49 protein-coding genes (1 of these 49 only partly in view) are annotated in these 57,671 nt (G+C 36.8%); 17 read left to right on the top strand and 32 right to left on the bottom strand.

Annotated features, from left to right (window positions below; genetic code table 11):
- Positions 1-150, top strand: partial view of an A/G-specific adenine glycosylase gene (gene mutY / locus ACFIKR_RS05330; protein WP_375659125.1) — the 3' end only. It extends 909 nt beyond the left edge of the window; the window shows 150 of its 1,059 coding nt (coding positions 910-1,059); its start codon lies beyond the left edge, outside the window; its stop codon occupies positions 148-150.
- A 761-nt stretch (positions 151-911) separates the two neighbouring features.
- Here mutY and ACFIKR_RS05325 read toward each other — a convergent pair.
- Positions 912-2,000, bottom strand: a complete 1,089-nt coding sequence (locus tag ACFIKR_RS05325) for a site-specific DNA-methyltransferase (protein WP_372440009.1) — start codon at positions 1,998-2,000, stop codon at positions 912-914.
- 356 nt (positions 2,001-2,356) lie between these two features.
- Between ACFIKR_RS05325 and ACFIKR_RS05320 the strand changes: the two genes are divergently transcribed.
- The 7 genes from ACFIKR_RS05320 to ACFIKR_RS05290 all read left to right on the top strand — a co-directional run bounded on the left by ACFIKR_RS05320 (position 2,357) and on the right by ACFIKR_RS05290 (position 12,921).
- Positions 2,357-3,052 (top strand): HAD family hydrolase, encoded by a 696-nt coding sequence (locus ACFIKR_RS05320; protein ID WP_375659124.1) that lies wholly within the window; start codon positions 2,357-2,359, stop codon positions 3,050-3,052.
- A 1,721-nt stretch (positions 3,053-4,773) separates the two neighbouring features.
- Positions 4,774-5,130 carry a hypothetical protein gene (locus ACFIKR_RS05315; RefSeq protein ID WP_375659123.1) on the top strand — a complete coding sequence of 119 codons (357 nt, stop codon included), beginning with the start codon at positions 4,774-4,776 and terminating at the stop codon, positions 5,128-5,130.
- A 186-nt stretch (positions 5,131-5,316) separates the two neighbouring features.
- The gene (locus tag ACFIKR_RS05310; RefSeq protein WP_375659122.1) at positions 5,317-5,679 is read left to right on the top strand and encodes a hypothetical protein; all 363 of its coding nucleotides are present in this window, start codon (positions 5,317-5,319) and stop codon (positions 5,677-5,679) included.
- A 215-nt stretch (positions 5,680-5,894) separates the two neighbouring features.
- Positions 5,895-6,257 carry a hypothetical protein gene (locus tag ACFIKR_RS05305; protein ID WP_375659121.1) on the top strand — a complete coding sequence of 121 codons (363 nt, stop codon included), beginning with the start codon at positions 5,895-5,897 and terminating at the stop codon, positions 6,255-6,257.
- A 623-nt stretch (positions 6,258-6,880) separates the two neighbouring features.
- Positions 6,881-8,278 (top strand): threonine synthase, encoded by a 1,398-nt coding sequence (gene thrC / locus ACFIKR_RS05300; protein WP_375659120.1) that lies wholly within the window; start codon positions 6,881-6,883, stop codon positions 8,276-8,278.
- An 83-nt stretch (positions 8,279-8,361) separates the two neighbouring features.
- Positions 8,362-9,636, top strand: a complete 1,275-nt coding sequence (locus tag ACFIKR_RS05295) for a M16 family metallopeptidase (protein WP_375659119.1) — start codon at positions 8,362-8,364, stop codon at positions 9,634-9,636.
- A 399-nt stretch (positions 9,637-10,035) separates the two neighbouring features.
- Positions 10,036-12,921 (top strand): EAL domain-containing protein, encoded by a 2,886-nt coding sequence (locus ACFIKR_RS05290; RefSeq protein WP_375659118.1) that lies wholly within the window; start codon positions 10,036-10,038, stop codon positions 12,919-12,921.
- 42 nt (positions 12,922-12,963) lie between these two features.
- Here the strand turns inward: ACFIKR_RS05290 and ACFIKR_RS05285 are convergent, their stop codons facing one another.
- The gene (locus ACFIKR_RS05285; protein ID WP_012754832.1) at positions 12,964-13,548 is read right to left on the bottom strand and encodes a YqgE/AlgH family protein; all 585 of its coding nucleotides are present in this window, start codon (positions 13,546-13,548) and stop codon (positions 12,964-12,966) included.
- Between the two features lie 71 nt (positions 13,549-13,619).
- On the opposite strand from ACFIKR_RS05285, the gene ACFIKR_RS05280 reads away from it, so the two are divergent.
- On the top strand, positions 13,620-14,498 hold the full coding sequence (locus tag ACFIKR_RS05280; RefSeq protein ID WP_375635764.1) for a protein-disulfide reductase DsbD domain-containing protein: 879 nt from the start codon (positions 13,620-13,622) through the stop codon (positions 14,496-14,498).
- A gap of 26 nt (positions 14,499-14,524) precedes the next feature.
- On the opposite strand, the gene rnhA is transcribed toward ACFIKR_RS05280, so the two are convergent.
- From rnhA to cyoE, 4 genes are all read right to left on the bottom strand, one after another.
- Complete coding sequence (gene rnhA / locus ACFIKR_RS05275; protein WP_375635765.1) at positions 14,525-14,992, bottom strand: ribonuclease HI; 468 nt, start codon at positions 14,990-14,992, stop codon at positions 14,525-14,527.
- Positions 14,993-14,997: 5 nt separating this feature from the next.
- A complete protein-coding gene (locus ACFIKR_RS05270) occupies positions 14,998-15,957 on the bottom strand; it encodes a homoserine kinase (RefSeq protein WP_375635766.1) in 960 nt (319 codons plus the stop codon).
- On the bottom strand, positions 15,957-17,012 hold the full coding sequence (ispH, locus tag ACFIKR_RS05265; protein WP_375635767.1) for a 4-hydroxy-3-methylbut-2-enyl diphosphate reductase: 1,056 nt from the start codon (positions 17,010-17,012) through the stop codon (positions 15,957-15,959). Before ispH ends, ACFIKR_RS05270 begins: the two co-directional genes overlap by 1 nt.
- A 182-nt stretch (positions 17,013-17,194) precedes the next feature.
- On the bottom strand, positions 17,195-18,130 hold the full coding sequence (cyoE, locus tag ACFIKR_RS05260) for a heme o synthase (protein WP_375635768.1): 936 nt from the start codon (positions 18,128-18,130) through the stop codon (positions 17,195-17,197).
- Positions 18,131-18,441: 311 nt separating this feature from the next.
- On the opposite strand from cyoE, the gene ACFIKR_RS05255 reads away from it, so the two are divergent.
- A complete protein-coding gene (locus ACFIKR_RS05255; protein WP_375659117.1) occupies positions 18,442-19,017 on the top strand; it encodes an invasion associated locus B family protein in 576 nt (191 codons plus the stop codon).
- Between the two features lie 109 nt (positions 19,018-19,126).
- Positions 19,127-20,551, top strand: coding sequence for a metalloprotease TldD (gene tldD, locus ACFIKR_RS05250; RefSeq protein ID WP_375659116.1), 1,425 nt, complete (start codon positions 19,127-19,129; stop codon positions 20,549-20,551).
- A 544-nt stretch (positions 20,552-21,095) separates the two neighbouring features.
- Here the strand turns inward: tldD and ACFIKR_RS05245 are convergent.
- The 8 genes from ACFIKR_RS05245 to ACFIKR_RS05210 all read right to left on the bottom strand — a co-directional run bounded on the left by ACFIKR_RS05245 (position 21,096) and on the right by ACFIKR_RS05210 (position 29,717).
- Complete coding sequence (locus ACFIKR_RS05245) at positions 21,096-22,349, bottom strand: class I SAM-dependent RNA methyltransferase (protein ID WP_375659115.1); 1,254 nt, start codon at positions 22,347-22,349, stop codon at positions 21,096-21,098.
- Complete coding sequence (locus ACFIKR_RS05240; protein ID WP_012754823.1) at positions 22,346-23,089, bottom strand: TlyA family RNA methyltransferase; 744 nt, start codon at positions 23,087-23,089, stop codon at positions 22,346-22,348. The genes ACFIKR_RS05245 and ACFIKR_RS05240 overlap by 4 nt, the downstream gene beginning before the upstream one ends.
- Positions 23,090-23,105: 16 nt before the next feature.
- On the bottom strand, positions 23,106-25,013 hold the full coding sequence (gene dxs, locus ACFIKR_RS05235) for a 1-deoxy-D-xylulose-5-phosphate synthase (protein ID WP_375659114.1): 1,908 nt from the start codon (positions 25,011-25,013) through the stop codon (positions 23,106-23,108).
- 236 nt (positions 25,014-25,249) lie between these two features.
- Positions 25,250-25,504: an exodeoxyribonuclease VII small subunit gene (locus tag ACFIKR_RS05230; RefSeq protein WP_375618413.1), complete on the bottom strand. Its 255-nt coding sequence runs from the start codon at positions 25,502-25,504 to the stop codon at positions 25,250-25,252.
- Positions 25,505-25,511: 7 nt separating this feature from the next.
- Positions 25,512-26,615, bottom strand: coding sequence for a 3,4-dihydroxy-2-butanone-4-phosphate synthase (gene ribB, locus ACFIKR_RS05225; protein WP_375659113.1), 1,104 nt, complete (start codon positions 26,613-26,615; stop codon positions 25,512-25,514).
- Between the two features lie 15 nt (positions 26,616-26,630).
- Positions 26,631-27,719 carry a chorismate synthase gene (gene aroC, locus ACFIKR_RS05220; protein ID WP_375659112.1) on the bottom strand — a complete coding sequence of 363 codons (1,089 nt, stop codon included), beginning with the start codon at positions 27,717-27,719 and terminating at the stop codon, positions 26,631-26,633.
- Between the two features lie 148 nt (positions 27,720-27,867).
- On the bottom strand, positions 27,868-28,686 hold the full coding sequence (gene fabI / locus ACFIKR_RS05215; protein WP_273787904.1) for an enoyl-ACP reductase FabI: 819 nt from the start codon (positions 28,684-28,686) through the stop codon (positions 27,868-27,870).
- 128 nt (positions 28,687-28,814) lie between these two features.
- Positions 28,815-29,717 (bottom strand): DnaJ C-terminal domain-containing protein, encoded by a 903-nt coding sequence (locus ACFIKR_RS05210; RefSeq protein ID WP_375659111.1) that lies wholly within the window; start codon positions 29,715-29,717, stop codon positions 28,815-28,817.
- 325 nt (positions 29,718-30,042) lie between these two features.
- Here ACFIKR_RS05210 and pdxH point away from each other — a divergent pair, with 325 nt between their 5' ends.
- Positions 30,043-30,666 (top strand): pyridoxamine 5'-phosphate oxidase, encoded by a 624-nt coding sequence (gene pdxH, locus ACFIKR_RS05205; RefSeq protein WP_375659110.1) that lies wholly within the window; start codon positions 30,043-30,045, stop codon positions 30,664-30,666.
- Between the two features lie 236 nt (positions 30,667-30,902).
- Here the strand turns inward: pdxH and ubiA are convergent, their stop codons facing one another.
- Positions 30,903-31,907, bottom strand: a complete 1,005-nt coding sequence (gene ubiA / locus ACFIKR_RS05200) for a 4-hydroxybenzoate octaprenyltransferase (protein WP_375659109.1) — start codon at positions 31,905-31,907, stop codon at positions 30,903-30,905.
- 90 nt (positions 31,908-31,997) lie between these two features.
- Between ubiA and purD the strand changes: the two genes are divergently transcribed.
- Positions 31,998-33,272, top strand: a complete 1,275-nt coding sequence (purD, locus tag ACFIKR_RS05195) for a phosphoribosylamine--glycine ligase (protein ID WP_375659108.1) — start codon at positions 31,998-32,000, stop codon at positions 33,270-33,272.
- 1,167 nt (positions 33,273-34,439) lie between these two features.
- Here purD and ACFIKR_RS05190 read toward each other — a convergent pair.
- From ACFIKR_RS05190 to ACFIKR_RS05160, 7 genes are all read right to left on the bottom strand, one after another.
- Complete coding sequence (locus ACFIKR_RS05190) at positions 34,440-34,967, bottom strand: DUF6101 family protein (RefSeq protein ID WP_375659107.1); 528 nt, start codon at positions 34,965-34,967, stop codon at positions 34,440-34,442.
- 144 nt (positions 34,968-35,111) lie between these two features.
- Positions 35,112-36,521: an FAD-binding oxidoreductase gene (locus ACFIKR_RS05185; RefSeq protein ID WP_375659106.1), complete on the bottom strand. Its 1,410-nt coding sequence runs from the start codon at positions 36,519-36,521 to the stop codon at positions 35,112-35,114.
- Between the two features lie 2 nt (positions 36,522-36,523).
- Positions 36,524-37,486 (bottom strand): L-threonylcarbamoyladenylate synthase, encoded by a 963-nt coding sequence (locus ACFIKR_RS05180; protein WP_375659105.1) that lies wholly within the window; start codon positions 37,484-37,486, stop codon positions 36,524-36,526.
- On the bottom strand, positions 37,483-38,124 hold the full coding sequence (locus ACFIKR_RS05175) for a ribonuclease HII (RefSeq protein WP_375659104.1): 642 nt from the start codon (positions 38,122-38,124) through the stop codon (positions 37,483-37,485). The genes ACFIKR_RS05180 and ACFIKR_RS05175 overlap by 4 nt, the downstream gene beginning before the upstream one ends.
- A gap of 286 nt (positions 38,125-38,410) precedes the next feature.
- A complete protein-coding gene (locus tag ACFIKR_RS05170) occupies positions 38,411-39,319 on the bottom strand; it encodes a 4-(cytidine 5'-diphospho)-2-C-methyl-D-erythritol kinase (RefSeq protein WP_375659103.1) in 909 nt (302 codons plus the stop codon).
- A gap of 238 nt (positions 39,320-39,557) precedes the next feature.
- Complete coding sequence (locus tag ACFIKR_RS05165) at positions 39,558-40,406, bottom strand: S49 family peptidase (protein ID WP_375659102.1); 849 nt, start codon at positions 40,404-40,406, stop codon at positions 39,558-39,560.
- Between the two features lie 191 nt (positions 40,407-40,597).
- On the bottom strand, positions 40,598-41,386 hold the full coding sequence (locus ACFIKR_RS05160) for a tRNA1(Val) (adenine(37)-N6)-methyltransferase (protein WP_375659101.1): 789 nt from the start codon (positions 41,384-41,386) through the stop codon (positions 40,598-40,600).
- A gap of 180 nt (positions 41,387-41,566) precedes the next feature.
- Here ACFIKR_RS05160 and ACFIKR_RS05155 point away from each other — a divergent pair, with 180 nt between their 5' ends.
- The 4 genes from ACFIKR_RS05155 (at position 41,567) to glyS (ending at position 47,689) form a co-directional block, all read left to right on the top strand.
- Positions 41,567-42,643 carry a polyprenyl synthetase family protein gene (locus ACFIKR_RS05155; protein WP_375659100.1) on the top strand — a complete coding sequence of 359 codons (1,077 nt, stop codon included), beginning with the start codon at positions 41,567-41,569 and terminating at the stop codon, positions 42,641-42,643.
- A gap of 95 nt (positions 42,644-42,738) precedes the next feature.
- Entirely contained in the window at positions 42,739-44,433 is a 1,695-nt protein-coding gene (locus ACFIKR_RS05150) for a tetratricopeptide repeat protein (RefSeq protein WP_375659099.1), read from the top strand.
- A 92-nt stretch (positions 44,434-44,525) separates the two neighbouring features.
- Positions 44,526-45,467: a glycine--tRNA ligase subunit alpha gene (locus ACFIKR_RS05145; RefSeq protein ID WP_375655975.1), complete on the top strand. Its 942-nt coding sequence runs from the start codon at positions 44,526-44,528 to the stop codon at positions 45,465-45,467.
- On the top strand, positions 45,467-47,689 hold the full coding sequence (gene glyS / locus ACFIKR_RS05140) for a glycine--tRNA ligase subunit beta (protein WP_375659098.1): 2,223 nt from the start codon (positions 45,467-45,469) through the stop codon (positions 47,687-47,689). The genes ACFIKR_RS05145 and glyS overlap by 1 nt, the downstream gene beginning before the upstream one ends.
- A 130-nt stretch (positions 47,690-47,819) precedes the next feature.
- Here glyS and ACFIKR_RS05135 read toward each other — a convergent pair whose 3' ends face one another.
- The 10 genes from ACFIKR_RS05135 to ACFIKR_RS05090 all read right to left on the bottom strand — a co-directional run bounded on the left by ACFIKR_RS05135 (position 47,820) and on the right by ACFIKR_RS05090 (position 57,403).
- On the bottom strand, positions 47,820-48,314 hold the full coding sequence (locus ACFIKR_RS05135) for a F0F1 ATP synthase subunit B (RefSeq protein ID WP_375659097.1): 495 nt from the start codon (positions 48,312-48,314) through the stop codon (positions 47,820-47,822).
- A gap of 11 nt (positions 48,315-48,325) precedes the next feature.
- The gene (locus ACFIKR_RS05130) at positions 48,326-48,892 is read right to left on the bottom strand and encodes a F0F1 ATP synthase subunit B (RefSeq protein WP_375659096.1); all 567 of its coding nucleotides are present in this window, start codon (positions 48,890-48,892) and stop codon (positions 48,326-48,328) included.
- A gap of 131 nt (positions 48,893-49,023) precedes the next feature.
- Positions 49,024-49,254: a F0F1 ATP synthase subunit C gene (locus ACFIKR_RS05125; protein ID WP_005773968.1), complete on the bottom strand. Its 231-nt coding sequence runs from the start codon at positions 49,252-49,254 to the stop codon at positions 49,024-49,026.
- Between the two features lie 54 nt (positions 49,255-49,308).
- Positions 49,309-50,067, bottom strand: a complete 759-nt coding sequence (locus ACFIKR_RS05120) for a F0F1 ATP synthase subunit A (RefSeq protein WP_375635839.1) — start codon at positions 50,065-50,067, stop codon at positions 49,309-49,311.
- A 7-nt stretch (positions 50,068-50,074) separates the two neighbouring features.
- On the bottom strand, positions 50,075-50,509 hold the full coding sequence (locus tag ACFIKR_RS05115) for an AtpZ/AtpI family protein (RefSeq protein ID WP_375659095.1): 435 nt from the start codon (positions 50,507-50,509) through the stop codon (positions 50,075-50,077).
- Positions 50,510-51,644: 1,135 nt separating this feature from the next.
- A complete protein-coding gene (locus ACFIKR_RS05110) occupies positions 51,645-52,163 on the bottom strand; it encodes a restriction endonuclease subunit S (RefSeq protein WP_375659094.1) in 519 nt (172 codons plus the stop codon).
- Complete coding sequence (locus tag ACFIKR_RS05105) at positions 52,153-53,949, bottom strand: class I SAM-dependent DNA methyltransferase (RefSeq protein ID WP_375659093.1); 1,797 nt, start codon at positions 53,947-53,949, stop codon at positions 52,153-52,155. The genes ACFIKR_RS05110 and ACFIKR_RS05105 overlap by 11 nt, the downstream gene beginning before the upstream one ends.
- A gap of 120 nt (positions 53,950-54,069) precedes the next feature.
- On the bottom strand, positions 54,070-55,083 hold the full coding sequence (locus ACFIKR_RS05100; RefSeq protein ID WP_375659092.1) for an IS1595 family transposase: 1,014 nt from the start codon (positions 55,081-55,083) through the stop codon (positions 54,070-54,072).
- A gap of 219 nt (positions 55,084-55,302) precedes the next feature.
- Positions 55,303-56,727: a ribosome biogenesis GTPase Der gene (gene der, locus ACFIKR_RS05095; protein WP_375659091.1), complete on the bottom strand. Its 1,425-nt coding sequence runs from the start codon at positions 56,725-56,727 to the stop codon at positions 55,303-55,305.
- 4 nt (positions 56,728-56,731) lie between these two features.
- Complete coding sequence (locus ACFIKR_RS05090) at positions 56,732-57,403, bottom strand: tetratricopeptide repeat protein (RefSeq protein ID WP_375659090.1); 672 nt, start codon at positions 57,401-57,403, stop codon at positions 56,732-56,734.
- Positions 57,404-57,671 lie beyond the last annotated feature (268 nt).

The following is a 57,671-nucleotide window of genomic DNA, read 5'->3' as shown; positions in this document are numbered from 1 at the left end:
CTCGATGTTTACTATACTGAGGATATTCATGAAATGAATTGTGAAAATGGTTGGTGGTGTAACATTCAACATCTTGCCGAAGAAGCACTACCTACTGTTATGAAAAAAGCCATTTCTGTAGCACTTCCCAATTCTTTCAGATTTAAATAACCTTCCCTATTCGTAAAAATGTTTTCTAACGGAGACTTTTGTATCTCTAGCGATCATTTATTAATCTGTAAAAGAAAAACTTAAAAAAATGAAATAACCAATTTTTTTACAGATAAGAATTAAGGAGAGGTAGAAAAGCTTAGAAAGCTTAGATTTAAATTTCAGGATCTATCCTTTTTTCGCTTATGAAGGAGTAGGTCAGCACCATCATTATATTTACCAGCCCCCTACAACAACCCTTGGCACTTGAAACGGTTCATAAAAGGTACTTTTTAGTTCTTTCTTTAACAATTTTATTCACACGCCAACCCCGCTTATGACATGCAAGAAAGTAAATTTCATTGATTCAATATGAAACAGCTATGAAATAAGAAAATTTGACGATATTCGGGGGGAACTCAATATGAATAACGCTAAATTATCTTGATAAACCAATACATTTTACGCACTTTATAGATACACATATTACCTCAAAAAAGCACTTAATTTTGAGCTTCTGAATGAGCCTTTTAATTTTGATATTTCATTTTTATAAGATTATATTAAAATTTTACTGTTTTGGAACTAAAATCAGAATATAGAGTGAAAGTTTCTCATTTTAATTTCTTCTACAAGAAGCAAAAAATACTCGCTTGCCGCTTACAAGCGAGATTAGTGTGTTAATAAAAAACATCTAAGAAAGGCATAAAATGCCCTCACGTCCATCTCAATCAAGATCAGGTACATTGATGATCACTCTAGAATGAAGCGATCAGCTTAGTTCATAAAACACCCGTTTTTAACATTTGTGAACGTATGATCATTCTTAAATGATCTATGGACTTCAACCGTCCATTTTCCTCATAATACCAAAATGTCCAACCATTACAACTCTGCGAATCTTGAGCCTTTCTTCCCATTGCGTGAATTGAGCCCGCTTCACCACCATGCATAATCGTACCATCAGCTCTTACAATAGCAGATACTTGCTTCTTACGATCATAAAGAACTTCTCCAGGATAGAGTAACCCTGCTTCAAGCAAACTGTTGAATGCTACGCGCGGCTCTGCTTTTTTTCTATCCAAAATCGCTAGTTCTGGTTGCGCTAAAGGTTTAACCGCTGCAATTCTCTCACATGCTGCATCAATGTAATCTTGCTCGCGTTCAATCCCAACAAAATCACGCCCTAAAAGCTTGGCAACAGCACCTGTTGTTCCCGAACCAAAAAACGGATCAAGAATAACATCACCAGGTTTACTAGAAGCCATAATAATACGCGCTAATAACGCTTGCGGTTTTTGTGTTGGATGTAATTTACGCCCTGAATCATCCTTTAAACGTTCAGCTCCAGTACAGAGAGGGAAAAGCCAATCTGAACGCATTTGTAGATCTTCATTTGCCGCTTTTAAGGCATCATAATTAAATGTGTACTTTTTATCTTTTTGATCTCGCACGGCCCAAATAAGCGTCTCATGAGCATTTTGAAAACGGCGCCCTCGAAAATTAGGCATCGGATTATTTTTGCGCCAAATAATATCATTAAGCATCCAAAAACCTAAATCTTGTAATGCCGTCCCAACTCGAAAAATATTATGGTAAGATCCGATAACCCAAAGTGTTCCGTTGGGTTTTAATACACGACGACAAGCAAGCAACCATGCACGGGTAAAAGCATCATAAGCAGCAAAACTCTCAAACTGATCCCATGCATCATCAACCGCATCAACAAGCGAATGATCTGGACGATATAAAGCTCCGTCCAATTGCAAATTATAGGGTGGATCCGCAAAAATCATATCAACGGAGTGTTTTGGAAGTTTTTCTAGAACGGAAACACAATCTCCTTTAAAAATTTTATTGCGCCATGGCATCTGTGAGGGAGTACGAAGAAAATCTTTTTGAAGCTGAATAACTGTCATGAAAAACCCAACAAAATTAACTGAATTTGCCCTATAATCAACCAAAATAGTTTATAGGCCCGCATTACCAATCCATATTTACAAAATAGCGTAAACGTATCGTTAAAGTTCTACAAAATTGATAATTGTTTTTGTTTTTTTTAATAAAAAAACTTTCATATGAATGAAACTTTCTTTTTTTCTTCCCATATCTTTTATTTCGTAAAAGAATTAAGAATCATTTTCAAAGCGTATTTTTATGAAATAAGATCCTCTCAATATCGTTTTCATAAAAGTTGTCCATCTCGTAACATGTAAAGGAATATCTTATGCCTCAGATAGATCTTATTATTTTTGATTGTGACGGGGTTCTCGTCGACTCTGAATATCTTGCAGCAAAAATTGGATCTCAATTGCTCAAACAAACAGGATATGAAATATCACCCGAAGAATTGAGTGAGCGTTTTGCAGGACTTATCTTTCGCGATATTCTTAAACACGTTGAACAGGAAACAGAAAAACCAATTTCTGCTCATCTCATAGATCAGATGACTAATATTTTTCGTACACAAATAAAAACTGAATTACGGGCTATTGATGATGTAAGAGAAGCCGTAGAAATTATTCAAACACGCTATCCCTACTGTATCTGCTCTAATGCAAAAAGCGTAGATATAAAAGAGATGCTCACCACGGTTGATCTCTATGACCTTTTTGAAGGTAAAATATTTTCAGCACCTGAAGTGGGAACAAAAAGAACGAAACCGGCCCCTGACGTTTTCCTTTTTGCCGCACAACAATTACAGGCAGAGCCCCAAAACACTATCGTTATAGAAGATTCCCTTCATGGTGTACACGCAGCCACAGCAGCAGGCATGCGTGTCATCGGCTTTACGGGAGGATCACATAGCTATCTTGGCCACTCCAATGCACTTGCAGAAGCTGGTGCAGAAACAGTTATCGCAAAACATGCTCATTTAGGAGAAGTCTTAGAAGCAATGGCAGTATGGAGAGATCTATTATAAACAATCTCTTAAATATATCAGTTTGTAAACTTTTGTAAGAAGCATTTTTACTCAAATACCCTTCTCTTCTCGTTGCTTCCTTTATAATAACTTCAATAAATGCGTAATTCACGATACGAGTGAATTGCATTTCAATGTGAAGGAAAAATATAGAACCTCGTTGAGCAATCAATAAGCCAGTTAACCATTGCACGCGCTTAAAAAAAAGCAAACAACAGGGAGGAAAAATCATAAAAATCAAACCCTGCTTATCTATCTCAAATCCGATATCCCACTCCCAACCTCAGCAGCCCATCCTGATAAGTTATTATATTTTTCAAAAAAATCACACACTATGGTAAATTTTTAGAGTATGTGCGTATTGATCATGGAAAAACATATTAAAATCCCTGGAATCTATGGAATACAAGAGTTTATTGAAAACAACAAAAGCGTCCTTGTTGAGTTAGAAGGACTTATATTTACTCAATCCAAATCTCGTAAATTTATTGAAGGCTTATTTACTTTGCTGCTTAAACAGTATTTTAACAGCATCAATTGGTACAACCTCCCTAAAATTACAAGAAATAAAAAGAATAGATTCTTATGAAGATGTGCATTTTATAAAAAACATTTCACACCAAGTCATTTACGGGCAAAATATTGATTTATAATAATCAATTTATCATTATTAAACTAAACAAAAAAACGAATATTGTAAGATTCTCTTATTTCAAACCTAGATATGCTGAATTAAAGAAATAAAAATGTCTCTTAATAAATCATCTCAAGAGGTAAAGATTGTAGCAACATTAGAAGCGAGCAAAGTGTATGGCGATGCCATCTTTCTTCTTTATAAACATCAAAGATTCTGATGCCCTAAAAATTTTATATTATGGGGCTTTATCATCATATCTATAATTGCAAAATAGGCTTGAGTACCTTGAGAAGGATTTCTTAAAAAAGCACGTAAATATGAAACATAGAACAACGTAAAGAGATACCTGTAGTTGCTCAAAATTTTCTGAAAGCATTTGCATAGATTTTTTAAATAAGTAATGAAATCAGATCTTTTCAAAAGTAATCCAACTTTAGGAAAGACATCCTTTCTAAAAATAAAAGTGGCTTTTCGGTTTGAAAAGAAGAAAATGTTGAAAAATATTATCTAATGCCGATCTTTCAGCACTCATAAATGTCTCTGAATTGATATTCTTCTATACACTGCTTTACATCACATTAATATGCTGTTCACATTGGCGAGAAAAAGATAATATCATTTATCTCTATCCAATTCGAGCTCTACTTTATACTATGAGTATAACTGTATACTTTTAGTATATATAACAACTATTGTAAATAATAAAAACTTATCGCGTCCATTTGTATTTTAGTTATTAATAGTATTTTTTATAAATACATCATAATTTTCATATTTTTATTATCTATAAATGTATTTAAAAAATAATATTAATATCATTTTATAAAAATTATGCGATCACCACATGTTATTTATATATAACACATAACGAAACATTTTATAAAATTTAAAAAAATATTTTTATGATTATTACTGTTACATTTTTACAATAATGTTTATAAAAAATATATTTATATTTTTATATGTATTTTTATTATTGACTAAAAATACATATTGAAATATCAAAATTGTATATAGTGTAAGATATATAAACATTATCTATATTTTCTTACATATATAAATTAAAAATATTTGAGGTAAAGTTATGGTCAAAATATTTAAAAATTATATCTTAAGCATTTTTATAGCGAGCACTTTTTTTATTTCACAAACTGTAAATGTTAATGCAAACTATTTGAAAACCGATACTCCAAAAGAGGAACTTTCTGTTTTCCCAATGGAACAAGTAAAGTATGCGAAATCTGATGTAGTTTCTAAGACTGCTTTCTATGTTCCATCTGTAAATTATCAAACAGAAAATGGAACAACAGGTGAAGGGAAAATTGAAAAGGTCGTTGAGCCTATGACTGTAGGAGTGGGACTATTGTTTGCTGGATATGCAATGAGCTTTATAGGATCGATAATAAGTTGGATAAAGGACATAGTATTGATGTTCAAATAATTCAACCTCGTCTAGAACTCTAAAACAATAGCTTCATTATGAGGCTATTGTTTATTGTAAAGTAATTACATAATGGAGCTTCTCTTGCTGCAAAATATAAATGTTGTAGATTATATCCAAATATCCAAAGTATAAATTTACGCATATATATATATATTGAATATTATAAAATATTTGAGGTAAATTATGATTAAATTGTTTAAAAATCATATGTTAAGTATTTTCATTATGTCTGCCTTTTTTCTTTCACAGGTTGTAAATGTGCATGCAAACTATTTGCAAAATAATACTCATCGTGAAAATATTTTTTTTTCTGCAATAGAGCAGAAAAAACAGGATGCAGTCCATACCGTTTCTCTCTATAGCCCCATTCTAAGTTGTGGAGTGGATAATAAAACTACTATTGAAGGAAAATTTGAAAAGGTCGTTGAACCTCTTACACTCGGAACCTTTGGTGTTGGGATGGCAATTGGATATGCATCAAGTACGATAGGCATGTTTTTAGGATGGATAATAGGTAAAATAATATCGTATTTTAAATCTCGTTAAAATTGAAATCTTATCAGAATAAAACCTTCTCATACGAAATATAAACTATGGATATATTCTGTGTTTATCCATTGTTGATGACAAAAAACTAATGAATTATCACATTAAGAATGAAGAAGCTTTAAATGCTTCTGTTTCTCTTAATGTGCACTAATTCTGCCGATGCATCTATTCAATTCAGAGTAAAATAAAAGTAAAAGTATTGGTAATAAATTATGATTAAAGTATTGAAAACTTACGTATTAAATATTTTTATAGCGGTTTCTTTTTTGCTTTCACAAGTTATAAATGTTCATGCCAATCATTTGAAAAATGATATTCAATGGGAAACTGTCTCTCTAATAGAACAGGGAAAGAAAGAAGCTATCAATATAGCTTCTCTTTATGTACCAAGTTTCACTCATGGAGCAAAAAGTGAAACTGCCATTGAAGGAAAATTTGAGAAAGTGTTTGAACCAATTACGCTAGGAGTTTTTTCTACAGCAGGAGCTTTGGGGTTTGGATTCTTGACTGGATTTGTTATGTCCATATTTAGCGGGATAATCGGATGGGCAATAGGAAAACTTAAAGGCAAATAATTCAAAGATACACAGTTATTTTTCTATTTAAAAGAAGAATATTTTACAGCCTGCTTCACATCATTGGGCAGGCTGTCGTGTGTTTTCTATGGATAAACTTTAAGTTACCATACTGTATAGAACAAATATAATATCTATTCGTATACAAAATAATAAATTAGGCTAAAAAAATTATTCAAAGTATAGATTTGTGCACGAAATGCCATAAATTTACCTTATAATTATTATAAATTTTCTATTGTTAGTTGTATCATTTCAACATTCATTTTAGAAGATTTAATTGTTACAAAGTATAAGAGCATAAAATAACTATGAATGATTGAGTTTTACAAAAAAAATCTTCAATAAATACCATTCTATCTATTTTATTTTATTATTTAAGAAAGTGCACAAGTGAAGATACGTTGTAAAATTTAAGTGTATGAATAATAGAGGGAAAATTTTCGACTTTAATAAATTTTCTGTGAATATTTGACGTTTATATCTCAAAAATAAAAATGCTTAAGCCTATTTCCTTTTATTATTGAGTTAAAAACTCTATCCATTTAATAATTTAAATATTATGAAAAACGTGAAATAAATAACTTCACCAATTTTCCAGAAATAAAAAAAGGGTAAGACTTATGGAATATATCAGCACGAGAGGTGAAGCTCCTGCTTTAAGCTTTACGGAAACCATCATGACAGGGTTGGCAAGTGATGGGGGACTTTATCTGCCAGATAAATTTCCTCAGCTATCATTTGATGCGTTACGAGCACTTCGTGGTCAGTCCTATACAACAATTGCTAAAACTATTCTGTGGCCCTTTGTGAATAACGAAATCGAATATACAGCTTTTGAAAATATGATCGCTGAATCTTATGCAACCTTTCACCATCCAGCAATCTGTCCGTTACGACAAACTGGAGCAGATGAATTTATCCTTGAACTCTTTCATGGTCCTACTTTAGCTTTTAAAGATGTCGCAATGCAGTTTCTTTCTCGACTGATGAATTATGTTTTGACTGAAAAAAATAGATGTGCAACGATTATTGCTGCAACATCAGGTGATACAGGAGGGGCTGCAATACAAGCTTTTGCTGGAAAAGAACACTCAGATATTTTTATTTTATTTCCTAAAGGACGTGTATCACCTGTTCAACAACGGCAAATGACAACCAATCAATGTTCAAATGTTCATGCCATTGCCATTGAAGGAAATTTTGATGATTGCCAAGCTCTTGTCAAAGCAATGTTTAATGACCACAATTTTCGTAAAAAAAGGGCGCTTTCAGGTGTTAATTCTATAAACTGGGCGCGTATCATGGCGCAAATTGTTTACTATTTTTCATCTGCACTTTCCTTAGGAGCTCCTGATAGAGCTGTTTCATTTACTGTTCCTACTGGAAATTTTGGTGATATTTTTGCAGGTTATGTCGCAGCCCGTATGGGATTACCCGTTGCTCAACTGGTCATTGCAACGAATGATAACGACATTCTTGCACGTACATTGACCAGTGGTACTTACGAAACACAACCAATAGTCCATACAACATCACCTTCTATGGATATTCAGGTCTCTTCTAATTTTGAACGTTTGCTCTTTGAAAGTGGCAATCGTGATCCAATATGGATTCGCAATGCAATGGAAAACTTGAAACAATCAGGACGTTTTACTCTTGATGAAAAGCAACTCAAAAATATTCGTTCCCTATTTTCCGCTGGGAAAAGCAACATGGCTGCAACAGCTCAAACAATTGATAGTGTCTATAAGGAAAGTGGCTATCTTGTTGATCCACATACAGCCGTCGCTCTTCAAGTAGCGCGTGAAAACAAAAAACCGCATATTCCAATGATCGTCCTTGCTACGGCTCATCCAGCTAAATTTCCTGATACTATTAAAAGTGCTTGTGGCCTTCATGCCCCATGGCCATCTCATCTCAATGATGTAATGAAACGCGAAGAACACTTTATAAGTCTTGCTAATGATGAAAAAATAGTAAAAGATTATATCTCTTTAAAATCGCGTGCATCTTATTAAAGTTAGCTGCATTAATTTAAATCAAGAATATTCTAATACCCTTATAATGAGGTATTTAGCTTATTTAATGGAGTTGTAAATACATGGATGTAGATATATGTCGCCTTAGTAATGGCTTGACTATCGCCACACATACAATGCAACAAATTGATAGTGTTGCCCTCGGAATATGGGTTAAAGTGGGCTCACGCAATGAAACCTCCACACAGCATGGTATTGCTCATCTTCTTGAGCATATGGCTTTTAAAGGAACCGAAAACCGCACTGCTTTTCAAATTGCAACCGATATTGAAGATGTTGGCGGTGAAATCAATGCCACCACCAGTATTGAAACAACAGCTTACTTTGCACGTGTACTTAAAAGCGATATCCCACTTGCTATAGACATTTTAGCCGATATTTTAATGCATTCAAAATTTGACGACGATGAACTAGAACGAGAAAAACAAGTAATCTTTCAGGAAATTGGTGCAGCCCATGACACTCCTGATGATATTGTTTTTGATCACTTTACAGAAACAGCCTTTCGTCATCAATCCCTTGGACGCTCTATTTTAGGAACAGCTAAAACTATTCAATCATTTACATCTACTGATCTCCATGATTTCATCAATAAACAATATAGTGCAGATCGTATGATTGTCGTTGCTGCAGGAGCAGTAAAACACGAAAATTTCTTGCGAGAAGTTGAAAGTCGTCTTGGTACTTTTCGCTCCCATTCAACCGCACCTCTTACTAATCTTGCAAATTATGTCGGTGGCGACTTTCGTGAATATCGCGATTTAATGGATACACAAGTTGTTTTAGGGTTTGAAGGGCGTGCTTATCACGCGCGTGATTTTTATGCGGCCCAAATTCTTTCAATCATTCTTGGTGGTGGTATGTCTTCGCGTCTTTTTCAAGAGGTAAGAGAGAAACGTGGATTATGCTATTCTATTTATGCTTTTCATTGGGGATTTTCAGATACTGGGCTTTTTGGTGTTCACGCAGCTACCGGACAAGAAGGGCTCAAAGAACTTATTCCTGTGATTCTTGATGAACTTTCTAAGGTCAGCAAAAATATTCACGCCAATGAACTGCAACGAGCACAAACGCAATATCGTGCGAATCTGACAATGTCACAGGAAAATCCCTCTAGTCAAGCACATCTCATTGCTCGCCAAATACTCCTTTATGGTCGACCAATTCCAATATCGGAAACAATTGAACGCCTCAATCTCATCACTCCTAAAAGATTAACTGATTTAGCACATCGTCTTTTTACAAATTCCACTCCAACATTAACTGCTGTCGGACCTGTAGGACCCCTCATGAATTTTGATGATTTAACGTCAACTCTTTCATACAAGCTAAAGTAAAAAACTTCTTTTCAAAGCAGCATCACATAACATACACATATTTTATCATAAAATTTACCACAAAAGTCCTTCTCATTAAATAAGTTTTGGAAATATTGGGCAGAGAAGCGTACAAAACTACCCAATTCATACTTCATGTGATAAAGATTCTAATGAGTGAAGGTATATTCGTGAAATCTGGAGTTTCATGGTTTAACTTTGCCCTTTTAAAATATAAAACTTCATTCGCTTCAAGTTCCATTGAAGCAAATGGATATGTGGTCTATTTGTATAGAAAACCACATAACTTAAGAAAAAGTGATAATAATTTATTATGTAAATAAATTATAAAAGGTGGACGTTTTTTCTCAAAAATCGAAATGAAAATTAAACATCCTAAAATATTGAGAGTGGGACATTGTGAAGAGTTTGCGTAAAATAATTGATATCATTTTCATTGTAGTCGTTAGTTTTCTTGTCCATCTTACATCAGCACAAGCAATTGAGCCAGTTAAAATTTCTTCTCAGGATGCTGCTCTTGATCTCTCAAAAGCAATTGAAATTCACCATACAAACAACTCTATTTTTCAAACAAGTACAGCGCCAGGACCAGATGGTATTGTATGGCGTATTGAAGTGCAGGCAAAAAATGAAAAATTTTCCGGAAATTGGGCAGTTTTTTCTCTTGCAAATCCAACAGATGAACAAGTCGATCGTCTCATCGTTGCCCCCCATTACCGCATGGCGCGTTCTGGGTTTTTTTGGCCAGATCTCGGATCAGCAAGGATTCAATCCATAACGCCAAGCGAAGGTTTTTCCCTCGATCGTCAACTTAGTGCAAACTCTGACATCTTTCGTATTACCCTTAACCCTGGTGCTGTTGTTACATTTGTGGCCGAACTTAACTCTGCAAATCTACCGCAAATCTATTTATGGCAACCTGAAGCTTATAAAGATGCAATTAATTCTTATACGCTTTATCATGGTATTCTTCTTGGTATATCTGGTCTCTTAGCGCTTTTGTTAACTGTTCTCTTCGTCGTCCGTGGAACAGGGCTGTTTCCTGCAACAGCAGCTGTTGCTTGGGCTGTGCTTTTTTATATTGGTATTGACTTCAACTTTTTAAATAAATTCTTTGCAGTTACACTCACAACACAACCAATCTGGCGTGCTGGTACAGAAGTAGCACTTACTGCTACACTCTTCATTTTTCTTTTTACCTATCTCAGCCTTAACCGCTGGCATTATCATTTTAGTTACGGTGCTATCGCTTGGACCATTGCCTTTTGCAGTCTAGGAGCCTTTGCTATTTATGATCCAATCAGAGCAGCTGGAATTGCGCGTTTGTCTTTTGGTCTTACCGCTGTGCTTGGTATAATATTAATTATCTATTTCTCAATCAGAAGCTATGACCGCGCCATTATGCTTATCCCAACATGGTTGCTCATTAGCTTTTGGTGTGTTGGAGCCTATGCCTGCATAGCTGGATATTTAAACAATGATATTATCCAGCCAGCATTAGCGGGGGGACTAGTGCTCATTGTTCTTCTCATCAGCTTTACTGTCCTGCAACAAACTTTTTCTAATGACGCTTTCCATGAAGGAATATTTTCCGATCTTGAACAACAAGTACTCGCAGCAAAAGGAGCTGGAAATATTATTTGGGATTGGAATATTGAGCGTGACCGTATTGTTGTACATCCAAACATGGCAACCCTTTTTGGTACTGAAATTCATAACCTCAATGGACCTATGCGCAACTGGATTTCAGCCTTGCACCATGATGATCGTGAACGCTTTCAAGCCGTATTAGATATCATTCTTAAAAATAAAAAAGGGCGCATTGATCAAATTTTTCGGCTTTCTTCCGGTGGTGGTTATTATCATTGGTTTTCTCTTCGTGCACGTCCGGCTATGCAAAAAGATGGGAAAATCACACGTGTCATTGGAACCATTGTCAATATTACTAACCACAAAAAATCCGAAGAACGCTTATTGCATGATGCAATCCACGACAGCTTAACCGGCCTTCCTAACCAACAAATTTTCTTCGATAGACTACAAAATTATACCTCTTTGGCGAAAGCAAATATCAAAATTAGACCGACTGTCTTTATGATTGATTTTGACAATTTTCGCCAAATTAATCGCAAATTAGGCATAGCAGTTGGGGATACTGTACTGCTTATAATCGCACGTCGTTTAAACCGTCTCATTAATTTTCAAGACACCTTATCGCGCCTTTCAGCAGACCGCTTTGCAATTATTTTACTCAGTGAAACTGAACCACAAAAAATTGCAGCATTTGCAGATCATTTGCACAAAACAATTTCAGCACCTATTTCACTTTCAGAAAACAAAATAATCCTTTCAACTTCTATCGGATTGGTTACATGGAGTGAAAGTCGATCGACGGCTAAAGATATTTTTAATGATAGTGAATTAGCGATGATTCGCGCAAAACAAATGGGTGGAAACCATATTGAACCTTTTCGTCCTAATTTTCGCACTTTGGGTCTCGAACATAATACTCTGGAGAAAGATGTTCATTATGCCATAAAACGTAATGAGATAAAAATCCTCTACCATCCTATTCTTAATTTATCAGATGGACATATCATTGGTTTTGAAACAATTGTAGAATGGCATCACCCTACTTATGGAAATTTAAATGTCTCTGATTTCATAAAAATCGTAGAAAACGAACAAATTGTTATGAATTTGTCACAATTTATCATCGATAATGCCATTATCGATCTTATAAATGTACAAGAAAAGTTTTCCCAACAATCTTTCTTTATTTCAATTAATTTACCAAGCGCAGAAATGATTCATCCTCGTTTTATCAGTCAATTGCGCGCCGCTTTGCTTCGTCATCCGCTCCACAAAGGACGTTTGATGATTGAAATATCTGAATTTGTCTTAAGAAATAATCCTGAACAATCAGCGCACTTTCTCGAACAAATTAAAACACTTGGAATGAATCTCGCACTCGATAATTTTGGAACAGGTTATTCGTCTCTGACCTATCTCGTACGTTATCCATTTGATATGGTTAAACTTGATCGTTCACTTATTTCAATCGACTCCCTTAAGAAGAAAATTGTTCTCAAGTCTATCATTAATATGGCAACAGATCTTAATTTGCAAATTATCGCAGAAGGTGTTGAAAATGAAAAAGAAGCGATCTTCCTCCGTCAAGAAGGCTGTAAATATGTTCAAAGCACACTTGTAACGAAACCGATTGCCATAGAAGAATTAATTACGCTCGTTCAGAGCCATTTCCCTTATAAAGTAAAAACATAAGGGATAAAATAACGTGTAAAGTTAAAAAGCTTAGAAAAAACTCTATGCATGTCCCATTTCAGAAGCAAGATAAGTTGGATCGATACCCATGCGTGTTAAACTTTTATCATACTTGCAGCTTAAATCGCTTTCAAAAAGAAAACTAGGTGATGTAGAACTGATTAGCCAACCATTTGTAGAAATTTCTGCCTCAAGTTGCCCCGCTTTCCATCCAGCATAACCTAATGCTACCAGTGCATGTTGCGGACCTTGTTCGCAACTGATCGCTTTTAATATATCAATTGTCGCAGTAAAACAGACCTTATCTGCAATAAAAACAGTTTCTTCACAAGCATAATCATCTGAATGAAGGACAAAACCACGCGAAGGATCAACAGGACCACCATAGCGAACTGGAAACTGTTTTATTGGTTCAGAAAGACTTTTTTTTTGGCCACTGTCTATGACTCCCAAGTGAAGCAAAAGCTCTGGAAAATCAATATGATGCAATTGATTGAGAATAATGCCCATCGCACCGGCATCAGAATGCGCGCAAATGTAAATAACAGAACGAATAAAGCGTTTGTCATTCATCCCAGGCATTGCTATGAGTAATTGTCCACCTAAAAAGCCATTACACCGCTTCATTAATTTGTTATTCTCCATAATTTACATGATAAAAGTTTGTTCATTTAGTACACTAGGAAAATAAAACTCCAATGAAAAAAAGTCATATATTTACAAATTTACAAAATATCGCAACTTTCTTTTATAAAAATCTTTTAGTTACTTTAAGCTTAACATTCATAGTTTTAGAATTACTTAACATTCCTGTAAATGCTCAAAAAGGACAAAAACTCCAGCTTTTCGCAACATCTTGGTATGAATCAGATGGTGGTCGTATCCGATTAGCGATCACCGAACCTTCTCTTTCTGGAATAAGAGAAGGCATTATTGAGATTGTGCTTAAACCAGGATGGAAAACTTACTGGCGTAATCCAGGTAATTCTGGCATGGCACCGTTTTTTAATTTCAACCAACAGGTTTCTTATGAAATCTTTTATCCTACCCCACAGCTTTTTGAAACAGAAAATGATTGGTCATTAGGCTATAAAGATAAAGTAATATTGCCCTTCAATCTTTCTGGTTCAAGCAAAAATTTAAGTGGTGCTTTCACTCTTGGATTATGTAATAAAATCTGTCTTCCATTTACTGTTAACTTTGATTTTTCGCCATCTGCTCTTAAAAATAAACATCTTCCTGCTTCCTTCTTAAAAAATGCCCAAGATTCTTTGCCCCGCATGATGCAGAATGCACTAAAAATAAGTGCCGAAAAAAATAACAGTACCCTTCTTATAAAAATACAAAATAACAACAAAACCACTCCTTCCTCTCTCTTTTTAGATGGAGGAGAAATGCAAATTGGAGCAGCAAAAAAAGTCAGTGATAACGCAGAATATACACTCTTCAGTGCTCCACTCTATTTCGCTCCAGAAGAAATAAACCAAAAAATTTTTTATACAGTTTCTTTTAAAGATTACGCCTTAAGTGGAACATTCATATTCCATACGCAGCCAACCCCTCTTGTGACTCCGTAATAAAAGAAAAAGCTCTCAAACAGCAATTATGCTGTAAAATGTCCATTTTCGCGATATTGAGTAATTGCTTTGCGAGCAAGGGCATCTGCGCGTTCATTTTCTGGATGTCCCGCATGCCCTTTTACCCAGTGCCATCTGACTGTATGACAAGAACAAGCATCCTCAAGAGCTTGCCATAGCTCCATATTTTTAACAGGCTTTTTTGATGCGGTGCGCCAATTATTCTTTTTCCAATCTTCAATCCACTTAGATATACCGTTACGCACATAAACTGAGTCTGTATAAAGGTCGACCAAACAGGGCTCTTTAAGCGCCTTTAATGCACAAATTGCCGCCATGATTTCCATTTGATTGTTTGTCGTATGGACCTTACCGCCATAAAGCTCACGTTCATGACCATTCCAGCGTAAAATTGCTCCCCATCCTCCAATTCCAGGGTTCCCTGAGCAAGCACCATCTGTATAAATTTCAACGACTTTTTGTTGAGTTGCCATAAAATTTAAAAACCTAATTCACTTAGCGAATTTACATTACTGAAAAAACAAAGCTTGTGCCAATACTCCCATGGATCTTTCTTAATAACAAAGCTATTAGGCGGTGTATTAAACCAATCATAAAGACGTGTGAGTAAGAAACGTAAAGACGCACCACGAGCTAACAAAACAATCTTGTCCAATTCTAAAGGGATCAATGGTCTTATTTTTTGATAATTTTCCAATAACTTACGTGCTTTGGCCAGATTATAGGAATGATCAGGCTCAAAGCACCAAGCATTTAAACAGATCGCTAAATCATAAGCAAAAAAGTCATTACAAGCAAAATAGAAATCTATCATCCCAGAAAGACGATGATTCACAAAAAAGACGTTATCATTAAATAAATCTGCATGGATAATGCCTATTGGTAAATTGAGCGGCCAATTTTCCTGTAAAAAAGCCAATTCAAACTCAATTTTTTGTCCAAATTCTTTTAATAATGCATCTTCTTTTGTTTGACAACGTTGCCACAATACCTGCCAATCCATAACAGAAAGAGTATTTTTACGACTGAGTGTAAAATCCTGTCCTGCTAAATGTAATTGTGCGAGCCCCGTCCCCACTTCACCACAATGATCTATAGTGGGCTGGCGGACCCACTCTCCTTCCAGAAAAGTAATAATAGCAGCAGGGCGTCCTGCTAATTCACAGATCATCATTCCATCATTTTGAATAACAGGTTGAGGACAAGGAATTCCACGCTGTCCTAAATGCTGCATCAAGCGACAAAAAAAAGGTAAATCATCTTTTGAAATACGTTTTTCATAAAGTGTTAAAATAAATCGCCCTTGTGTTGTCTCTAACATAAAATTAGAATTTTCAATCCCCTCCTCTATACCTTGATAAGACAAAAGTGACCCTATTGCATAACGTGTTAAAAACACTTTTAAATCATTTGAATGAATATCTGTATAAACGGCCATTATTCTGCTTTCGTTGTAGACATGTCTGTATTCTGATTTTCATTTTTTGCATTATTTGCTTGACCATTGACGAAAGCCATATCTTGAGACGTTAAAATGACGTCACGTAATTCGCGACTCACTAAAAATTTTTCCGTTTCTACCGCTGTTTCAGCTAATTCTATTGTGACATCATAACGCTCACGAAACGCTGAAATAATTTCATCAATAATAATTTCAGGAGCCGAAGCCCCTGCTGAAAGACTGACAATAGAAAGAGCTTTTAGGTTTTCAAAATTAATTTCATCAGCGCGCTGAACTAAAATAGCTTGCCGCGCACCAGACTTTTCAGCAACCTCTACTAAACGTCGTGAATTAGAAGAATTTGGCGCTCCAACAATCAAAAACAAATCACTCCCCTTTGCTGCTGCCTTAACCGCATCTTGTCGATTCGTTGTAGCATAGCAAATTGACTCAGCCGCTGGGGCCGCTAATGTAGGGAAACGTTGTTGTAATATATCGAGAATTCCTGCAGTATCTTCAACAGAAAGCGTTGTTTGTGTAACAAATCCTAATTTATCTGGATCATTGGGTTGGTAATGCAAAGCATCTTCTATCGTTTCAATAAGCGTCACAGCCCCTTCTTCAAGCTGTCCCATTGTCCCTATCACCTCAGGATGACCAGCATGACCAATCAATATAACATGACGACCATGACGTTGATGTCGTATCGCTTGTTTATGAACTTTCGAGACCAACGGACATGTTGCATCGAGATAAAACAAATTATAGCATCGTGCTTCTTCTGAAACAGATTTTGGTACACCATGAGCAGAAAAAACAACCGGTTGATTGCGATGTTCTTCTGGAATCTCATCAAGTTCTTCAACAAAAACGGCTCCCCGTTGTTGTAATCCCTCAACCACGTAGCGGTTGTGTACAATTTCATGACGAACATATACTGGAACACCATATTTTTTTAATGCAAGGAGAACAATCTGGATAGCACGATCAACCCCTGCACAAAATCCACGTGGACCACAAAGACGTATCGTTAAAGGGGGAAGTCCAGACATAAATCATCCTTAATCTCTACAGTTTTAGCTATATATTCAAACAACCTATCATTATACACGAATAAGCAATGTAAAAAAACTGGCAATACCATCTTTTGCATAAGAACACACTCTATCGTGTTTTCTTACAATATGTTCTTGCAACAAAGCTCTTTTAAAATTTGTTCTTTCATTTTACGCGACTAAAGAGCGATAAAATACCAAACAAGAGATTCAATCAAAAGAACTCCAAAGATAGCTGCCAAATAAAGTAATGAAAAGAAAAACAGTTTTTTTGCCATCAAAATAGTTTCATTATGTGTATCAGCTTTCCACAAACGATAGGCAAAATAAACAAAGATAATGCTTAAAATTGTTGAAAAAATACCATAAAAAATTCCACCAAGACCAGTAAAGCAAGGAGCAGCTGCGCATAATGCCATCAAAATAGTATAAAATAAAATCTGTTTTTTTGTTGAATGTTCACCTCGTACATTAGGCATCATAGGGATACCTGCTGCCTCATAATCAAGAGATGAAAATAAAGAAAGAGACCAAAAATGAGGGGGGGTCCACATAAAAATGATTAAAAATAATAAAAAGCTATCAATACTCACTGTCCCTGTTGTCACGGCCCATCCAATCATTGGTGGAAAAGCCCCAGAAGCACCACCAATAACAATATTTTGTGGTGTGATACGCTTTAACCAAATTGTATAGATAACAACATAAAAGAAAATCGTAAACGCAAGAAAAAATGCCGCAAACCAATTAATGAAGCTCCCCATAACCAATACCGAAAGCATAGAAAGAACCATGCCAAAAATAAATGCTTTTCGGGAACTGATTTTACCCATAGGAATAGGACGCTTTTTGGTCCGTTCCATCACGGCATCAATGTCAGCATCATACCACATATTCAGTGCTCCCGCACCGCCACCACCGATAGCAATACATAAAATCGCTAAAAAACCATACAACGGATTGATAGGAACAGGCGATACAAGCAAACCAACCAGAGCCGTAAAGACCACAAGAGACATAACACGTGGCTTTAATAACGTGATATAATCACCAATACCGGATTTTGGTGGCGTTGATTTACCATTCACAACCGATAACTCTCCTGAAACTGACATTCCGCTCAAAGCCCTTTTCCATTTCTGTCATTCACAAACCAATATTATCTGACAAATATTATCTAGCGTATGGAAATGATCAATTAAGACCAATCGTATTTTTGAGAAAATATGAAATACCTCGTTCGCACGTATCCCCTAAAAATAGATGGAAATATTGGCAACAAAAATACATTTTTTCAATCAACATTCTCTCCTACATTACAAATGTATCATAAAAATATATCCTATGGATTAATATATTTGGGTAAATACTGATTTTGTGTTATAGTTTTTATGTGGGGAATTCATTTTTTTATGTAAATCTATGCATGGTTGTGTGTGTGTTGAGTCGGATAGGATTTTCTGTGATACTTCATAAATTACTCAAAAAAAGTTTTTTTATTGGTGCTGTTCTTTACACACTTTATAGTAGTTTTATCAATCATGCATTTGCACAAACACCCTATGCGCAAAATGTCCCTGCTCCACAAACCTATGGTGCATGGACAAAAGTTTGTACTCTACCGCCAGGTACACCTAACATGCAGTGTGAAGTTGTACAAAACGTTCATACACAAGGTCGTCATGATATTACCTTGCGCGTTACATTTTATAAACTTCCTCAAAAGCAAGGTGCTTTGATGCGTGTTTTTGTTCCGATTCGCGTTGAATTACGTCCTGGTGTTGGAATTAAAATTGACGATAAAAATATGGGCAGAATGGAATATCGTCGTTGTCTTGGTGATAATTGTGTTGCTGAAGCCTTTCTTAAAGAAGACATATTGCAGCTCTTTTTAAAAGGAAAAATGGCAACTTATTTTATTTTTACAACTCCTGAACAAGGGATTGGAGGTTTCGTTGACCTTCATGGTCTTGGCGACGCCTATACAACCTTACCTACATGAATGAAATCGATACACTTTAGACGATTAAAATCTCATTGTATATTTTGAAAGCTTCTTAAATTAGATTAATAAAAATCTTCTAAGTCCCCATAAAAATAGGATAATTCTTATGAAATCGCTGATTGATCATTTTGATATTGCTTCCTCTAAAGTGCAATCACTTGTACAGGAAACGCTTCATCATGCTGATGACGGTGAGCTTTACCTTGAGTATACAGAAAGCGAAGCTCTTTTATTTGATAATGGACAGCTTAAAAACGGCTCTTTCCATCAAGATATGGGATTTGGTCTGCGTGTCGTTGCTGGAGAAGCTACCGGATATGCATATTCTAGTGAATTATCAGCTGCTGCACTCAAACGTGCCAGTGAAGCAGCTAAAGCTATTACCTATAATAATCATGCAGGGACTTATAGCATAGCACCTCAACAAACAAACAAGAGACTTTATCAACCGCATAATCCCCTTGATGCTCCATCATTTGAAGAAAAAAGTGCTCTTTTGCAAAAAATTGATGCCTATTTACGTGCTAAAAATGATAAATTGCATCAAGTGACTGCTTCTCTTTCCGGCTCGCTACAACATGTTGAAATTTTACGTGCAGATGGTTATTTGGTTCGTGATATTCGTCCCCTTGTGCGGCTTTCTATATCTGTAGTCGCAGCTGAAGGCAATCGACGTGAAAATGGTTTTTATGGATGTGGAGGGCGACAAGCATTTGACCAATTTATTCATGAAGACAATTGGAAAAAAGCTGCGGATGAAGCCTTACGTATGGCTTTAACAAATTTAGAAGCAGAAGCAGCACCTGCAGGATCTTTTGATGTTGTCTTAGCCAATGGATGGCCTGGCGTTATGCTCCATGAAGCCGTAGGTCATGGTTTAGAAGGTGACTTTAACCGTAAAAAAACATCCGCTTTTGCTGGACTTTTAGGACAACAAGTTGCGGCAAAAGGTGTTACAGTTGTTGATGATGGAACAATTCCACAATGCCGTGGTTCTCTCACTGTCGACGATGAGGGGACCCCTTCAGGATATAACGTTCTCATTGAAAATGGAAAGCTCGTTGGTTTTATGCAAGACAGGCTTAATGCACGGCTTATGGGAAGTAAATCAACTGGGAATGGACGGCGTGAATCTTATGCTCATGCACCAATGCCACGAATGACCAATACAATCATGCTAGGAGGAGATAAAACACCTGAAGAAATCCTTTCTTCACTCAAACATGGTATCTATGCTGTTTCATTTGGTGGAGGACAAGTTGATATTACTTCTGGAAAATTCGTCTTTGAATGTACTGAAGCATACCGAGTAGAAAATGGTAAAATTGTAGCACCAATCAAAGGCGCAACTCTTATTGGAAATGGACCGGATGCTATGAAACGTATTACAATGATTGGTAATGATAGTAAACTTGATAATGGTATCGGTCTCTGTGGAAAAGCTGGCCAAAATGTCCCTGTTGGTGTTGGTCAACCTCATCTTCGAATCAATAATATGACAATCGGTGGAACTGCGCTTATAAAGGAATAAGCGTTCTCATTCCTTCCCAATATTGCCTCCTTCTCGTCTATCACGACCACTTTGTGAGGGGGGGGTACAATGCGTTGATTTATAAAGATAATCTATCGTTTTTCATATTGAATTAGAACCTTGAATTCCATAAGATTCTCTCATTTCAAATCTGTTCCATGTTGAATCAATCAAAATCTTTCGTTTGTACGTTACAGGTGGGGGGAGTTATATGAATAAAAACTGTAAAAGACAGGACCAAAGATTCCTCTTATGTCCCCTCTCAAGTACCAAGAGTTGTAGAAACATTGAGAGATGGCAAATATAACACTGGCACCGGCTTGTTCAGATACATCTTCTTCGTAATACATTAGTCTTTTGTGTGGGGTAATTTACCTTTTATATTTCATAATAAAAAAGTTTAAAATAAAAAACACTTTCTACATTCAGTGCTCTTAATTCAACGAGCAAAAGGTTATTATTATAGAGAAATTTTGGAGAGATTTTTATAATAATACTCAAGTAAACTTTTAAAAAAGTCTTCATGGCATTAAAAAATTTTAGGCTAAAGCTTCCAAGCTTTCTTTTTTTTCTTTTTGCTCAAAACAGCAACAATTTCGACATGTGGTGACCATAAAAATTGATCAATCGGTATGATTTTTTCTACTGTATACCCCCCTGCAACAAGAAGAGATAAATCACGAGCAAATGTAGTAGGATTACAGGAAATTGCCACAACACGTGATACTGTTGTCTTCGCTAATTCACGTACTTGTTGCTCTGCACCAGCACGGGGAGGATCAAAAACAACACTCTCAAAACACTCAAGTTCCTTTACAGAAAGGGGATGTCGGAAAAGATCACGTTTTTCACAAGTGACCGTTTTTAAACCAGTTGCAAAACGTGCTGCTGTATTTAGATTTCTTAATGCATCTTCATTATCTTCTACTGCATGAACATTCATCTTTTTTGCCATACGCAAGGTAAATGTTCCTATCCCTGAAAACAAATCAACAGCATTCTTTGCTTTTTTTAAATGAGTCAAAATAATATTGCCCATTATATTTTCAGCTTCGCAGGTTGCTTGAAGAAAACCACCAGAAGGAAATTCAACAAGGACATCTCCAAAGTAAATTTCTGGTTTTTCTCGTTCAACCAAAACTTCACCGTCAACAGATAAACGTATAATCCCATATGAAAGAGCAGCACTGATCATTTTCTGACGAAGTGATTCATGGTGTACAATGCAACCGCTTAAAGCAACATCTAAACCATTTTCAACACGTGTTATTGTAACATGAAACCGTTTGGCAGAGCTGCTTAGAAAAGCACAGAGCTCTCTAATATTATGCAACTGAGAAATAAGCTCTGGACGGCTTACTGGACATTCCTCAAGAGCTACAATCTCATGAGAGAGATAACGGTTAAAACCAACTTTTTGCCCCTGTGGGGTCATAGATGCTGTTAGAGTAATCCGCCGTCGGCTATAAGGTTTACATTCTATTAAAGGCGCAACAACATTATTAAGTCCATACTTTTTAAGCGCATCAACAACCAATTGTTGTTTCCATACGCGATAAGCATCCATATGCCAATGCTGAAGAGTACACCCTCCACATTCTCCAAAATGCTGACAAAGAGTATCAATGCGTTCTAATGATTTTTCTTTTAATGCTATACATGTTGCATATTTTCCATGAACAGTGATTTCAGCACACTCTCCTGGTAAAGTAAAAGGAACATAAACGAAGCCGTGAGACGTCCTAGAAGTACCATACCCATTTGCTCCGATATGGTCGATTATGACATTGTCACTCACTCTTGTTTTTCTCCGAATAGTAAATATTCCACGTTGCCATCACCACCTGTAATAGGGGAAGGAATTAAACCTCTTGCGCTCCACCCTGTTTGTGTATTTAACCAAACAAAAAGCGCCTCAGCAATTTCTTTAGCTATTGATGGATTTAATATTCCTCCCTTACTAAAGTGTTTACGACCAACCTCAAACTGAGGCTTTACCAGTAAAACAGCTTGGGCGCCCTTCTTGGCTAAAGACAAAACGGGAGGCAATGCAAGTTTGAGAGAAATAAAGCTAACATCTGAAACGATAAGATCAATTTCTCGCCCACCTAAATGTTTATGTTGAAAATCTCTAACATTCAAGCCTTCTAATAACGTTATAGCACTGTTGCCCAATAAACGTTTATCAAATTGATGATGCCCAACATCAACGGCAATTACATGAGCCGATCCACGCTCTAAGAGAACTTGTGTAAAACCACCTGTTGATGCACCAACATCAATGGCCGTCACTTTATCTGTTATAATCGGAAATGCATCAAGTGCAGCAATCAATTTTAATGCTGCCCGAGAAACATAATTCTGCGCTGGATCACAAACAGCAATCTCTGCATCATCAAAAACGATTTGCCCAGCTTTAAAAACGATTTCGCCGTTAACTTTAACAGTTTGACGCATAACAGCATCACGTGCGCGTGAACGTGTCGTAAAAAAGTTTTTTTCAACTAAGAGAATATCGAGCCTTTTTCTGGCAGCCATATCACACTCAAATTTTTTATCTTGTTCGAATCTCGCGTCCTAAAGCAGCAAAAACCGTATTGACAATACCCATAGCATCAAGCCCGATACGTGAAAGAACTTTTTCTGGTGCACCATGATTCAAATACTCATCAGGAAGTTTTAGTGTGCGAGCTTTCAAACCATGCTCTAAGAGCCCTTCTTGCGCTAAAAATTGTAATATGTGCGCTCCAAAACCACCGATTGCCCCTTCTTCAATTGTCACCAATACTTCATGCTCACGTGCCAAACGACACATCAAATCCTTATCTAAAGGTTTCGCAAACCGTGCATCTGCAACCGTCGTAGATAATCTTTCAGCCTCCAATGCATCAGCAGCTTGCAACACTTCTGACATCCGCGTTCCAAAACAAACCAAAGCGATCCTATTTCCTTCACGCAGAACACGCCCTTTTCCAATTTCTAATAACTCACCACGTTGCGGTAAATCTATACCAATGCCCTCACCACGTGGATAACGAAAAGAAATTGGTCCCTGATCATAAGCTGCAGCTGTACGCACCATATGCATCAGTTCAAGCTCATCAGAAGGTGCCATAACAACAAACTCAGGAAGAGTGGACAAAAAAACAATATCAAAACTTCCAGCATGTGTTGCACCATCTGCCCCCACAAAACCTGCACGGTCAATAGCAAAACGTACTGGTAATTTTTGAATTGATACATCATGAATAATTTGATCATAAGCACGCTGTAAAAAAGTAGAATAAATTGCAACAAAAGGCTTGTACCCTTCACAAGCAAGACCTGCCGCAAAAGTTACGGCATGTTGCTCAGCGATACCAACATCAAACATTTTTTCAGGAAATTTTTTCGCAAAAGAATCAAGACCTGTCCCTGTTGGCATCGCTGCTGTTATGCCAACAATCTTATCATCATGGCGAGCTTCTTCTATTAAAGCTTTAGAAAATACCTTGGTATAGGGTAGAATATTACTTGATGCTTTAACCTGTTTTCCTGTCATGACATCAAAACGATTAACACCATGATATTTATCAGGTGAGGCTTCTGCAGGTGGATATCCCTTTCCCTTATATGTGACAACATGCACCAAAACAGGACCACTAGGATATTCACGAACATTTTTTAAAACAGGCAATAAATGCCCCAAATTGTGCCCATCTATGGGTCCAACGTAATAAAAGCCAAGCTCATCAAATAAAGTTCCCCCAACCAAAAGTCCACGCGCAAATTCCTCTGAACGACGCGCCTTATCCAAAAAAAACTTTGGCAATTTTTCGCTCAACATCTTTACGCGTTCACGCAAATGACGATAAGAAGGACGAGATACTAATCGTGCAAGATGTGCACTCATAGCACCTGTAGGTGGTGCGATAGACATATCGTTATCATTAAGAACAACAATCAAGCGTGCATCCAAAGCACCAGCATTGTTCATTGCTTCATAAGCCATGCCCGCAGACATTGCACCATCACCAATGACAGCTATGATATTGCGTCTTGTCTCTGCTTTCAAAGCACTTGCCACCGCCATGCCAAGCCCCGCTGAAATAGAAGTAGACGAATGACCCGCTCCAAATGGATCATACACACTTTCTGAACGTTTTGTAAAACCTGATAATCCGCCCTCTTTACGTAATGTGCGAATTTTTTCTCTACGCCCTGTTAAAATCTTGTGTGGATAGGTTTGATGACCAACATCCCAAATAATCCTATCTTCTGGTGTATTAAAAATATAATGTAATGCAACAGTGAGCTCAACAACACCAAGTCCCGCCCCAAGATGACCACCTGTTACAGAAACCGCATCAATTGTTGCGGTTCGCAACTCATCAGCCAACTGTACCAGATCAGACTCAGGCAATGCCCGCAAATCTTGCGGAAAACAAACACGGTCAAGCAATGGTGTTAAGACCTGAGACAAAAAAAACCTTTCTATTATCTTAACTCAAAAAAACGCAACGATAAAGATATATCTTCTCTACTCTTATTTACAGTTTTGCATCTTTTTTACTGAAAAATGTTCTTTTCTATTTGAGATGAGCTATACTTTCCTCATTTTTAACTTATTTTATAAAAAAGAAATCAATAGATTTAATTTTCTATAAAAAAGGTTATTATATCTCCTCGTTTCACAATAAATATCCAAAATATTTAATATTATTTAGCATCAAGTGGTTCTACTCCTTCTGGAGAACCTTCTTCTGAAAGCTGTATTTTTTCAACTTTAGCTTCAGCAACTCTTAAGAGTTTTTCACAATGCTTTTTAAGCGCTTCACCGCGTTCATAAATATCAATGGATTGTTCCAAAGGCACATCGCCACGTTCCAAATTTTCGACAATAACTTCAAGTTGCTTAAGCGCTTGCTCAAAGCTTAAGGTCGTAATATCCCCCTCTTGTATCTCTTTTTTCATATGAACCTCAAAAAATATCTGTTCTGGATATATGAATTCCAAAACCTTCTAAACCTACATAATGATGCTCTTTAGCAGCATAAACAATAACAGAGCCTATTCCTAGATATTTTAAAATTTGTGATCCTAAACCAATTTTGCGCCATTCTTCTTCGCGTTCAATCGCCTGCACATGGTTTTCTGAACTGTCTCTTGCCATATTTTGAATATCAATAGTTGATTGCATAACAGATCCTTTACGCAAATAAATAAATATGCCACGTTTTTCTTTTTCCATCATATGCTGCATCATCACCATAATATCTGAAGCTTGACAAAAAACGTCATTTATAATGTTTTCATGATGTAAATACACAGGAATATCCTCACCCTCACGGACATCACCAAAAACAATTGCAATATGCTGAATGGCTTCCCAAGGGAGTTGATAACTTTGAACAATAGCGGGACCTATAGATGTTTCAATAGGCATTTCTCCAACATGTTTGATCAATATTTCCTTACGTTGACGGTAAGCAATTAAATCTGCAACCGTTATCATATGTAACCGATGTTCTTGTGCAAATTTCATGATCTGATCGCCATGTTTAACGCTGCCATCATCATTGACCAACTCACCAATAACACCAACTGGTGGCAAACCAGCTAATTTACATAAATCAACAGCAGCCTCCGTGTGACCTGAACGCATGAGCACCCCCCCTTCATGCGCAATCAAAGGAAAAATATGTCCTGGACGGACAAAATCGTGAGCACCAGCATTTGGATTAGCAAGATTACGAACTGCTAATGTGCGGTCATGTGCGGAAATACCCGTCGTTATCCCACGTTTAAAATCCACAGTAACAGTAAATTGCGTCCCATGTGCAGAGTTATTATCTGGTACCATAGGAGCAAGATTAAACCGTTGTGCTTCTTTTTTTGGCATAGGTGTACACACAATACCTGTTGTGTGACGAAGAATAAACGCCATCTTTTCTTCTGTACAATGCGCTGCAGCAACAGTTAAATCACCCTCATTTTCACGGCCATCATCATCTGTCACCACAACAATTTCACCGCGTTCAAAAGCTTTAAGTGCAGAAACAATTTTTTTTTCATCATACGCCATTGTTCACCTTTTTAATCACCCAACTTGACCGCGATGTCTTAGATAATGGTCAGCAATAGCACAAGCAACCATCGCTTCACCAACAGGAACGGCACGAATCCCAACACATGGATCATGACGTCCCTTCGTTATAACATCTATATCATGACCATCAACATCAATGGAGCGACGAGGCGTTAAAATTGATGAAGTAGGCTTTACAGCAAAACGTGCAACTATTGGCTGTCCACTCGATATTCCCCCTAAAATACCACCAGCATGATTGGATAAAAAAAGCGGTTTTCCATCATTTCCCATTCGCATTTCATCGGCATTTTCTTCTCCCCTCAGGCGGGCTGCCGCAAAACCATCACCAATTTCCACACCTTTTACCGCATTAATCGACATAAGTAACGATGCAATATCTTGATCAAGCTTTGCATAAATAGGGGCTCCTAAACCTGCCGGAACATTTTCTGCAACGATCTCAACAACCGCACCAACAGATGTTCCCTCTTTACGGAGTTTACTGATATAATCACTAAAAATGGGAACCATCTCTGCATCAGCTGTAAAAAAAGGATTATTATCAACCTCTGACCAATCCCACCGATCACGATTAATATTATGAGGACCAATTGCTATCACTGCTCCTCGTACAATCAAACCAGGAACGATTTTACGAGCAAATGCACCAGCTGCAACACGTGCTGCCGTCTCCCGTGCTGAAGCACGTCCCCCACCTCGAAAATCACGAATGCCATATTTAATATCATAAGTATAATCCGCATGTCCTGGACGATACTGATGAGCAACCGAGCTATAATCCTTCGAACGCTGATCTGTGTTTCGAATCAACAGAGAAATTGGTGTACCGGTCGTCACCAATGTTGTCCCATCGTCTTGAACAACAACTCCTGAAAGAACCTCTACTTCATCTGGTTCTCGGCGCTGCGTTATATATTTTGATTGTCCTGGTTTGCGTTTATCAAGATAAGCTTGAACTTCTGCAAGAGTAAAAATAATTCCAGGTGGACAACCATCAATGACACAACCAAGAGCAGCACCATGACTTTCACCCCATGTTGTTACACGAAACAAATGACCAAATGTATTATGCGACATGAAAAAAGATCCGTTTCTCTGTCAAATATATACAACGACAACGTATGTTGTATGCTATAAAAAAGGTAGCTCTTTGCTCCCAAATACTCTTAGCCACTTTAAAGTTGGTCAAATTACTGCTGTCCAATAAAATCCTATAAACCAAACTTTATTCTTTAACGACAGAAATGTCTGGCGCATCAACTGCTTTCATACCTATGATATTATAACCCGAATCGACATGATGGACTTCACCGGTGACAGAACGAGACAAATCTGAAAGAAAATAAAGCGCAGAATCACCAACCTCTTCAATTGTTACCGTACGACGTAATGGAGCATTATACTCATTCCATTTTAAAATATAACGAAAATCACCAATACCAGAAGCCGCTAACGTTTTAATTGGTCCAGCAGATATAGCATTAACACGAATATTTTGAGGGCCTAAATCTACCGCTAAATATTTCACGCTCGCTTCAAGAGCTGCTTTGGCAACCCCCATTACATTATAATTGGGAACAACCTTTTCTGCACCATAATAGGTCAGTGTCAAGATTGACCCACCATCTGGCATCAATTTCTCTGCACGCTTCGTTAGAGCTGTTAGGGAATAAACGGAAATATTCATGGTCATCATAAAATTTGATTCGCTGATATCAATATAACGACCACTTAATTCGTCTTTATCAGAAAAACCAATAGCATGAACTAAAAAATCGAGTTTCCCCCATTTCTTCTCTATTTCTCTAAAGACCGTATCAATAGAGACACTGTCAGAAACATCACAATGTCCACAAACAAACCCCTTTAATTCTTCAGCCAAAGGCTCAACACGCTTTTTCATTGCTTCACCCTGATAGGTAAAAGCAAGCTCTGCCCCTGCGCTACTTGCCGCTTTAGCGATTCCCCAAGCGATGGAGCGATTATTGGCCAACCCCAAAATTAAACCACGCTTACCGTACAACAAACCATTACCCTTAGCCATCAGCACTGCCCCATTGTTACTTAAAATTAATATTGTTCATCTGCCTATGACACAGGTCAACTTTTTCTTCAAGCAATTGGTTTAAAATCAAACTAAAACTGCGCTTTTATATATAAAAAATTTTAAAATTAATCTGGTTGCATTTGCAAAAACTGTTCTAGCGCCGCATTTTCTCCTTCCGGCAACATAATGCGAACATGCACATAAAGATCATCTCTTGTACCATTTTTTAAACGAAGCCCTTTTCCTTTCAGCCGTAAAACGCGATCAGAACTTGACCAAGCAGGAATCGTTAAAACCACACGTCCCTCCAACGTCTCAACTTCTTCTTTTGCTCCCAAAACAGCATGTTTAAGAGAAACTGGTAAATCAAGATGAAGTGCTCTTCCTTCAACCCGAAAACGAGGATGTTTTTGAATCTGAATGGTTATCAACGCATCTCCTGCTTGCCCGAGAGGTACCTCTTCTCCCTGACCTTTTAAACGAATAGTCTGTCCGTCTTCAATATAATCTGGAAGTTTAATTTTTAACTTTTTTCCATTTGGAAAAATAGCTTCCACCTTTTCTGCGCCAACCATCTGCTCTAATGTTATGGCAAGATTAGCACGAATATGTGCCCCTTGTTGGGGACGGTTATAGTGTGTGGAATTCGAAAAGTTACTACCTCCCCCAAACAGATCCCGAAAAATATCACTCGCATCAAAACCTGCACCACCTGAAGAGGAAAAATCAAATCCCTTTTCTCTTCCTGAAAAGGGATTTTGTTTATTGCTAAAATTTTCACCAGTACCATAAGCTTGATAAAGCGGTTTTCCTTCCATATCAATTTCACCGCGGTCAAATTGTGCCTTTTTATCCTTATCACCTATAATTTCATAAGCTTGATTAATTTCAGCAAATTTTTCTTTAGCCTTTGTATCATCCTTATTATGGTCTGGATGATACTTCTTTGCTAATCTTCTAAATGCCGATTTAATCTCTTGCGATTTTGCGGTACGTGCCACACCCAGAATCGTGTAGGGATCACGCATATTGCCCTCTTTTCAATTTTTTCGTTTTCAAAATATCAACTGGTCCGTTGCTCAATATCCCTTATATCTTCATCAGTCTATTCTAGAGAATAATTTCTTCTTTCCTCTTTATATGTCTATCAATAAACTAAAATACCAGATAAAATGAGACATTTATTTAATATAGCTCATTGTAGCCTATGCTAAAGTAAAAATAATTAAACTACCATAGAAATACACAATAGCATTGGCTTTTTGAAAATAAGAAAAAATGGTACTGTAACCTTTTGATGATAAAGTAAATGAGAAAATGCCTCGCCCATGCTCACTGATATTTGGAGAAACTATGAGCAACAAAATACCAACAGATGATCATTTTATGAAAATGCAAAAACCTTTTGAACTTTTCGCAAAGTGGCTTGAAGAGGCAACGATAAGTGAAATAAATGATCCAAATGCTATGGCATTAGCAACAGTTGACGAAACAGGACTCCCTAATGTTCGTATGGTTCTCCTCAAAGACTACAGTCCCCAAGGCTTCGTCTTCTATACCAATTATGAAAGCTCTAAAGGACAAGAAATTTTAAAATCAATGAAAGCATCTTTAGGTTTTCATTGGAAATCGCTCCGTCGTCAGGTCAGAATTAGAGGAATTGTTGAAAAAGTAAGTCAACAGGAAGCCGATGCCTATTTCCAATCGCGACCACGTGGTAGTCGAATTGGTGCATGGGCATCTAAACAATCTCAACCTTTAGACAATCGTTTTGTGCTCGAAAAAGCAATTGCTCAATATACTGCGCGTTATGCTCTAGGCAATATTCCACGACCACCTTATTGGTCTGGGTTTCGTGTTAAACCCCTTTCTATAGAGTTCTGGTGCGATCGCCCATTTCGTTTACATGATCGTCTGCTTTTTACACGCGATTGTGTTGAACACAGCGATTGGAAAAGACAAAAACTTTATCCCTAATCCTTCAAACTTCATCGTTATAAAGATTTTTTCTTCCCAACAGTTAAACAAGTATTTTTTATTTGAAAAATTCTAAAAGAAGATGATTTATTTTATTTAAATAGAAGAAATTCATTTTCACTGTAAAAGTTGATTGGTAATATTTTCTACTGTATTGCTTAAAACAGATTAGCAACAAGCTTATTTAAAAGAAAATACTGTATTCAGCAGAAACTATGACTTTAGCTAACTTATTTTTAGACCGCAGGATAAAATATCATCCATATACCCCCACATACCAAACCAGCAAAAATCACAAAACCAATAAGCGAATTAGATTTGAAAAGCCTGAGGCATTGTGAGCTGTCATCTATATCAATGACTTTAATTTGAATAAACATATGGATGCTTGCCACAAAAATCCCCAAAAAACTAAGAACAGGGACTCCAGCTAAATAAAATGCTAGACTAACGAACACCACAAAACCACCATACAAAAATACTAAAGCGCGCTTGGTTCCTTTACCAAAGAGAAGAGCCGTAGAACGGACACCAACAGTAGCATCATCTTCTTTATCTTGATGTGCGTAGATTGTATCGTATCCTATGGTCCACAAGATTGATCCCACATAAAGCAAGATTGGTGCCCAGCTTAAACTTCCAAAGACAACAGCCCACCCCATTAATGCCCCCCAATTAAACGCAACGCCTAAAAAAAACTGCGGCCAATATGTTACGCGTTTCATAAAAGGATAAAATGCAACAGCTATCAATGACGAAATACCTAGAAAAAAACTAAACCTATTAAATTGTGATAAAACGACTAAACCAACCAAACATTGCATAAGTATAAAAACTCTTGCTTGAAACCGACTCACATGACCTGTCGGCAATGGGCGAGAACGTGTCCTTTCTACCTGAGCATCAATTTTATGGTCAATAAGATCATTCCAAGTACATCCTGCCCCTCGCATAGCAATAGATCCCAGAAAAAAAAGAAAAAGATACCAAACCCAATGAAGAAACATTGATAAAAGAGTATCGTAATGCATGTTATAAGAGAAAAAAGCCATTGTTGTTGACCAAAAACAAGGCCACATCAACAATTGCCATCCGATAGGCCGATCCCAACGCGCCAATTGCGCATAAAACCATAAAGAACAGGGAAGGAAATTGTAGACCCATTGTTTGGAAGATGCATCCATAACCCGTCCCTGACTCTCACAGGATTGAACATGCGCGATATTTTTATTTTTTTTCATCAAATGATTTACCTTTGGTCTTGCGATAGAGACATTTCATTCTTATGAGAAGGAGATGAGATTAATCATCTTTTATGAGAGGAGCAAGCAATGAATATTCTTCTTATTGGCTCAGGTGGACGAGAACATGCTTTAGCATGGAAAATAGCTTCATCACCACTGCTAACAAAGTTATATTGTGCTCCTGGAAACCCTGCAACAACAGAATTTGGTGAAAATATTAATTTAAACATTGATGACCATCCCCTTGTTATTGATTTTTGTAAAAAACATTCTATTGACCTTGTGATTGTAGGACCAGAAGCACCATTGGTTGCGGGTATAACAGACTCTCTTAATAGCGCTAACATCTGTGTATTTGGTCCTACTCAAAAAGCTGCTCAACTAGAAGGTTCTAAAGCTTTTACAAAAGATTTATGTCGTAAGAATAACATTCCTACAGGAAGTTACCAATGCTTTAATGATGCCTCTAAAGCTAAAGCTTACATTCATCAACAAGGTGTTCCCATTGTTATTAAAGCTGATGGCTTAGCAGCTGGCAAAGGTGTCGTGGTTGCAACAACTATGGAAGAAGCATTTAACGCAGTCGATGCCTGCTTCAAAAGTGCATTTGGAGATGCAGGAAACAAAATTGTTGTAGAATCTTTTCTTGAAGGTGAAGAAGCAAGCTTCTTCTGCCTTTGTGATGGTAAAATTGCTCTTCCTTTTGGTTCTGCTCAAGACCATAAACGTGTAGGTGATGGGGATATTGGAGCAAACACCGGTGGTATGGGTGCTTATTCACCAGCGCCCATCATGACCCAAGAAATAGTGAATCGTACCCTCAAAGAAATTGTTGAACCAGCTTTAAAAAGCATGAAAGAAATGGGTGCCCCCTTTAAAGGTATTCTCTTCGTCGGATTAATGATAACGCAAAAAGGACCCGAATTAATTGAATTTAACGTACGATTCGGTGATCCTGAATGTCAAGTTTTAATGATGCGCCTCAAAGATGACATTTTGCCAATTTTTCTTGCTGCAGCTCAAGGAAAACTTGAAAATAAGCCTCTTTGCTGGTCTGAAAAAACTGCTCTCACCGTTGTTATGGCTGCCAATGGTTATCCAGACTCTCCCCAAAAAGGTACTGTTATCCGTAACGTTGATAAAGTAAACAATCTTCCCGATGTGAAAATTTTTCAAGCTGGTACAGTATTGCGTGATGGAGAACTCATTGCAAATGGTGGACGTGTCCTCAATATAACAGCAACAGGAAAAACGATTACGCACGCACAAAAACGTGCTTATGAAGCTGTTGATTGTATTGATTGGCCAGAAGGTTTTGTTCGTCGTGATATCGGATGGAGAGCCATTGCGCGAGAAAACTAAATCCTTTGAATATTCTTTTTTCCGATTTGATTATTTTATATAAGAGCATGATACACAAATTTTCTTACTGTTTTACATTGACCATAATTTTGAAAAAATGAGTGTGCTTTCCTTTGAACAATCAAATATTGTAAATAGGATATCTACTCATGATAAAATAGGAAAATTTTCTGAATATGACACTGTGATATAAACTGATCATTTTACTGTTGTATTTAATTTAAACGTATTTTCTCATCATTTTTATAAATACTTTCTTTCTTATAAAACCCTGAAGAAAAACATATATACTATCATTTCTTTTATTTATTGCGTTTTTTAATGAAATTCCGCTTTTACGAAAAATAAAATGCCAAAAAAAAGATACTGATGTTATTCACGTACAAATTCTTAAACAATATCTCTCATGCTCGTCACTCCCATTTTACGACACTACCTGCAAATAGTATAAATCCATTCTGCCATCTTTCTGAAATAAAGATAAAAACCGATACTATCATTGTATTTTCCAACTCCCAATATTACGATAACCCTTTCTATCTAAACGCTTTATCAGAGAGTGTTTACTCTTTTTTAATGATTTTTATCCACACTCCAACCCTTCTTATAACGTGTAACGTGCAAGAAAATAATTTTGATTATAGGAGAGAGATGAAATAAGAATATTTTGCAATATTCAAAGCTCTCATTCAACATGGAGAAATGATTTATAAAAAAGTAAAAAACACTTCCAGCAATCTGCTCGTGTTTTAATGATGTGGCAAAAACCAAAAATTACACCGCCAAAAAACGGTTTCCATTGTTATGAAAGCCGTTTTACCTCTCCGAAAAAAGCGTTTAACATAACCAATTCCTACTGCAAATATATGGTGGCAAAAAACTCTCATTTACAATCATTGACTTCCTCTTTGCCTTAAAGAACCAAAAGTCACACCAAATCCCATCTGTAAACGTCCGGATTCTCATTGAGCGGGTTCCTCTTGGTTCCCACTCATATGCTTCACTTACACAAAGACCGACAAGCAAACTTAAGAATATTCGCCATGTCCTCTAAAAATACTTCATGTGTGAAGTTTACATGCCTTATATTACCGCCCCAAACAACGATGTTTTACGGCACAACAAGATAAATGCTTACGGTAGTACAAAAATGAATGCATATTAATATTACTGGAGTGCAATTCGATTCGCAATCACCAAACGCAAGCCTAACGGATTGCTATAACGAAGTAAAAAACGCTTTTGTTTAGAATGTGCTGTTGTACCAAAAAATCGATGTAAATCAGAACGATCTTTTACAACCAGAATGCGATTATCTTCATTGATCATAAGCATGGGGAGGCCATAAGTATCCGCCCATAATCGCCAATCCAGAAGAACATTATTCAAATCTCTGGAAACCAAAAGCGGTATACAAGCTTCCTCATCGACATGAAGTAATTCTAATGCAACAGCTCTTTCTCCTGAACGCGTTTTTACAGTACGTGCTGCAATTCCTTGGAAATGATAAGGGGGTATTAAATGCGATAAGCTTGAAGGCATATCCGTTTTAAAAGAAACACCACGCTCATTTAACGAACAAATAACCTGATTACCCGTTTTGGATGAAAAATATGTCGTCGTTTGTGGCAAATGGCACGGATCTAACCGAAATTCAAGCACCGCTTTTGCCTGATTAAAGCATTGATTAGCCATATACATTGTCCCAATTTATCTTAAATAACATACACCCTTTAGCAGCTTTTTCTCATTGGATTATTAAAAGTTTGAATAAAAAACAACTGGTTTCTTTTTTGGTTATTAAAATCTAAACAAAAATACATGATCACCATTTTTGAATTATAATACTTTTCCGGGATTCATTATCCCTAAAGGATCGAGCGTTTTTTTTATCCCTTGCATAATATCCAATGCGACAGGCGATTTAAAAGAACGAAGTTCTTCGCGCTTAAGCTGACCAATTCCATGCTCAGCAGAAAATGCACCTCTATAGTCCATCACTAAACTATGAATGCGATGATTCATTTTTGACCATAACTGCAAGAACACTGTTGTATCAGCTCCTACAGGTTGTGTAATGTTATAATGTAAATTTCCATCACCCATGTGCCCAAAACAAATCACCCGTGCTCCTGGAGCAATATCTTCAACAATAAGCGCTGCCTCAGCAATAAAATCAGGAATAGAAGCAAGTGGAACCGCAATATCATGCTTAATGGACCCTCCTGCTAACTTTTGTGCATAGGATATACTTTCACGCAATTGCCAAAAAAAATCTTGCTGTTTTAAAGATTGCGCAACAACTGCATCTTCTATCACCGCATTCTTTAAAGCTTCTTCTAAAATAATACTCAATACTGATAACGCCTCATCATTGCCTTGCAATGATGAAATGTTCATTAATACATACCATTCATGTTTCCGCTGGAGAGGAGGCTTCTCACACATCTTATAATCTAAAGCCATTTGCAAACTGAGATTTCCCATGAGCTCAAAACCTGTCAACATCCCTCCTCCATATTCTTGAGCCAGAGATAAAAACTCTAAAGCCTTCGCCGGACTATATAATCCCACCAAAGCAACAGCTTTTCCTTTTATTTTTGGAAACATCTTCAAAACGGCTGCGGTTATAACACCCAATGTGCCTTCTGCACCAATAAAAAGATTTTTCAAATCGTAACCGCTATTGTCTTTTTTAACAAAACGCAAATCATCTAAAATACGGCCATCCGGTAAAACAACTTCTAAACCAAGGCAAAGCTCACGCATATTGCCATAGGCTAAAACAGCTACCCCTCCAGCATTCGACGAAAGATTTCCTCCTACTTGGCAAGAACCTTCAGATGCCAAAGAAAGAGGGAAAAAACGACCTGATTCATCCACTTTTTTCTGTAAATCCTGTAAAATAACACCAGCCTCTACAACAACAAAATTTCCCTCAAGATTTATAGCTCTAATCTTATTTAATCGCTCCATGGATAAAAGAACGCCCCCTCCTCTTTCATCTGGTTGTTGTCCCCCCACAAGCCCTGTATTTCCACCCTGTGGCACAATCGGTGTGCGTGTTTTGCTCGCTAACTGCATAATCGATGAGACCTCTGCGCAAGAAGAGGGACGTAAAAGTAAAGGTGTTTTTCCATGAAAAAGCCCACGCTCTTCAAGCAAATACGGTGCAATCAACGCTTGATCTGTTATAGCATGCTTAGCACCAACAATTTCCCTAAACCCCTCAATTAATTCCTGCTCCATGTTCATTTCTCCTTTGGAGCTGCAGCCCGTATAAGACGATCATTGATCGCCTCCCCTAATCCATATAATGGAATAGGTTCTACTGCGATACATCTCACTTCAAATGAATCTAATTCCTTCATATATTGAAATAAATGAGAGGCTGCCTCTTCCAACTTTCCATCTTCGCTAAGGTTTAAAATAGAAACGGCATTTTCAGCCCCCATAACGCGCTTTGATCCAAATGCTAAAAGCGCTTCACCATTTTCCACCTTTTCTACATTCAAACGAATCGTGGCATTGGGAGCATAATGCGACTTTAACATCCCTGGAGCTTGAATCGCCGCCCTTTGATCCATCCGTTTTAAAGACTTCCCCACAACTTCTTCAATTTTATCAGCCGCAAGCCCCCCTGGACGCAAAAGATAAATATTTTCATCACAAATCTTAATAATTGTTGATTCAAGCCCTATTTTAGTAGGTCCGCCGTCCAATATCAAAGGAACAGATTCCCCCAAAGATGCAAAAACAGCCTCAGCTGAAGTAGGGCTAAGACGCCCCGATTGATTCGCACTAGGAGCAGCAAGTGGGCGGCCAAAATATTGTACCACTTCCGCAAAACGGCTGTCTGGAAAACGAACAGCCAAGGTATTCAAACCAGAGGTTGTTAAAGGATGGATATTATGCTGTTCCTTTAAAGGCAAAACCAATGTCAAAGGCCCTGGCCAAAATTCCTCCATTAGTTGGCGTGAAAGAAAGTCAATTTTAACATAACGTTCCGCCATTTCGATGCCGCTGACATGCGCAATAAGAGGATTAATTTGCGGACGACTCTTTGTAGAAAAAATAGAAGAAATTGCCCTTCCATTGGTTGCATCGCCCGCTAATCCATAAACAGTTTCCGTTGGTAATGCTACTAACTTCCCTTGTTTAAGAAGCGCTATTGCCTCTCTTATCGAAGCACTATTGAGGGGTAGAATCGTCATGACACACCATTTCTATAACACTCTTTTAGTGGTGCAAAACTATAACGATGTAATCCTCTAATTGGTCCATATTTATCAAGAGCTATACGATGCGCTAGCGTTGCATAACCTACATGCTTCTCTAAACCATACCCTTTATAAACTTGTCCTGCACATTCCATCATTCGGTCACGTGTTACTTTTGCAATAATAGATGCGGCTGCAATTGAAACTGAACGCTGATCACCCTTAATCAACGCCATTGCCGGAGAGGACAACTCAGAAGGAATATCACGTCCATCAACAAGGACATAGTGGGCTGGAATAGCTAACCCTATAATACAGCGACGCATTGCTTCTAAAGTTGCTTTTCTAATATTAGATTGATCAATTGTACGAGCACAAAGACTAGCGACTGAAACCGCTAATGCACTTTGCAAAATTTCATGATAAAGTCTATTTCGTTGGAAAAAAGAAAGTTTTTTTGAATCATTTAACCCATTAGGAATATGATCTTTATCCAAAATAACTGCTGCCGTTACCACAGGCCCAGCGAGAGGCCCCCGTCCTACTTCATCAACACCTGCTATATGAAAAAAACCCTGTTTTTGCAAATCCAATTCGCACGAAAAATTTGGTTGAAGCTGAAAATTAAACATCTTTGATAAATCACAAATACAATAAACATACATCTATTTCTGTAGCCTGATCATTTTTTGCAAGCATTACAGTTTTAAATGGCTCTCCAAACATTCTGCGAATTCTTGCACAAAAGATAAAAAACACACAAAATAAAAAGTATTCTGTTGTCTATTTTCTTTTCTCAAAGATCATTCTAGCATGTATTTATTTTATCTGAAAAATAAAAAAATACATTTCTTTGGTTACTCTCTTTCATTGTGTATAATAAAATCAGGACGAAATAAAAGCTTTTATATTTATTTATCAAATATTTCCTAAAGTCATGATAGGTTTTACAAACCAATTTGGGTGCATTGATTTGATAAAAAGAGCCGCTTGTTGCGCCGTTTGTTTATTTTTAAAAATGCCAAAGCAAGTTGCTCCCGTTCCAGACATACGGGAAAAAAGAGCCCCACATTCATCTAATATAGATAACACTTCAGCTAACTGAGGTGCTATTTTTAATGCAGAAGAAAAAAGATCATTACGCGTTTCTTGTAAAGCTTCAACCAATGAATCAACACTCTTTAAAGCGTCTGTATTAATTTTTAAAGAAAAATTATGACGCTTCTCTAACGCTTTAAAAACAGTTTGTGTTGAAATCTCTTGTCCATGATTAACCAATACTATTGCAAGAGAACAGGCTCCTTTTAGTTGTATCATCTCTTGACCAATTCCTTTGACCAAAAGCGGCTGCTGATATTCTAATGCATAAAGGCACATGGGAACATCAGCACCAAGAACTAAGCTCATTTTTGCTAATTCTTCGTAAGAGCAATCAAGATTCCACTGTTGACGCAACATGCTTATAACCCCAGCTGCATCACCTGAGCCACCACCAATGCCTGAAGCAACAGGTAATGTTTTTACAAGCCGAAAAAAAGCAGGTTGAGCACATTCAGGAAAACTCTTATGCATAAAATCCCGTGCGCGAATAACCAAATTATCTAAATGAGACACAAGGCCTTTTGCAAACGGTCCCGTCAAAACAAACTGATTATTTTCGCAAGGTGCATAGTGTAGACAATCACCGCTAAGACTAAAATAAACCAAACTTTCTATTAAATGATACCCATCAGCACGTTGCCCCACAACATGTAGAGCTAAATTCAATTTAATAGGTGTAAATAAATAGGAATGTCTTTGGAACGAAGCTTGTACATTTGATATCATATGACGTAATATTCACCTGTATAGGGTTCTTTTACAAATTCCCCCTTTATCCATACTTTTATTAGCACAAACCCTATAAATAGCTTGGAATATTCTTAATCGTTTTCTAAACAAACAATAAATATAAAAAGCACTCATACAAAATAAACGACATGTTCTCATTCGTATCATTTCAAGCCTTTTTCTTCTAGAATCTGTTTTTAGATAAAAATCCCTTTGGCTTGAATGATCCTTTCCATTACAGACCATAACGCTGCCAAAGTGCTCGCTCTTCTGCTGCCATCAATGCACTGTCAACGACTGTATAAACCGTATGTGCAGTCACCCCTGAAGGCGTTTTAGGTCCTAAGAAACTTTTTGAAGGCATAATAAGTCGAAGTTTTGCATCATTACCAAAACGCTCCTTAATAACAGAACGTACATCATTCAATCCATCAACCAGACCAAGCTCAACGCTTTGTTTTCCACTCCAAAACATTCCTGTAAAGAGATTCGAATCATCTGATAATTTTTCAGCACGCCGTTCTTTAACCAAATCGATAAACGTTTGATGCACTTCAAGTTGGAGAGATTTCAAATGCTCGATATCCGCCTTTTTTTCTGGCTGAAATGGATCTAATGTAACTTTGTTCTTTCCTGCCGTGTATACACGCCGTTCGATACCAATTTTCTTCAAAAGTTCCGGAAAACCAAAGGAAGCTGAAACCACTCCAATGGAACCAACAATTGAAGAAGGATCTGCAAAAATTTCATCCCCCGCACAAGCAATCATATAACCACCGGATGCTGCAATATCTTCAATAAACACAAGAACCTTTTTATTTTTTTCTTCTGCCAAGTCACGAATACGCTTGAAGATAAGACGCGATTGTACAGGTGAACCACCAGGAGAATTAATAATAAGTGCAACAGCCGGTGACTTTTTGTGTGCGAAAGCCTTCTCTAAAAGATTTGCACACCTACTGAGGGAAAGGGTCCGGGATATAGAGGCTGATGAATCCATAATTGCTCCTTGAAGGCGCACCACCGGAATTTCAAGTTTATCGGAAAAAAAACGGCGTGGAATAAAACTTTTAATAACATCCATCAAAACAAAATCTCCTTATAAATTAAGAACAATTAAATAGGCAAGGACAACAAAAAGGAAGAACGCGATAACATCCAAAAGCGCCAATCAATCCCCACATTACAAGCAGAAATATAACTTCACCCAAAGTCAAACCTCCCTAACAACAAAGTTTGAACTTTAAATAATAAACTAAAAAACACAAGATACTATTAGAAAAGTTCCCACAAGCTTATATATCCATTATTAATTGCATCAACCTGGGGTGAAAAAGTATGGTCATTACCTTCATGTATAACCAATGCCGGTAAAATAGATAAAGCTGCTCTGCTTCCTCGTTTTGCGTAAAATAAAAGACGAATTGCTGCTGTTTTCACACGCGCATGCACAGGAATTATACAAATACCACCAAAACGCCCTTCTAAAGCACGCAAGATATCTGTCAACGATTGTGGACGTGCAATGAGCCCTAAGTATCCACCTGGCTTAACAATGGCCGCTGCACTCCGCAACCAGTTATCAAACATCGCTTCAGACATAACATGTGCTTCAGATTTTTGTTTATCAGGTGTCTTGCGATCAGTAGGATTATTAAAAGGTGGATTCATAATCGCAAAATCAAAGCTATTATCTATCAAACCTGCTTTTATACGGGCATTCCCTTTGAAGGTAACATCTGCTTCTAGCAAACAAACTCGGCTAGCAAATTGTTTATTTTGTTTTAGCATAAGCGTTTTTTGAGCGTAAGATACCATAAAAGCTGAACGTTCAACTAAGGTAACATGAACTTTCAAACAACGCGAAGCAACAGCCAACCCTGCAGCTCCAGCACCTGCACCTAAATCAACAACCTTGCCCTTTAAATTACTTGGAACCAAGCTAGCTAATAACATCGCATCCATTCCAGAACGATGACCATATTTATGGGGTTGAACCAAATAAAATTTCCCGCGGTGAAAACTATCAATTGTTTCACCACTCTGATTCGTTGTTTTATCCATTTAAAAGCCTAATGTTCACCTTTATAAACTGCATTTTTGCCATTCAGCTGCTATTTTAAATTTTTTTATTATTTCATAACAACAAGATTACACTCGCTAAAGAACATTTATTGCCAATAACATTCCAAGCTTACACTTCAAAGCGCCATCAAAAGCTTGAGTCAAACACAAACCCCCTTTATGCTAGTAAATAAAGTAAATTTTATATATGTCCATTGCAATACTCTAGGAGTAAACACATTGAGCGCAGCTATCAAACCAGAAAAAATAAGAAATAATCAAATTTCTCTTCAATCTCTTGTCAATCTTACTCAAAAAGATATGGAGCGCGTAAATCAATTTATTCTCTCTATGGCAAAATCAGAGGTTGAGATGATCCCTGAAATTTCCAACCATCTTATTTCATCAGGTGGAAAGCGATTACGCCCAATGATTACGCTCGCTTCTGCTCATATGTTCGGTTATCAAAGTGACGGGCATATAAAACTCGCAACAGCTGTTGAATTTATGCATACAGCAACATTACTACACGATGATGTGATTGATGAAAGTAATTTGCGACGTGGAAAATCCACGGCACGGATGATTTGGGGGAATCAAGCAAGCGTACTTGTTGGTGATTTCCTGTTGGGTCAGGCTTTTAAAATGATGGTCGATGTCGGTTCCATAGAAGCGCTCTCTGTCCTAGCGAACGCTGCTGCAATTATTGCTGAAGGAGAAGTTATGCAACTTTCTGCTGCAAAAAATATCAAAACCAGCCCTTCAGACTATCTCAAAATCATCAATGCCAAAACAGCCGCACTTTTTTCAGCAGCCGCTGAAGTAGGACCGATTGTTGCTGGCTATGGACATAAAGAGCGTTCTTCATTACGTGAATATGGAACATCTTTAGGTTTAGCTTTCCAATTGATTGATGATGCACTTGACTATAGCGGTAGTGCTCAAAACTTAGGAAAAAATATAGGGGATGATTTTAGAGAAGGAAAAATAACAATGCCTGTTATTATCGCATATGAACGTGGAAATATAGTAGAAAAAAATTTCTGGAAACAAGCACTTGAAGATGGCAATAACAATAATGAAGCCTTCGCATACGCGCAACACTTAATAGAAAAGTATGATAGTATCACAGATACAATAGAACAAGCACGCATCTACGGAAAACATGCAATTGATGCTCTTATTCCCATGAACGAAAATCTTGCTTACAATGCTCTCGTTGAGACTATTGAATTTTGTATTGCGCGCGTAAACTGAATTCTTTGCAAGAATCGCAGTATTTCTCAATAAAGTAATGAGATATGATCTATAAACAACACCATCGATTGATTATCTTGAAAAGGATTAGCTCCATGTGCTCTGCAACGGTATCCCGAATTTTTACCCTCTTTATCGTGGGTATCATGCTGATGCCATTCCCCACCTACAGTAAAATAAGCACCGCAATTCATACAAGCTCATTTACAGGTGCTTATTTAGCTGGAAGGGTTGCAAATCATGAAAATAAAACAGAACTTGCTATCAATTACTTTAAACAAGCACTCGTTTATCAGCCTGATAACATTGAAACACAAAAAGAGCTCCTTGAAGCTATGCTCTCGGTCGGAAACTTTAAAGAAGCTGTCCAACAAGCCCAAAAACTCAAAGAGCAAGATGTTATAACTCCCTTTGTTTCCTTAACTTTGTCGGTAGAAAGTCTCATCAAAAAAGACTATAAGAATGCCAATTTTCTTCTGCAATCAAAAGAACCTCCGAAATCCAACAATCCAATACCTGAACTCATCGGTGCTTGGATTAAATTTGGATCTGGACAAAAATCTCAGGCAATCGCTGATCTTAAGAAACTCAAAGGTCCTGTCTGGTATGACCTTTTTATATCTTATCATCTAGCACTTATGAGCGACCTTGCAGAACAGCCAAAGGATGCAAAAAAATATTTCATTAAAGCACTTAGTAACAAACAGGGGACTCTTATCGCTCCTAATACCTATGAACGTATTATCATAGCCTATGCCTCATTCCAATTGCGTCATAATATGCGTAACCAAGCTATTCAAACAATCCAACATGGCGAACAAATGTTGTCAGGTCGAGAAGTCCTTAAAAACTTTCGAGAAAAAATTGAAAAAAATTCTTTCTTAGAGAGAGTTATTAAAACACCTCAACAAGGAGCAGCCGAGGTATTATATAATTTTGGAACAGCCCTCAACCACAAAAACTCAGGGCGAATTGCACGTATTTTTAAGCAATTATCTTTCGCCTTATACCCTCAAAATGACGCAACACTGTTTCAGCTCGCACACATTTCTGCTAAATTGAGTGATCCTCATAAAGCAATTAAACTTTATCGCGCTTTATCCCCTAAATCTCCTTATTATAAAGACGGACAACTTCATCTTGCATTCCTTCTTGCCAATAACAACAATTACAAAGAAGCAATAAAATTACTCACATTGTTAAATGAAAAATTTCCCAATGATCGTAATATTTTGATAACGCTCGTTGCTTTTTATATGCAGGACAATAAATTTCTTGAGGCCGTTAAAACTCTAGACACCGCTATTGCCCAGATAAAAAACTTTCAGCAGGACGATTGGAAACTCTTTTATCAGCGTGGTATTGCTTTTGAACGTTTAAAGCAATGGCCAAAAGCAGAAATTGACTTGAGAAAATCGCTTGATTTTTTTCCAAACCAACCGCAGGTTCTTAATTATTTAGCCTATTCCCTTGTAGAACGTGGTGAGAAGCTTGAAGAATCGCTCCGTATGCTGCAAAAAGCTTCTGCTTTGCAAGTTCACAACAGTCATATTCTCGATTCTTTAGGGTGGGCTTATTATAAACTAAAAGAATATAATAAAGCAGTGCAAATATTAGAAAATGCTGTCAGATTACAGCCTGAGGACCCAACACTGAATGATCATTTAGGTGATGCTTATTGGAAAGTTGGACGTAAACGTGAAGCAATCTTTCAATGGAACCACGCAATTGATGGAAAACCAGAAAATTCTGAACAAATTCAAGAAAAATTGAAATTTGGTTTGCAATAAACGATGCTTAACCATAACCCACATGAAATAATAAAAAGAGAAACTAAAATTACTTTGTTTTTTTGTTTAGTCCAATATAAAGAGTATAAAGCGTGAAACTGCCTGAACATCTTAACCCCAAACGTTCTTTTCAGGGACTAATCTTAACTTTGCAAAACTATTGGGCACACTATGGATGTGCAATTTTGCAACCTTACGATATGGAAGTCGGAGCTGGGACTTTTCATCCAGCAACAACATTACGCTCCCTAGGTCCACGCCCTTGGAAAGTTGCTTATGTCCAACCCTCCAGACGCCCAACAGATGGCCGATATGGTAAGAATCCCAATCGTTTACAACACTATTATCAATTCCAAGTGCTTCTCAAACCCTCTCCGCTCAATCTACAAGAACTTTATATAAAGTCGCTACAAGCTATCGGGCTTGATACAAAAATGCATGATATTCGCTTTGTTGAAGATGATTGGGAAAGTCCCACCCTTGGTGCTTGGGGGCTTGGATGGGAATGCTGGTGCGATGGGATGGAAGTCTCTCAATTTACTTATTTTCAACAAGTTTGCGGCATTGAATGTGCTCCAGTTTCAGGGGAGCTTACATACGGTCTTGAGCGTCTAGCGATGTATATCCAAGGGGTTGATAACGTCTATGACCTTAATTTTAATGGTTTGGAGGGAGAAAACAAAATAAGTTATAGAGATATTTTTTTACAGGCAGAACAGGAATACTCATATTACAACTTCGAATTTGCTGATACAAAATTGCTACATCAGCACTTTATCGATGCAGAACGCGAATGCAGCGCACTTCTTGATGCTGGAAAACCAAATAAAGAAAATATATTACATCGCTGTGTTTTTCCTGCCTATGATCAATGTATTAAAGCGAGCCATATCTTTAATCTTTTGCAAGCACGTGGCGTTATTTCTGTAACCGAACGTCAAAATTACATTCTTCGCGTTCGTGATCTCGCGCGCCGTTGTGGGGAAGCCTTCTTACTCACAGAAGCTGGACAAATATATACTGGAGAAGCCTAATGTCTGATCTTCTTCTTGAACTTTTCAGTGAAGAAATCCCCGCACGTATGCAACGAAAAGCTGCTGCTGATCTCAAAAAATCTGTTACAGATCAACTTGTGAATGCTGGATTGATCTATGAAGCTGCTCGTGAATATTGGACACCTCGTCGGCTAACATTGGACATACGCGGACTTTCCATACGCTCAAAAGATATCCATGAAGAACGAAGAGGTCCTAGTATAAAATCACCACAGCATGTAATTGATGGTTTTCTACGTGCAACAGGATTAAACGATATTTCTGAAGCACATATTGGACATGATGATAAAAAAGGTCATTTTTATATTGCTAAAATTGTTAAAAAAGGTCGAGCTGCAGAAGAAATTATTGCCGATATTTTACCGAATATTATCCGCAACTTTCCGTGGCCGAAATCTATGCGTTGGGGAAAAGATTCAGCACAAAATGGTGCTCTGAAGTGGATTCGACCTTTACAAAACATTCTTTGCATCTTCGGACCAGAAATTGGTGAAACACATGTTATTCCGTTTACAATTGGTTCTCTTAAAAGCAATAATTTAACTTATGGTCATCGTTTCTTAAGTGATGGAAAGCCATTTCAAGTGCGCCGCTTTGATGATTATGTTACTCAACTTGAAACCCATAAAGTCATTCTGGATGCCGAGAGAAGAAAGAATATTATTTTAGCTGATGCCCAAAATCTCTGCTTTGCAAACGGTTTAGAACTGGTTCAAGACAATCCCCTCCTAGAAGAAGTTGCTGGTCTTGTTGAATGGCCTGTTATCCTGATGGGTGATTTTGACCAATCATTCCTTGATATTCCTCCAGAAATTATTCGCTTGACTATTCGAACCAATCAAAAATGTTTTGTTACCCGTAAACAAGGAGAAAAAGTAAAACTCTCTCATCATTTTATTCTCGTTTCTAATATTCTTTCAAATGATGAAGGTAAAGAAATTTCAAAAGGAAATAGTAAGGTTGTCCGTGCCCGTCTTTCTGATGCACTTTATTTTTGGCAAACCGATCAGCGTGATTTGCCTGATATTCAACAATTAGAATCTTCTATAAAAAAATTTGATCTTGATATAAAAAAACCTCTCGATCAAAGAATGGCGCGACTTGATCATTTGAATGTAACTTTTCATGCTAAATTAGGTACGCAAGGTGCAAGAGTAGAACGCATTGCTACACTCGCACAAGAAATTGCACCTTTGATACAGACAGATTCTCTTTTAGCAAAACGTGCAGCAATCCTTGCAAAAGCTGATTTGCAAACAGAAATTGTCGGAGAGTTTCCTGAACTACAAGGGGTTATGGGGCAAAAATATGCCCTTCTTCAAGGGGAAGATCCTCGCGTAGCTGTAGCAATTGAGGACCATTATAAACCTCAAGGACCAACAGATCGTCTTCCACAAGAACCGCTTGCTATAACCGTTATGCTCGCCGACAAAATTGACATGCTCGTTGGCTTTTGGCTCATTAATGAAAAACCAACGGGCTCAAAAGATCCCTATGCGTTAAGACGAGCAGCACTGGGAGTTATTAGGCTTGTACTTTCGCGAGATTGGAAAATCAATCTTATGCCACTGTTTCAGTTAGCAATGAATCTTTTCTTAAAACAAAAAAATAAATATGAAATCTCTCAAAGAGAAAATTCACAATTGCTGAATCTTCTTCCAGAAAAAACAGAATATATTTTATCAGACCTGTTATTCTTTTTTCATGACCGTTTGAAAATCTATCTAAAAGAGGAAGGTGCTCGTTACGATGCCCTTGAAGCCGTTTTAAATAAAGATTCTGATGATTTTTTATTGGTTGCACGTCGTGTCGAATCGCTTATCGCTTTTATCAATACCCATGATGGAATGAACTTTGTAGCCTCTGTAAAACGTACTACCAATATTCTTGAAAATGAATTTCAAAAAAGCACAACAATAGCGAATGAAATTAATTCTGAGCTCTTTGTCGAGAAAGAAGAAAAGCAGCTCTATCGTGCAATCTGTGAAGTAGAAAAACAGGTTCTAGCTCCCATCAATGCGACAAATTTATCATTTGCACTCAGTGTGCTAGCGCCACTTGGAAAATTGATTGATATATTTTTTGAAAAAGTATTGGTGAATGATAAAAAACCTGATGTTCGTGCTAACCGTCTTGCTCTTCTCCAACGTACTCACATTGTTACACAATCGGTTGCGGACTTCTCAAAACTTGTCATTTAGAATCAAAAGGCCCTATTAACTGATAAAAATAATGAAGATAAATTTTTATTTTTTATGACTTTTATTAATTAATATTGAGAAAATTATGCAACCAAAGAGTCCGTTTTTTATCTCTATCTCTCAAATATCATTAGTTAAGATATGTTTCCATTTTGATAAATGATTCTTTCTCAAGAGACTCTTTAATAAGTTCATCTGCCTTGTTAGAATCTAATTCCTTTGCAATAAGGATACGTGCTGTAGAAATTGCCAAATCAATAGCCGATGAAGAAACCATACGTATTGCATCCGCTTCTGCTTGAGCAATTTTTTGCTCTGCTAATTTATTGCGGTTTTTTACATATTCTTCTGCTTTTGTACGAGCTTCAGCAATAACAGATTCAACTTCATGTTTTGCTGCTGCAATAATTTCTTGCGCATCTTTTTCTGCTTCTGCATGTTTGCGCTGATATTCAGCCAATATTTCCTGTGCCTCTTCACGAAGATGCAGAGCCTCATCTAGCTCATCTTTGATACGCTTCGCACGCGCATCAAGATGCTGTATAACCCTCTGTGGAATTTGGAAATAAACTAAAAGAGCTAAAAAAAGAATTAAACCAATAAATGCCCAAAAAGTATCAGTCATTTTTGTCTTCCTCAATAATCCGCAGTTTTAACAGCTGAACGAACAACCTCTTTACTGATATCAACGTCAATCAATTTTTTCACAATTTCAAGAGCTACTTCTTCAGCGATAGAACCAACATTTTGCATCGCTTTATCCCGAATTTTTGCTATCTGTTTTTCAGCATCTGCGAGTTTTTTTTCTAAACTCTCTTCAATTTCTTTCCGTTCAAGCTCTGCTTTTTCTTTTAATTCTTCACTAGCTACCTGCGCTATAGCATGCGCTTTCAAACGCGCTTCTGCTAATTTCCGCTCATAAGTTTCAACAACAATGTCTGCTTCCTGCTTCATACGCATTGCCTGATCTAAATCAGATGCGATTCGATCTCGCCGCGTTTCAATAACACCACCAATACGTGGTACAATTACACGAGAGATAAAAAGATAAAAAAGTCCGAAAGAAATTGCCAACCAGAAAAAATGCGAACCAAAATGTATAAAATCAAAAGGCGGAAACACACGATCTGCGTGCTCTGCCACCTTTTTAATATGTTCTATCGACGTTTCAGTATTCTGTGCATAAGCGCTTGAAACAAACATCTTCTTTCATCCTTTAAATAGCTTATTAAAGCCCTCTATAACCGATGATAACTGACTAACATCTCGCTGGTTAAGAGCTAAAAGGGCAAATCTTTCCTCATGCAAGAACAGATATACCCTTTTGATGATGATCAAACCCCAAAAAGAAGTAATAAAGCAATGAGTAGTGAAAAAATTCCCAAAGCTTCTGTTACAGCAAAACCAAAGACGAGACGTCCAAACTGACTATCTGCTGCCGATGGATTTCGTAATGCCCCAGAAAGATAGCTACCAAAAATATTACCAAGTCCTAAAGCTGTTCCAGCCATACCAAAGCAAGCAAGACCAGCGCCAATATATTTTGCTGCAAGCACCATTTCCATGTTATTCTCCTTTAAAGCGAAATTGTATTATTCGACGGAAAACCGCCAGTTCTATTAATGTCCTGGATGAATTGCATCATTAAGATACATACAAGTTAAAACCGTAAAGACGTAAGCCTGAAGAAATGCGACCAAAAACTCAAGAGCAGTAATCGCTACAGTCATAATAAGCGGTAAAACCGAACCACCCACACCTACGAGTCCTACTCCAATCATTGAAACAACAAACCCAGAAAACACTTTGAGCGTAATATGACCAGCAAGCATATTCGCAAAAAGACGAAGAGAAAGACTAATTGGACGGGAGAGAAAAGAAATAACCTCAATCATTGTCACCAGAGGCAAAACCACAACAGGAACTCCACTGGGAACGAACAGTTTCAAAAAACTGACCCCATGCTTATAAAAGCCGTAACCAATCACCGTCAAAATTACCACCATTGCTAACGAAAACGTGATCATGATCTGAGATGTAACCGTATAAAAATAAGGAAAAAGACCAATAAAGTTAGCAACCAAAATAAAAGTAAACAGAGAAAAAACTAAAGGAAAAAACTGCATTCCCTGCACACCAGATGATTCACGCAGAGTCGATGCTACAAACTCATATGCCATTTCCGAAAGAGACTGCATCCGCGTTGGAACCAATCCACGACTTGATGATGAAATGAAGAGAAAAATAGAAGTTATAACAACCGTGAGGACTGTAAACAATGATACATTTGTAAACGATAAATCCATATTTCCTATGGAAATCTTAATCAGCCTTGAAACCTCAAACTGATGAATAGGATCTGGAGCGTGCGCTGTCACTTCAACCTCATTTACCGGACCTCTCATTGGCCCCTTTATCTTGTTTATCTTGGCGCAATACGCCCTTTTGTCCTAATTGACTGGAGGAAACATACCCCACAGACCGAAGAATACTCACTACACCAGCAGCAAATCCAAAGAAGAGAAAAAATACCAATCCCCAAGGATACGAACCTGCTAACTTGTCAAACCCCAACCCTAAAACAACACCAACTATAACACTCGCCAGAAACTCACTGGAAAGCTTAATTGCATCTGTCATCCCTCCTTGTGTTTTTTCCCGCTTATTCTTATGCTTCCGCTTCTTTAATGCTTGCTTGCGCACTAAAGCTACGCTTAAGTTCCTACTACGACATTCCAAATCCTCTGAATGAAGATACTCACCTTGCTTTTCCTCTTCAGCCTCCTTACGGCTTATAACGGGTTTCTCGCCCATCGCCATCATTGGCTCCTTAATTAAAAAGCAAAGTAAGAATGCATTTCATAAAACCGTGTGCATCATATTGTTCCCGAATTTATTCGTCAAGATACTAAAAGAAATCTATCACCAATTTATCGCAATAAATAATGTACCTTCCCATTTTATAAACCTTACTCCCTCTGCGCCTTGCAAATAATTATCTCTCATCTACGAATAATGCTTTGCTACCTCACCTGAACGCACTCTATCTCCCCTCATGACACAACTCTAAAACATATTGGAAAATAATTTTATTGTGCATTTTATCACTCGTAAGCAAATAAAATATGATTCTTATGAGAGATTTATTATTTTAAAATATAATACGAGAATGATGATTTATGTATTAAGTAACTAAGGCTACGTAAACAATATCTTAGATACTACACCCCCGGTTTCTTACAACTGTAACCAATTCTTTGGCTTTCTTTTTATAGTTGAATATTGATAGAATAGAGAATATTTTTGCTTTTTATTTGAATAAACTCTTGTAAAATTACTTATTATGTTCAACAATGGAAATTTTAGTAATTTTCTTTATACAAGCCAGTGCTATAATGAGTTTTTCCGCCTCCTATTGTTGCATTTACTCTGCTATCGTATTCATGCTGCACTAAAATGATTTATTAAAAGGGTTATGCTTTTTTCCTAAATAGTTTTATTTCACGCATTTTTTCTTTTCACAACGTATCTATAAATGATTTTTTTGATTCGGCTAGGAACGTTGAAATAGGTGAATATTACGATAGACCTATCATGGTAAGTGATTTTGGTTTCCTACCTATTTTAAATTACGAAAACTTCTCTTAAATTTATTGGTAAAAAATCCGACAGCTCTTGGAGGTGCCTTACTATTGATCTCTCATATGATTCACCTCATAAACACTTTGGGTAAACTCTACTCTGAATATTCACCGTATAATCAATAAAAAACACCACATACGTAAAATTTTATGTACCTTATATCACTATTCTAAAGGGGATATTTTACGGTATAATAAAATAAATCAATGTATTGCTCAATAAAGAACTGTTTTTTCTTTGGCTCTGTTTTAAAGAACTGTTAATTTGGTAAAATGTAAAAGGTGGCGTACACTGCCTTAATTTGTTTACACGTTTATATTGATTTTATGATAGCGATTTTACTTTCTATTCCTATCTTAAGAGCTGCAATATAGCTATCCATAAAGTCCCAATCTATTTCATTGCCACTTAAACAAGGCAACCAAATGCTTTCATTTTCAAGTCTTTTTTGATTTCCCATATCTTCGTAACTATATTTTTGACAAACTTTAGATATTATTGTGCAGATGAATAATCCTCTATTATAGTTAAGATTTTCATTTCTCAAGATCAGTATAGACGATCCTGCTCCTCCTCTGCCTAGAAATGGTTTATCCTGATAATAAGCCGTTCCTGTTAAGGGACTAACTGTTATACAATTCTCTTTATCTAAATGCTCATTTAGCAACTGTGTTACATAACGTTCAACACCATTATTGTAGTTACCTGATGCAACAAATGGTATTAAACCATCATTATAATCAGTCTTCTTTCGAGCAGATGGACGTTCTATGTTAAAAACATCTTTTACCTTAAACTCTTTCCAATTTGCTTCTAGATTGCTAGTTATCATTCTTACTCACCTTTATCTTAATCTCTTTAGATTCAAAATCAATTACACTCTCATATAAGACATTTTTAGCAACTCTTTCAGATAGCTCTTTTATATCTAACTTATTATCAAAAATAAGTCTTTCCATAAGTGTTTTAGCAAAATCATTCTCATCAATGCTTAATGGTTCTTGCTCAAAAAAATAACTTAAATTTTCTTGAGGATTAAGCCATTTTATTGTTTTGTCTCCACTGGTTTTAGTAATTACATCCACCCAATAATTTTCTCTAATAATCCATTCATCCCTAATATCTTGTCTTCCTTGATTTTTAACTGTCTGTAATCCGTCTTCTTCGATATAACAAGAAAAAATGGGATGTGATTTTTGCGGTGTTTTAGCATTAAATACAAATATAGACGTGGATAAACCTTCAGAAAATAAATTTTCAGGTAGTTTTATAATCTTCAATAACCGATGTTTTTCAAGAATTTTCTTCGCTTTTCGCACTTTTTCTAGCTTTTTATCTGGTAGAATAAAAGCACATAAAACATCTTTATTAACTGAATCTAATACGTTTTTTACAATATCTATACAACCATATTTATTCTCAAAGGGCGGATTCATAAGGACTTTGGTAATTCCTTTTGATTCAATCCAAGATTTAGCTGTCGCGCTTCTAGCATCTAAATTTTCTAGATTAGTTTTACCATCTTTATGAATCAGCATATTAGCACAAGCTAAAGCAAAAATTTCTCGATCAAACTCTATTCCAAAAAGCTGTTCTTGTTTTATTTTCTTAGCTTTTTTAGTATTAACTCCTCTAGCTTCCTGTATCATATTACACATAGATTTAACAAGGAATGCACCACTTCCACAAGTAGCATCGAGTATCTTATCATCTTGATCAACGTTAAGTATTCTATACATTAATGAAGTTATATGATCAGGAGTGAATACTTGACCGTGATCAGATTTTTTCTTATAACGGTTAAATTCATTAAAGAATATCCCCATTACATCTTCACCATTCCAAAATTTAGAGTTTATAGAGTTAGATATTTCTATTACGCAATCAATAAAGTCATTTATAGACTCTTGATTTTCAGTTATATTCATTTTAATCTCATCATACACTTCAAGTAATAAATTTACTTTCTGATTCTGAGATATTGCATTAGAAAAAGATTTTGCTAATGTAGAGCGTATAGCACCGTGAAAGAAAGCATACCCTCTATTTTTTATATCAGCTAATTTTGCATCATATCTTTCTGCTACTAAAGCACAGGCAGTAAAAATCATTCTGTGATATAAGTTCTTCACGGCAAAATTAAAATGCAAATTATCATTTATTCTTTTTGTTAAGTTATAAATTTTACCTTTATCAATTCTTTTGTTATCAAATAGAGAAATATAGAATGATTTATGTTGTAATTCTTTTGGACAATCTACAAACGTTATCCCATTAGTTCTATCTGAATCTATGTAAATTAGACTATATGAGCCATTATACAGAATACCTACAACCTTTTGGTATTTTTCTCTAACGATAGATATATAGTCCTCTAGTCCCGATATATACTTGTTTAAATTCTCATTACTATTTTTAGTTTCCAATATAATAGCAACTTCAGTAGTATATTGTGGCAAGTACCAACCGTCAGGTTTTTTGTTTGAGCTAATAATACCTAACTGTTTAAAGGTAGTTATTTGCCCTACTCCTTGTTTTACACCGTCTTCTATAGAATCAAATCCAAGTATTTTGGCTGCTTCATCTCTTACCATATCCTCTGTTTTAAACGATGTCATTAGCAACCTCCCAAAATATATTTGCAAGGTTGAATAGGTAGGACTAAGCTATTTGTAGGCTTATAAGCTGGTAGGCTCATTTTGGGGTCCTTATAAGTGATATCAAATAAATTTTGAGAATTAAACAGAAATAGCAGGACGTTTGGCAATATCCATTGAACGACGAATACAAGGGGTATTGCGGATAAAATCAAACAAGATTACTTCTTTATTCGCTTGCGTGTCTTTGGCGAAATTCACAAAGTTGTGATACACGAGATAGTTATTCAGATATTTATTTGCCACGCCTTTAAAGCAGTGGATAATCGACTCTTTAAGACGACTGTGATAACCATTCACGGTTTGAATATTAAACATCCCGACTTTGCGTTTGTTTCTTGGAATATGGATATGATTTAGCTTCATATCTAATGAGAGTTTTTGGTACGAACGGAGAGAATCAGTTACAAAAATCGATTCTTTGGCAATTCGTCCGTCTAATACTTTTTGCAAATCCGCTAAACAAGGGCGACCTAATTTCGCTACTTTTGCAATCGAAAGACCATTTAAGTTTACGCCTACTGGAACACAGACTTGCTGTTTAGAGAAGCCAAGCTTGGTCGCTGCTGTTCCACGTTTATGCAGTAGACGTGGTAGTTTACAATCCTTGTGATGTCCCTTGTACAAAATAGCAGTAAAGATTTCATCGGCTTGGATAAAGCCGTATAATTCCACTTCTTCCATCATTTTCTGTAACGCATCTAAAATCTTGTGTCGCCACGCAAAGGCAACGGCAAAGTTAATGTCGCAGATTTTTGCACATTTACGCAGAGAGTATTTCTCAATCATACAATGCACATATTTTTCGAGTGTTGCTAATTTTTTTTTGGTTTGGAAAAAAGCTGTGCCAGTGCCTTCAACAAAAGTTTTACGGCAATCAAGGAATAAATAGCATTGATTATTGCCAATTTTATCGTTTTTCATAAAATGCTTAGATTGGCAATGTGAACAGCAAGAGACAATTTTACGTTGAATCATTTTGGTGATTGTCTGCTTTTGAGTGGAAATTTCGACAAGGAATTTTTGTTTATCCTGTTCAGATAAGTTGCTAAATAGTTGTTTTAATACGTCAATTTCATTCGTGATATGAGACATAATAAAAATCACATTAACCTATTGAAAATAAAGAGATTATAATAAGTTTGGATATTTTTATCAACAGTTCTTTAAAACAGAGCCTTTTCTTTGATTGAAGATAACGCCATTATCTGTTGAGAATGATCAATTTATTTTTGATATTAAAACATTGTAATTTATTAAAAATCTTATTTTTTCATGCGTTCTTAAATGGAGATTGACTTACTCAAAAAAGAGTTATTTCTTTTTGGAACGTGTCGCAAAAGGATTATCAGAGGCTCGTAATGATATGCGAACGGGTATACCAGACATATCAAATGTTTCACGTAACCCATTGACAAGATAGCGCAAATACGACTGTGGCATACTTTTGGGGCGCGAGCAAGAAATCATAAATCCAGGAGGACGTGTCTTAACCTGTGTGATGTATTTAACCTTAAGTCGACGTCCAGAAACTGCAGGAGGTGGATGATGTGCAACAACAGTTCCAAGCCATTGATTCAATTTAGCCGTCGAAATGCGACGATTCCATACACGGTGCATCATCATGATATTTTCCATCAGTTTATCAATCCCTTGACCATATTGTCCTGATAAAGGAACAGCTCTCAAACCACGAACTTGAGGAAGAAATCGCGCACATTTTTCATGCAAATCAATCAATGTGGTCTGACTATTTTCAATAAGGTCCCACTTATTGAAAGCAATAACTGGAACACGCCCTTCACGAATCACAAGATCAGCAATTTGTAAATCTTGCTTTTCAAAAGGTATCGTTGCATCAAAAACAATGACCACCACTTCTGCAAAACGAATAGCACGTAAAGTATCTGCAACAGATAGTTTTTCTAATTTTTCTTGAATTTTCGATTTTCGACGTAAACCTGCAGTATCAAAAAGTTTAATATGACGACCACGCCATTCCCAATCTACAGAAATAGAATCACGCGTAAGTCCTGCTTCTGGTCCTGTTAACAAGCGCTCTTGTTTCAACATACTATTGATAAGAGTGGATTTTCCTGTATTGGGACGCCCTGCAATTGCAATCCTAATGGGCTTACTTTCATCGTAAATAAGCTCTTCTTCTTCCAAATCGTTTACATCATCACCAACAGATGCAAGCTGTATCGTAATATCTTCTTCTTTGTTGTTGCCAAAAGCATGCTCTGACCCCACAGCATCTATAATTGCATCACGCAGATCACTAAGTCCCAAACCATGTTCAGCCGATATTAGGCACGGCTCCCCCAAACCTAATGACCACGCCTCATACTCTCCTCCTGTTGCCGCTCTTGACTCAGACTTATTAGCAACAAGCACAATTGGCTTTCCTGATTTGCGAACCAATGAAGCAAAATTTAAATCACTTGGTGTTATCCCGCTCTTTGCATCAAATACAAATAAAATAAGATCCGCTTCATCAATCGCAGCTTTTGTATGAGAACGCATACGCCCCTCAAGTGTATGATCACCTGCTTCTTCCAGCCCAGCCGTATCAATCACATCAAAACGTAGATCTTGAAGTTTTGCCGCATGAATACGTCGATCACGTGTTACACCAGGCTTATCATCAACCAAAGCCAATTTTTGCCCAACCAAACGATTAAATAGTGTTGACTTCCCAACATTGGGACGACCAACGATAGCAATGGTAAGGCTCATCGATTTATTCCTTATTTGCCTTGCCCTCAGCTTGTATCAGCTCAAGCATTATTCGAGCCCGATCTGTTATTTTTGAACCCAAAGCACCTTTTTCAGAAATTTTCTTAAAATAATAAACCGCCTCATCCATTTTATCCGCCTTATAAGCAGCTAAACCTAAAGCCTCTCTTGCAGACATATGCATAGGATCGGTATCACTTGTCATATCTTTGATACGCTTTTCAACATCAGCTAATGTCCCTGTATCAACTAGGATATAAGCCGCCCGAATTTTTGCAACTTTCTGCAAAATCTCTGGTGCTTTCTCATCCGTTGCAACAGAATCAAAAATCTCCACTGACTTAATAATGTCACCCTTCTCCATGAGTAAAGAAGCCTCACGTAAACGAGCAAGAAAAGGATACCCCCCAAAATGAGAGGTTTTAACAGTTTCTAATTGCTTTATCGCTTTATCAAAATGACGTGTATCCGCAAAATCAAGACTTTTTACAAATGCATCACCAATATAACCGGCTTTCTTTATTTGCTGATGATGGTAAATTTGATAAGCAACTATCATGAGTATAAAAAGAATAGCTGCTCCAATAATTGAAAAACCATACCGCCTCCAAAAAGCAAGCGCCTTTTCCTGACGAAATTCTGCATTCACTTCAGCAATAAAACTATCATACGACATATATCATACCTTGAAAAAAGTTACTTTCCCTGTGCTTTTACGCATAAATGGACAAAGATGGTAGTCCTAATTAACTAAAAATCTTTAAATTGCTCGTTTATTTATTTTAAATCAACAGTAGCCAAATCAATCGGATTTTTGCAACAGTCTTAATCGAAAATGATGTAACCGCCCTGTTTGTTCACATTACAGCTTTTATATATTGTTTTGAGTCTTATAAAAAATTCACTGTTTTAATATTTATCATGATTGCCTATCATCTCAAGCG

Origin of the sequence: Bartonella sp. MR30HLJHH (assembly GCF_042194195.1) — a bacterium.
GTDB classification, from domain to species: Bacteria; Pseudomonadota; Alphaproteobacteria; order Rhizobiales; family Rhizobiaceae; genus Bartonella; species Bartonella grahamii.
The sequence above is the reverse complement of the archived record's forward strand: the minus strand, read 5'-3'. Positions and strand labels throughout refer to the sequence as shown.

Coding starts and splice junctions, on each gene's coding strand:
- der (WP_375659091.1), bottom strand. CDS start 56,727: ATGAGCCTTACCATTGCTATCGTTGGTCGTCCCAATGTTGGGAAGTCA.
- ACFIKR_RS05180 (WP_375659105.1), bottom strand. CDS start 37,486: ATGACGATTCTACCCCTCAATAGTGCTTCGATAAGAGAGGCAATAGCG.
- ACFIKR_RS05110 (WP_375659094.1), bottom strand. CDS start 52,163: ATGATAACTAGCAATCTAGAAGCAAATTGGAAAGAGTTTAAGGTAAAA.
- ACFIKR_RS05125 (WP_005773968.1), bottom strand. CDS start 49,254: ATGGAAATGGTGCTTGCAGCAAAATATATTGGCGCTGGTCTTGCTTGC.
- ACFIKR_RS05230 (WP_375618413.1), bottom strand. CDS start 25,504: ATGAAAAAAGAGATACAAGAGGGGGATATTACGACCTTAAGCTTTGAG.
- aroC (WP_375659112.1), bottom strand. CDS start 27,719: ATGTCGCATAATACATTTGGTCATTTGTTTCGTGTAACAACATGGGGT.
- pdxH (WP_375659110.1), top strand. CDS start 30,043: ATGAGCAACAAAATACCAACAGATGATCATTTTATGAAAATGCAAAAA.
- ACFIKR_RS05175 (WP_375659104.1), bottom strand. CDS start 38,124: ATGTTTAATTTTCAGCTTCAACCAAATTTTTCGTGCGAATTGGATTTG.
- ACFIKR_RS05170 (WP_375659103.1), bottom strand. CDS start 39,319: ATGATATCAAATGTACAAGCTTCGTTCCAAAGACATTCCTATTTATTT.
- ACFIKR_RS05150 (WP_375659099.1), top strand. CDS start 42,739: ATGTGCTCTGCAACGGTATCCCGAATTTTTACCCTCTTTATCGTGGGT.
- ACFIKR_RS05105 (WP_375659093.1), bottom strand. CDS start 53,949: ATGACATCGTTTAAAACAGAGGATATGGTAAGAGATGAAGCAGCCAAA.
- ACFIKR_RS05270 (WP_375635766.1), bottom strand. CDS start 15,957: ATGGCCGTTTATACAGATATTCATTCAAATGATTTAAAAGTGTTTTTA.
- ACFIKR_RS05320 (WP_375659124.1), top strand. CDS start 2,357: ATGCCTCAGATAGATCTTATTATTTTTGATTGTGACGGGGTTCTCGTC.
- ACFIKR_RS05155 (WP_375659100.1), top strand. CDS start 41,567: ATGCTAGTAAATAAAGTAAATTTTATATATGTCCATTGCAATACTCTA.
- glyS (WP_375659098.1), top strand. CDS start 45,467: ATGTCTGATCTTCTTCTTGAACTTTTCAGTGAAGAAATCCCCGCACGT.
- ACFIKR_RS05190 (WP_375659107.1), bottom strand. CDS start 34,967: ATGGCTAATCAATGCTTTAATCAGGCAAAAGCGGTGCTTGAATTTCGG.
- rnhA (WP_375635765.1), bottom strand. CDS start 14,992: ATGGCAACTCAACAAAAAGTCGTTGAAATTTATACAGATGGTGCTTGC.
- cyoE (WP_375635768.1), bottom strand. CDS start 18,130: ATGTCAGTTTCAGGAGAGTTATCGGTTGTGAATGGTAAATCAACGCCA.
- ACFIKR_RS05115 (WP_375659095.1), bottom strand. CDS start 50,509: ATGGCGATGGGCGAGAAACCCGTTATAAGCCGTAAGGAGGCTGAAGAG.
- tldD (WP_375659116.1), top strand. CDS start 19,127: ATGAAATCGCTGATTGATCATTTTGATATTGCTTCCTCTAAAGTGCAA.
- ACFIKR_RS05295 (WP_375659119.1), top strand. CDS start 8,362: ATGGATGTAGATATATGTCGCCTTAGTAATGGCTTGACTATCGCCACA.
- ACFIKR_RS05100 (WP_375659092.1), bottom strand. CDS start 55,083: ATGTCTCATATCACGAATGAAATTGACGTATTAAAACAACTATTTAGC.
- ACFIKR_RS05315 (WP_375659123.1), top strand. CDS start 4,774: ATGGTCAAAATATTTAAAAATTATATCTTAAGCATTTTTATAGCGAGC.
- thrC (WP_375659120.1), top strand. CDS start 6,881: ATGGAATATATCAGCACGAGAGGTGAAGCTCCTGCTTTAAGCTTTACG.
- ubiA (WP_375659109.1), bottom strand. CDS start 31,907: ATGAAAAAAAATAAAAATATCGCGCATGTTCAATCCTGTGAGAGTCAG.
- ACFIKR_RS05210 (WP_375659111.1), bottom strand. CDS start 29,717: ATGCGTGATCCCTACACGATTCTGGGTGTGGCACGTACCGCAAAATCG.
- ribB (WP_375659113.1), bottom strand. CDS start 26,615: ATGGCGTATGATGAAAAAAAAATTGTTTCTGCACTTAAAGCTTTTGAA.
- ACFIKR_RS05185 (WP_375659106.1), bottom strand. CDS start 36,521: ATGGAGCAGGAATTAATTGAGGGGTTTAGGGAAATTGTTGGTGCTAAG.
- ACFIKR_RS05285 (WP_012754832.1), bottom strand. CDS start 13,548: ATGAAGCGGTGTAATGGCTTTTTAGGTGGACAATTACTCATAGCAATG.
- ACFIKR_RS05240 (WP_012754823.1), bottom strand. CDS start 23,089: ATGGCTGCCAGAAAAAGGCTCGATATTCTCTTAGTTGAAAAAAACTTT.
- ACFIKR_RS05130 (WP_375659096.1), bottom strand. CDS start 48,892: ATGTTTGTTTCAAGCGCTTATGCACAGAATACTGAAACGTCGATAGAA.
- ACFIKR_RS05255 (WP_375659117.1), top strand. CDS start 18,442: ATGGTTGTGTGTGTGTTGAGTCGGATAGGATTTTCTGTGATACTTCAT.
- ACFIKR_RS05160 (WP_375659101.1), bottom strand. CDS start 41,386: ATGGATAAAACAACGAATCAGAGTGGTGAAACAATTGATAGTTTTCAC.
- ACFIKR_RS05090 (WP_375659090.1), bottom strand. CDS start 57,403: ATGTCGTATGATAGTTTTATTGCTGAAGTGAATGCAGAATTTCGTCAG.
- ACFIKR_RS05305 (WP_375659121.1), top strand. CDS start 5,895: ATGATTAAAGTATTGAAAACTTACGTATTAAATATTTTTATAGCGGTT.
- ispH (WP_375635767.1), bottom strand. CDS start 17,012: ATGTCTGGACTTCCCCCTTTAACGATACGTCTTTGTGGTCCACGTGGA.
- fabI (WP_273787904.1), bottom strand. CDS start 28,686: ATGGCTAAGGGTAATGGTTTGTTGTACGGTAAGCGTGGTTTAATTTTG.
- ACFIKR_RS05280 (WP_375635764.1), top strand. CDS start 13,620: ATGAAAAAAAGTCATATATTTACAAATTTACAAAATATCGCAACTTTC.
- purD (WP_375659108.1), top strand. CDS start 31,998: ATGAATATTCTTCTTATTGGCTCAGGTGGACGAGAACATGCTTTAGCA.
- ACFIKR_RS05135 (WP_375659097.1), bottom strand. CDS start 48,314: ATGACTGATACTTTTTGGGCATTTATTGGTTTAATTCTTTTTTTAGCT.
- ACFIKR_RS05310 (WP_375659122.1), top strand. CDS start 5,317: ATGATTAAATTGTTTAAAAATCATATGTTAAGTATTTTCATTATGTCT.
- ACFIKR_RS05325 (WP_372440009.1), bottom strand. CDS start 2,000: ATGCCATGGCGCAATAAAATTTTTAAAGGAGATTGTGTTTCCGTTCTA.
- ACFIKR_RS05165 (WP_375659102.1), bottom strand. CDS start 40,406: ATGGATGTTATTAAAAGTTTTATTCCACGCCGTTTTTTTTCCGATAAA.